The sequence below is a fragment of the Shewanella sp. MM_2022_3 genome (genome assembly GCF_022557375.1).
Taxonomy (GTDB): Bacteria; Pseudomonadota; Gammaproteobacteria; order Enterobacterales; family Shewanellaceae; genus Shewanella; species Shewanella xiamenensis.
Map to the genome: position 1 here is coordinate 1 of NZ_JAKZGV010000008.1, position 57,671 is coordinate 57,671.

Below are 57,671 nucleotides of genomic sequence, written 5' to 3' on the forward strand. Positions count from 1 at the left end.
ATTTTTATTAGATACATTTTTTATTTATTTGTTGTCAATTCGGTGTGCATAATGGTAATAATTGCTGAAAGTAACCTAAGTTTATGATTTTACTGTTTTACGTTCGGTTAACTTACTGTTTGTTGTGCGGTTAATTTGGCCTTTTTTAAACAATTTAAATCCTAGTTTTGTAAATGCAGGTGCTTTTATTATTCCTTAATAACAGATGCGCATACTGTATGAGTCAGTTTTTATTTAAATGTCAGAAAAGCTCGTTGATGATCTTTTCGCTTAATTACGTTTTATTGAAACATATTTGTCAATCTCGCCTTCAAAACGTCCGCCATACGTTAACATCAATAGTCGCTTTTATTATTTCGAGCCTCGTTGTCGGCGCGGCGAGTTTATTTACCGCGTCAAGCGTTGCTGATGATACAGAGCTTTATGTGTTCGAAGCGTCCGCCCGTAATGGCTCGCGCCCGCAGGTGCTGATCATTTTCGATAACTCCGGCAGTATGAGTAATCTTGCCTATGGGGTCGATGCTCCTTACGAGAATAAACGTAATGCTAACTATGCCCAGTCGGGAAAGCTATTTTATAGCCGAGGTTCGGCTGATAATGCTGAGTTACCTAATCCTGCCTCTCAGCGTGAAATGCGTCAGTTTAATGCCGCACTCAATGGCTGTGAAAGCTCGTGGGATTACCTCAATAGGTATGGCACCTTCACTGGTTTCTTTCGTGAGTATGGTTTTTCGGGGGGGACTGGTGCGTGGAAAGAATTTTCTGAACTAAATGGTAGCTCGATAGCTGCTGTCGATTGCTTTGAAGATATCCAAGAGGAAAGACTCGGTAATGCAGCAGGAGAGGCTAACGGTTTACCCGTTGACAGTTTAGGCTCTGCGGCTAAACCCGTTCGGTACACGGCAGTCAATATTCACTCATCCGAGAGTGCTAAGGCAAGCGCGAAGGCAAAGGCGCAGAAAACAGGTTTTGGCTCCGGCAAAGTGGTCACAGTTTATACCGAAGATTATTTAAAATGGCACCATGGTACTAAAAAGAAGGTCAATAAAACCCGTCTAGAGCTGGCACAAGATGCGATTGAAAGTGTGGTTTTAACTACGCCGGGTGTGGATTTTGGTTTAGCTATTTTTAATATGAATGGGCCACGTGATGGTGCGCGTGACGGTGGGCGGATTATCTCTGGGATTAAGACTATGTCCGCCCAAGCCAAAATTGATTTATTGAAAAGGGTCAATCTTATTAGTTATGCCCAAAATACGCCGCTATGCGAAACGCTCTACGAAGCCTATCGTTATTTTGGTGGGCAGGAACAGTATTTTGGCGATGATGATAGCGATTATAATTACTACGATAATTGGGGGCGTTACCAAGGTACCTACAACGCCAGTTCTAATCCCTTTACTGACCCAGCTGCGCTTATTATTGGAAGTAACACGTACAATTCGCCGTTTAAGCCTTGCCAAAATGAAGCGTATATCGTCTATATCACCGACGGTGAGCCGACGCTTGATAACGCGGCCGATGGCATTATTGAGCGTTTAACCAATGGTGTAGGTAAGCATACCTCCAACCCGAAAAGTTATCTCAGTGCGCTTTCTGGCTGGATGCGAACTGAGGATGTGAATCCTAATTTAGCCGGAAAACAAACCGTTAGAACCTTTACCATTGGGTTTAGTGAAGGTGCAGCCAGTGCCGAGCATCTACTGAAGCAAACCGCCGATAATGGCGGTGGTAAGTATTTTGATGCCACCGATGCCAGTCAATTACGTTCTTCATTGCAAACGGCTTTAAATAATATCCTCGAAAAAAATGCCAGTTTTACTTCCCCCTCGGTAGCGAGCAATAACTTCAATCGTACTCAAACCTTTGATTCAGCTTATTACTCTATGTTCTTGCCTAATAAGGGACCAAGATGGCTAGGGAATATTAAAAAATTCAAGGTGACCAGTGACGGTGATATCGTTGATAGCAAAGGAAAAAATGTAATAGGCGAAGATGGCAATATCAAAGCCGATGCTTGCTCCTATTGGACATCTGCTGAAGAATGCGGAAGCAGCGGTGATGGTAACGATGTTAAGCGTGGCGGGGTGCTAGCCGCGATGCAGCAGGCGACTAGTCGCACTTTATACAGTAATTTTGGCAGTGGATTGAGCGCTTTTACTCTGTCAAATGCAGCTCGAAAAGCTGGGGATAATGTGCGTTTAGCCACCTATATGGGGGTCGATGAAACAGAACTCACCGGGCTATTTGACTGGGCGAAGGGAATCGATGTTGATAACGATAAAAATCAGGACTTAAGTACTGCCAGTGGCGCAACCCCAAATTGGCGCGCCGATATAATGGGAGATGCTCTACATTCCAAGCCCTTAGCACTCAATTTTGGTTCTGAAGCTAAACCTGATATCCGAATTCTTGTCGGGACGAACCATGGGTTCCTGCATATGTTTAAGGATGAAGGTGATAGCGTGTCTGAGACTTGGGGATTTATCCCCTATGAGCTACTGCCGAATTTGCGCGATCTCAAGGCTAACGTGCCGACGGGCGTACACTCGGTATACGGTATTGATGGCTCGCCAGTTGCCTACACCAAAATGCAGGGCAAACGGATTGAAAAGGCATGGGTATTTGTGGGAATGCGCCGAGGCGGCAATGCGTATTACGCCCTCGATGTGACCACACCTGATAACCCCAGTTTTATGTGGAAGATAGATGCCAGTTCACCCGGTATGGGCGAGTTAGGGCAATCTTGGTCGACGCCTGTGGTGACGACAATCCCCAGTGCTACTGGCGATAAGCCTGTATTGATTTTTGGTGGCGGATATTCCCCTTCAACTAAAGATGGCGCTGAGATTGGTACTGATGACAGCCGTGGCCGTGGCGTGTTTATTGTCGATGCGCAAACCGGCAGTTTGATCCATCAATTTGGCGGCAGCGGGGCGAACACGCCATTGCCAGGTATTGCCAACAGTATTCCGAGCAGTGTTGCCGTATTAGACGGCAATGGTGATGGTCATACCGATAGAATCTATGCCACAGATATCCAAGGTAATGTATGGCGGATGGATATGCCCTCCGCGAATGTGTCGACCTGGTCGGGATTTAAATTTGCCGCATTAGGGGATAAGAGTTCAGTGGCAGGAGATAGGCGATTCTTTTCTGGGCCTATAGTGGCCCAGACCTTGATCTCCAATACCTTTGAGCTAACTAAAGTCGTTAATGGAACATCGACCAAAGTTGTCACATCACAGAATATTCCTTACGACGCAATTGTTGTCGGCAGTGGCCACAGGGCCAAGCCAAGTGATGTGTCTCGCTCGGATATGTTTTTTGCATTGCAAGATAGAAACATAGTCACTCAATCATTCCAAGGTAAATCAAATCAAAAGCCTGTGCCTAAAACACTACAGTTAAGTGATTTATATGATGTCAGTTCGGCTGCGCCCAATGATCAGGCCAGTGAAATCGTCTTTAGTCAAAAACGAGGTTGGTACTATAACTTCTCTCGTAAAGGCGAAAAGAGCCTGTCGTCTGCGACCATAGTCGGGGGGGAGGTGTACTTCAGCAGTTTTGTGCCTGGTAGTGATGGCTCAGTCAACCAATGTTTGAGTTCGGGTAAGGGCTATCTTTATAAAAAGAATTTGCACAGGGGCACTCGTGGTTACAAAACAGATTATTTGTATGCAGGAGAGTTGGTACTGGATACGCCGCAGTTGGTGATCCCGCCTGCCGAGCAGCCTAAGGACCCGAATGCCAAAGTACCAACGCCAGATATGTTTTTGATTGGTATCGGTAATGCGGTGCCAGATGAGGCGACATGTGAAAGTGGTAACCCTAAGTGTATTGGGGGCGGGCCAACAACGAACAAAATTTATTATTACATCAGTCAATGATGTAAAGAGTTAACGAGTCGAGATGAGTAATAGCCTTATGATGAAATACGGTGCCCTTGGTTTGTTGCTGCTAGCGGGATCCCAATGGTCAGCGCTGGCGACAGAAACTGAGAAGCGACAGGATTACAAATGCTATTTAGAAACGAATCAAGGATTTAAATTGATACGTTTCTCGTGGTTTGAATCTAAGGTGAATGATTATTTACTCAGGTTGCCAGGTACAGAATTACCGCGTTTACCTCGGGATAAGCCGATTCCGCTCTACGCGAAAGCGGTACTTGAATGTGTAAAAAGGAGTGAGCCTTTTATGCTAGAACAGGCAAAGCAAGCCGAGCTTGCGCCCGAGAATCAGGGTTAACTTGGCCTGTGGTATCAACATTGAACATGCCGATGGGATAAATCCTATAGTGACTTATCCCATCGTTTAAGGGGGAAACCCCAGACTCAAAAAGCCAAGGTTTGAGTCTTCATACGTAAAACGTAAGACTGGCACACTTTCAAGAAAGTGGCGTGTTAAGACACTTGTTCATTCAGATACTCAAGCCACTTGCTCTGATGACCGTAAAAACGGCTGTGATTGAGTAAATGCAGATTTCCCTCACTTGTTGTGAGTGCTACTGAAGGGAAACCTTGGGCACCCAGCTGATTCATCAGCGCCCGTGATGCCAAAATGTGCTGGTAAAACGCGTCTTCATTTTGGGCAAATTCCTTCGTAAAGGCAGCGCCATCTATTCCCATTTTTTCCGCTAAAAGATGTAGATTCTGTTCATCGCTGGCGCTTTTGCCATCGCGATAATGGGCGAGTTGCACTGCATGTAGGTAAGCTAGCTCATTGCCCCCTAAGGCTGCAACGGCAAGCATAGCTCTAATGGGGGGCGCAGAATCCAGTACAATGCTGGTATCACGTAATAAGCCTTCATAATAGTTTTCACCAAAGGCTTGTCCGGTTATCGCGGCAATCCGTTGATCATGGGGCATCACATAATCGCGCCATTGGTTATCAATCTGTTTGCGCCTTGGTCCTGTGAGCATGCCACCTGCGTGGAGTTTGATGGTAAATCCGGCAGCGGCTGCTGCATCAAACAGCGGTGCGGCTGCGTAACACCAACCGCACAAGGGATCGATAATGGCATGTAACACGGCCTTAGCTTTGGTGGTGGTATTGATAGTTGGGTTCATCGCAATTATTCCTACAAAAAACAGTCTTTTGTTCTGGCTTTTTGGCTTAAGGGCTAGCCTAAGCGCGAATGTCAGATTGAATGGGGCATGGAGATATCCATGCCCCTATTCCCTTACATTGGCCAGCGCATTTCACCCATGATGACTTTGGCACTGATCTCAAGCCCTGCATCTAAAGGAATTTGTGGGTAGAGCTTGAGCATCTTGGCGATTAAGTCCGCAGAATCTTTTGCTGTTTTGGCTGCCTTTTCAAAGGCATTAATATAATCGCGAGTAAAAGCGATGGCGCGCTTATCAAATCTGGCATCACCGAGATAATGTCCAGGGATAACCTCTTTGGGAGATAAGGCTTCCATCTTTTCTAAATGGGTTAACCAGGCTTTACGCGACTCAACACTTTGGGTATCTGCCATCCAAACATGGGTGTTATCAAACACTTCAACGCCACCAGTGATGGTTTTAGCCGACGGTACCCACAGGAAGGTATGCTTAGGGTGAGCATCCTCTAGCCCTTCTATCAGCACTTGTTCACCGTCGATACTAAAGCGATTGGTGGTGACCACTTTTGGCAGCACTAATTGGCTCGGAGCATTGTCCTTTAAAATCGGTCCCCAGTAGGCGAGCTTGCCGTCCATCGAGGCTTTAATGTCATCGACCGTAGTTTGAGTGGCGACGATTTCGACCTCGGGGAAGTTTTGTTTAATCACATCCAACCCAAAGTAAAAATCCGGATCGCTATGGCTGATATACACCAAGGTAAGCTTTTTACCGCTGGCTTTAATGGTATCCACTAAGGTTTGGGCATCATTTTTTTGAAATTGTGCATCGACCAGCATCATTTCATGTTCACCGCTGATAAAGCTTGAAGACACCGCAAAAATACTGTTTTCGCCCGGATTAAAATGGCTCACTTGCAAAGGTGCTGCCTGAGCAGTAGCCATTCCCGCCACCAGCATGGTTGCGGCTAACTGGGGTTTCAAAGAGGTTAATTTTAGAGCATTCAATAGTGTCATTTCTGTTCTCACTTATTCATTCAAATAGGATTCGGTGATTTGCACTGCTGCAAAAGTGAGCTTAGTTTAGGTTGCAAAAAACGTTAGATAAACACGGATAATTGCGCTTATTTGTTGCATAATTCGGATGAATCAACGTTTGAAACTGATTATTTAGTGCAAGGCAATCAACACAAGGGGCGGATAAACCATGGATAGACTCGAAGCGGCAAAGGTATTTGTGACTATCGTTGAGCGGGGCAGCATGATTGGCGCCGCCGAAGCGTTGGATATGTCTCGCTCTATGGTAACCCGCTATTTAAGTGAGATGGAAGAATGGTCAGGTGCACGCTTACTGCACCGTTCGACAAGACGTTTGAGCCTGACCAGTGCGGGCGAGCAAGTGCTCGATTATTGCCAGCGCTTGCTTGAATTAGCGCAGGAAGTCCCCGCGGTCAGTCATGCCCAAAGTGCCCAACCGCGAGGGTTGCTGCGGATCAGTTGCTCACAATTTATAGCGCATTTACTCCTTCCCACGGTCGTGCGTCCTTACTTAGCCCAACACCCGCAGGCGAGTGTGAACTTTCATGTTAGCAGTCAAACCGTTGATTTAGTTGCCGAACGTATTGATCTTGCCATACGTATCACTAATGAGCTCGATCCTAGTCTAATCGCCAGACGTTTAGGGGAATGTGAGTCCGTGGTCTGCGCCGCACCGCGTTATCTTGCAACCCATTCACTTATTAGCCATCCCGAGGATTTGACTCGGCATAACTGTTTAACCTATTCCTATTTTGGCGATGTGATGTGGCGCTTTACTCAAATTATTCATCCTGATGGTATCGAGGCGGGGCAGCTTTTTAATATTCCCGTAAGAGGTAACTTAAGTGCCAATGATTCTATGGTGGTACTAAACGCTACTTTGGCGGGGGAGGGGATTGCCATGCAGCCCTTGTGGGCGGTTAAACCGCATCTCGACTCGGGGGCATTAGTGCCACTGCTGCGGGAATTTAAACCTCAATCCTTGGGCGTATATGGGGTGTATCAATCCCGTAAACATATGCAGCCCGCCTTAAGAGTGATGATGGATATGCTGGTGGCCTACTTTGCTAGCATGAACCAGCATGAAAATAGTGCCAGCCTAGATTAACGGAAAATCCTCGCTCTAAATTCAATGCAATAAAAAGGAGCTTAACCCTTTCGAGTTAACCTCCTCAGATACACGCTTGCCTAGATTCTAGATTCTAGATTCTAGATTCTAGATTTATTTCGTCATGCGCTTGTATTTCAGGCGGTGTGGTTCAACCACATCGGCGCCATAGGTGTTCTTCAACCACGCTGAGTATTCGGTGTAGTTACCTTCGTAGAAGTTAACTTGGCCTTCGTCGCGATAATCCAGAATATGGGTCGCGATACGGTCTAAGAACCAACGGTCGTGCGAGATCACCATAGCGCAACCTGGGAATTCGAGAATCGCTTCTTCCAGTGCGCGCAGGGTTTCAACGTCTAAGTCGTTGGTCGGTTCGTCGAGGAGCAGTACGTTACCGCCAGCCTGTAACAGTTTAGCTAAGTGAACACGGTTGCGCTCACCGCCCGACAGGGTGCCGATAATTTTTTGCTGATCCGCACCACGGAAGTTAAAGCGGCCCACATAGGCGCGGCTTGGAATTTCCATGTTGTTGATGCGCATGATGTCTTGACCACCAGAGATTTCTTGCCAAATGGTGTTTTTGTCATTCATCGAATCGCGGAACTGTTCAACCGACGCCAATTGCACCGTTTCACCTATCTCAATGGTGCCGCTATCTGGTTGCTCGCTGCCTGACAGCATGCGGAACAGGGTCGATTTACCTGCACCGTTGGCACCGATAATACCGACGATCGCGCCCTTAGGAATCGAGAACGACAGGTTATCGATCAGCACGCGGTCACCGTAGGACTTGGTTAAGTTATTCACTTCGATGACTTTGTCACCTAAACGTGGTCCGGGCGGAATAAACAGCTCGTTGGTTTCGTTACGTTTTTGGTAATCAGTGGTGTTCAGCTCTTCGAAGCGCGCCATACGGGCCTTGCCCTTAGACTGACGGCCTTTCGCGCCTTGGCGAACCCATTCTAATTCTTTCGCAATGGTCTTTTGACGCGCGCTTTCTGCGGCAGACTCCTGCTTCAAACGGGCATCTTTTTGTTCTAGCCATGAAGAGTAGTTGCCTTCCCATGGGATACCCTCACCACGGTCAAGTTCTAAAATCCAGCCCGCAGCATTGTCGAGGAAGTAACGGTCGTGGGTAATCGCCACAACGGTGCCCGAGTATTCCTGCAGGAAGTGCTCGAGCCACGCGACGGATTCTGCGTCCAAGTGGTTGGTCGGTTCGTCGAGTAGCAGCATTTCTGGTTTTTCCAGCAGCAGACGACAAATTGCTACACGGCGGCGCTCACCACCCGATAAGACTTCAATCTTTTCATCCCAATCAGGCAGACGTAGCGCATTCGCCGCACGCTCGAGGATGTTGTCCAGATTGTGGGCGTCCTGCGCCTGAATGATGGCTTCGAGTTCACCTTGCTCTTTGGCAAGCGCGTCGAAGTCCGCATCGGGTTCTGCATAAGCGGCATAGACTTCGTCTAAGCGTTTGAGGGCATTTTTGGCTTCAGAAACCGCTTCTTCAATCGCTTCACGCACGGTTTGCGTTGGGTCGAGTTTGGGTTCCTGTGGCAGGTAACCAATCTTCAGCCCTGGCATTGGGCGTGCTTCACCCTCAATCTCGGTATCGATACCGGCCATGATGCGCAGTAGGGTGGATTTACCTGAACCGTTAAGACCTAACACACCGATCTTAGCGCCGGGGAAAAAGCTTAAGGAAATGTCTTTAAGGATCTGCTTCTTAGGCGGAACAACCTTGCCCACCCGCAACATGCTGTAAACAAACTGAGCCATTTTTCTGCATCTATAAGTGACTAATGATGCGGCTAATTCTACTCGATTGCGCGCCGAACTCAACTCGGCATTGAGGCGCATTCAAGCTAAAACTGTAGGATTTTCATGTTTCAGAGACTGGGATTGTCGGCTCGTTACGAGTAGAATACCGCGCAACCCTACCTACAAGAATTGGCAGCTGGAGTAAGCAATGCTGAAAAAAGATATGAATATCGCAGATTATGATCCGGAACTGTTTAACGCGATTCAGAACGAAACTCTGCGTCAAGAAGAGCATATTGAGCTGATTGCTTCTGAAAACTACACCAGTCCACGCGTGATGGAAGCGCAAGGTTCACAACTAACCAATAAGTACGCCGAAGGCTATCCAGGCAAGCGTTACTACGGCGGTTGTGAGTATGTGGACGTAGTTGAAACCTTAGCGATTGAGCGTGCAAAACAACTGTTTGGTGCGACTTACGCAAACGTACAACCTCACTCAGGTTCTCAAGCAAACAGCGCCGTTTACATGGCATTGTTAAAACCAGGCGATACCGTTTTAGGTATGAACCTCGCTCACGGTGGTCACTTGACCCACGGTTCACCTGTAAACTTCTCCGGTAGACTGTACAACATCATTCCTTACGGCATCGATGAATCAGGCAAAATTGACTACGACGAAATGGAACGTCTGGCGGTTGAACATAAGCCTAAGATGATGATCGGTGGTTTCTCTGCTTACTCAGGTATTGTTGACTGGGCAAGAATGCGCGAAATCGCAGACAAAATCGGTGCTTATCTGTTTGTTGACATGGCGCACGTTGCGGGTCTTATTGCTGCTGGCGTGTATCCAAACCCAGTGCCACACGCTCACGTTGTGACGTCAACCACTCACAAAACCTTAGCAGGTCCTCGTGGTGGTATCATTCTGTCTGCTGCCGATGATGAAGAATTATACAAAAAGCTGAACTCTGCAGTATTCCCAGGCGGTCAAGGCGGTCCTTTAATGCACGTTATCGCGGGTAAAGCGGTAGCCTTCAAAGAAGCTTTAGAGCCAGAGTTCAAAGCTTACCAACAACAAGTGGTTAAGAACGCTAAAGCAATGGTTGAAGTGTTCTTAGAGCGCGGTTACAAAATCGTTTCAGGCGGTACTGACAACCACTTAATGCTGGTGGACTTAATCGGTCGCGACCTGACGGGTAAAGAAGCCGATGCCGCTTTAGGTAGCGCGAACATCACAGTAAACAAAAACTCTGTGCCTAACGATCCACGTTCTCCATTCGTGACCTCTGGTGTACGTATCGGTACGCCTGCGATCACTCGCCGTGGCTTTAAAGAAGCTGAAGCGAAAGAGTTAACTAGTTGGATCTGTGACATCCTCGACGATGCCCATAATCCAGCGGTCATCGAGCGCGTAAAAGGCCAAGTATTGGCACTGTGCGCCCGTTTCCCTGTTTACGGTTAATTCGTTAATTTATCCGAATATATCGGCTAAGTTCACAACAGCTTAGGTCGTTAAGCTTAGGTGGTTAACCTCAGCCGATAAATAGGATAAAATCCCATGGCCGCATTAAGCGGCCATTTTTATTGCTAAAATCGTAGACTTAAACCCGCTCGGTTTAAGCAAGATACAGCGAAAGCCATAGGCTTTATTCCATTCACGGCAGGAGGCTCAATGCATTGTCCATTTTGCAGCGCGACAGATACTAAGGTGATCGATTCCCGATTAGTGGCGGAAGGCCATCAAGTGCGTCGTCGCCGAGAATGCACCGAATGCCACGAACGATTTACCACTTTCGAAGGGGCCGAATTAGTGATGCCACGGGTGATTAAACGTGATGGCACGCGTCAACCCTTTGATGAAGAAAAGCTGCAAGCAGGTATGTTACGCGCGGTCGAAAAGCGCCCCGTGTCCATGGACGAAATCGAGCAGGCCTTAAGTAAAATCAAGTCAACGCTGCGGGCGACTGGCGAGCGTGAAGTGCCATCCGAGATGATAGGCAACTTGATGATGGAACAGTTAATGAGCCTAGACAAGGTTGCCTATATTCGTTTTGCCTCGGTTTATCGCGCCTTTGAAGATGTCTCCGAATTTGGAGAGGCGATTGCGAAACTGCAAAAGTAACGTGGGTTCTCTTAAGTTAGTGCTTAGGTTCGTGCTTAGGTTAGTGCCTCGTTTTGCGCCGTATTCGGGCACGCTTCCTCAAGATTTCATAGGGTTTATATGAATTGGTCAGAACTCGACAACCAGATGATGAGCCGAGCCATACAACTGGCTCGCAAAGGTTTTTATACCACTCGCCCCAATCCTAGTGTGGGCTGCGTTATCGTAAAAGATAATCAGATTGTTGGTGAAGGTTATCATCAAAAAGCTGGCGAGCCCCACGCCGAGGTGCATGCACTGCGCATGGCTGGCGAGCTTGCCCGTGGCGCGACCGCATATGTCACCTTAGAACCTTGTAGCCATTATGGCCGTACGCCGCCGTGTGCCTTAGCGCTGATCAATATCGGTATTAAACGTGTGGTCGTTGCGGTAGAAGATCCTAATCCGCAGGTCGGTGGCCGCGGTATTCAAATGCTGCGCGATGCGGGCATTCAAGTGGATGTTGGTTTGCATCGAGACGAAGCTTACGCTTTAAATCTTGGTTTTATGAAGCGGATGGAATTGGGGCTGCCTTGGGTGACGGTCAAACTGGCCGCGAGTCTCGATGGTAAAACCGCGTTATCAAACGGGGTGTCCAAATGGATTACAGGCCCCGAAGCGCGCCGCGATGTGCAGCGCTTAAGATTGCGCTCATGCGCGCTGATCACTGGGATTGAAACTGTACTAGCCGATGATCCATCCCTCAATGTGCGCTACTCAGAGCTTGGTAGTCTTACCTCGCAATTGAGTGAAGCGCAGGTTTTACAACCGCTGCGAGTGGTTTTAGACAGTCGCGCCCGTATGCCTATCTCGGCTGCATTGTTTGCGATTGAATCGCCGATTTTATTAGTCTCGATAGTGAGCTATTCGTCAGACTTTATGGCGCAATTACCCGCCCATGTGACTTGCCTCCAATTACCGGCGATTGATGGTCGAATCTCGCTACCCGAGCTCTTAAGCTATTTAGGCAAAAGCTGTAATCAGGTGCTTATCGAAGCGGGCGCGACCTTAGCTGGCGCCTTTATTCGCTCAGGATTAGCCGATGAATTAGTGCTATATCAAGCGATGAAAATCCTTGGCGCACAAGGACGTAATCTACTCGAATTACCCGATTATCAAATGATGGCCGATATTCCGATCCTCAAACTGGTCGATGAGCGTAAAGTGGGCGCGGATACGCGTTTTACCTTGAGGCTCGAGTCCAATCCATCTTTAGCGAATAAGTGAGTTAACCATGTTTACTGGGATTATTGAGGCCGTTGGCACGCTGCGAAAGCTTGAACGTAAGGGCGATGATATTCGTTTAACGGTCGCCAGTGGCAAACTGGATTTAAGCGATGTTCGTTTAGGCGACAGTATCGCCACCAACGGTGTGTGTTTGACTGTGGTGCAACAATTAGCCGATGGCTATGTGGCGGATGTCTCAGCAGAAACCGTCAGCCTTACAGGCTTTGCCAACTATAAAGTGGGCACTAAGGTCAATCTTGAAAAGGCCGTCACCCCAACCACACGTTTAGGCGGCCATATGGTCAGCGGCCATGTGGATGGCATTGCCACCGTTGAGCAGCGTTTGGCGCGGGGCCAGGCGATTGAGTTTTGGTTAGCGGCGCCTACGGAGCTGGCTCGCTATATTGCCCATAAAGGTTCTATCACCATCGATGGCGTGAGCCTAACGGTAAACGAAGTCGATGGTCATCGTTTCCGATTAACCATAGTGCCCCATACCGCGGGTGAAACCACATTGGTGGATTTGAAAGCCGGCGATAAGGTGAATATTGAAGTGGATTTAATCGCCCGCTATTTAGAGCGTTTAATGCGCTTTGATACTAAAGAAACCCAAGGCGGTGGGGTGACCATGGAAATGTTAGCCCGTGCTGGCTTTGTGCGTTAGGGCACTGGCACTTAGCTCACTTAGGTATAGAATTTCATAACAACAGTAAAATCATAAAGGTCCTACAATGGCGCTGCACAGTATAGAAGAGATCATCGAGGATATTCGTCAAGGCAAAATGGTTATTTTGATGGATGACGAAGACAGAGAGAACGAAGGTGACCTGATTATGGCGGCCGAAATGGTGACGCCAGAAGCGATTAACTTTATGGCGAAATACGGTCGTGGACTCATCTGCCAAACCATGACTAAAGCTCGTTGCCAGCAGCTAAATCTGCCCTTGATGGTAACCAATAACAATGCACAGTTCTCGACTAACTTTACGGTATCGATTGAAGCTGCCGAAGGCGTAACCACTGGGATTTCGGCCCACGATCGCGCCGTGACTGTTAAAGCCGCCGTGGCTAAAGATGCCAAAGCGTCGGATTTAGTCCAGCCTGGGCATATCTTCCCATTAATGGCGCAGGACGGCGGCGTGTTAACCCGCGCTGGCCACACAGAAGCGGGTTGTGATTTAGCCCGTTTAGCGGGGCTTGAGCCGTCGGGCGTGATTGTTGAGATCCTTAATGAAGACGGTACCATGGCTCGCCGCCCAGATTTAGAGATTTTCTCTGAATTACATGGGATTAAAATCGGTACGATTGCGGCGCTGATTGAATACCGCAACACCAAAGAAACGACCGTTGTGCGTGAAGCAAAATGCAAACTGCCAACCCGTTTTGGTGAGTTCGATATGGTGACCTTTAGGGATACTATCGACAATCAATTACACTTTGCCTTAGTGAAGGGCGAGGTGAAACCTGACTGTTTAGTGCGGGTGCATTTACAGAATACGTTTAACGATCTACTCCATTCTGAGCGCGATCAGCAACGCAGCTGGCCGCTCGAAAAAGCGATGGCGCGGATTTCTGCCGAAGGTGGTGTGTTAGTATTGCTTGGCAATCAAGAACATCCCAGTGAAATCCTCGCCAAGGTCAAAGCCTTTGAGGCGGAAGATCAAGGTCAGACGCCCGTGTCAGCCAAATGGCAAGGTACTTCACGCCGAGTCGGTGTAGGTTCACAAATTCTGGCCAGTTTAGGCGTGACCAAAATGCGACTCTTAAGCTCGCCTAAGCGTTACCATTCACTCTCAGGCTTTGGCCTAGAAGTGACAGAGTACGTGGCTGAGTAACAGGCTAAGCTTTTAATAGGTTCCACTAAGGTAAAATTCACCATTTCTATCATTTGCATAAGGCCGTGGGCAATTGACTGTGGTATCATGTCGCCACTTTTCGCCCCGAGCCGGGTGCTTTAGCTAAATTAGGTAAGAAAATGAACGTAGTTCAAGGTAATATCGAAGCGAAGAATGCCAAAGTTGCGATTGTAATTTCGCGTTTTAACAGCTTTTTAGTAGAAAGCCTGCTTGAAGGTGCACTTGACACGCTGAAACGTTTTGGCCAAGTCAGTGATGAAAACATCACTGTCGTCCGTGTACCTGGTGCGGTTGAGTTACCGCTGGCGGCACGTCGTGTTGCTGCAAGTGGTAAGTTTGACGGCATTATTGCACTTGGTGCGGTAATCCGTGGTGGTACCCCTCACTTTGATTTTGTTGCAGGCGAATGTAACAAAGGTCTAGCTCAAATTGCATTAGAGTTCGATCTGCCGGTTGCTTTCGGTGTATTGACTACAGATACCATTGAACAAGCTATTGAGCGTTCAGGTACTAAAGCGGGTAACAAGGGCGGCGAAGCTGCGCTAAGCTTGCTTGAAATGGTCAACGTTCTGCAACAGCTTGAACAACAGTTGTAATAGTAGGAAAAATAATGAAGCCTTCTGAGCGCCGCAAGGCCCGCCGTTTAGCCGTTCAAGCCATTTATTCATGGCAACTAAGCGGGAATAATATTGCCGATGTCGAGCATGAGTTTTTAACTGAACAGAGTCTCGATGGTGTAGACGTAGCTTATTTTCGTGAGCTATTTGCAGGCGTAGCAACTAAGAAAACCCAATTGGATGAGTTAATCATTCCACACTTAGATCGCCCTATTGATGAGGTGTCTCCAGTGGAGAAAGCCATAGTACGCCTAGCGGCCTATGAGCTGACTTTCCGTAAAGATGTGCCATTTAAAGTTGCCATTAACGAGGCGATTGAATTGGCTAAAGCTTTCGGTGCGGATGAAAGCCATAAGTTTGTTAATGGATTACTCGACAAACTGGTTGCACGTAAGTAATAAGGACAAACGGTATCTTAGGATACCGTTTTTCATTGCTAACAAAGGTGGCCGATGTGAGTCGCGCCAAACTGTACAGTGAAAGAATTCCAGCTTATTGAATGTTATTTCAATCACCGCGGCCCAGCACGCCGTGATGTCAAATTGAGTATTGGCGACGATTGCGCCCTTGTGCAGCCCGCCGAAAACAAGTCGATCGCCATTTCCTGCGATACCTTAGTCGAAAATGTTCACTTCTTCCCCGATATTCCACCTCAAGCCTTAGGTTACAAAGCCTTAGCTGTAAATCTTTCTGATTTAGCGGCAATGGGGGCCGAGCCTGCGTGGATGACGCTTGCACTCACTTTGCCAGAGGTTAATGAGACCTGGCTGAGTGGTTTTAGTGAAGGCCTGTTTGAAGCGGCAGAATATTATGGCATCGCCTTAATAGGTGGTGACACAACTCGCGGGCCTAGGGCAATTAATATCACAGTGCACGGGCAAGTCCCCCATGGTAAAGCCTTGACCCGTCATGGCGCTAAGGCCGGTGACTGGATTTATGTAACGGGTACACTTGGTGATTCTGCGTTAGGGCTGGACTTGATCCGCGGCGTGCAACATGCGCGAGCGGAGCATAAAGAGTTTTTGATTAATCGCCATTATCGACCCACTCCTCGAGTATTGGCTGGGCAATCATTGCGCTCTTTGGCATCCAGTGCCATCGATTTATCCGATGGTTTTATCTCGGATATTGGGCATATCCTCAAGGCATCAAAGGTTGGCGCTGTAGTCGATGTGGGGGCGATTCCTTTGTCGCGCGCGATGCAAGATACCGTGAGCGAAGAACATGCATTAGGCTATGCGCTGACGGGGGGGGAGGATTATGAACTGCTCTTTACCGTGCCTGAGGCACAAAAAGGTGCGTTAGAAACCGCCCTCAGCCATGCTGGTACTAAGTTTGTCCGTGTTGGGCAAATCTGTGCGGGCAGTAAGCTTAAGTTGCAACTTAATGGTGAGCTATTTACGCCACCGTACCACGGTTTTGAGCATTTTTAATGAAGTTGTTATCCCAAGATCAGGCGCTGTCGCGCCTGTCCCTTAAAAATCCTATTCATTTTTTAGCCCTCGGTTTTGGCAGTGGTTTAGCGGCTAAGGCTCCAGGTACTTTTGGTACCTTGGCGGCAGTCCCGCTCTATTTATTATTGGCCCAGTTGCCCTTGAGTTGGTATTTAGCCCTGACCTTAGTGTGCGTACTCGCGGGGATTTATATCTGCGATAAGGCCGCTAAGGACATGGGCGTACATGACCATGGCGCGATTGTATGGGATGAAGTTGCAGGTTTATTGATCACTATGATTGCCGCCCCCGCTGGTATTCTGTGGCTCGCTGTCGGTTTTGTGCTGTTTCGGCTATTCGACATCCTAAAACCTTGGCCGATTCGATGGCTTGATGCCAAAGTTGAAGGTGGTTTCGGCATTATGATAGACGATGTATTAGCAGGATTTTTTGCACTTATTTGTCTGCAAGTAATTGTCTTTATTAGCCAATAATATCTTTAGTTAACCCAAACTAAAGTTCGTTACCCTATAAATGCCAATGCCTTATCTGCTGTAGATAAGGCATTGGTTATAAAGCTTTATTTTCGTTGCGGTGGCTTACTGTATTTTTACTGTAATAGTTCTCGTGCATTGGCGAGAGTGTTAGAAGTAATTGTATCGCCACCAAGAAGTCTGGCTAATTCTTGGATACGTTGCTCCCTATCCAAAGGCATCATAGTGGTTTCTGTACTGCCCGCCTTGTTGAATTTATTCACAAACATATGTTGATGGCCATTACCAGCAACTTGAGGTAAATGGGTTACACAAAGTACTTGAGTCGATTCTCCTAGACTACGCAGCATTCTGCCAACCACAGCAGCGGTCGGGCCTGAAATTCCCACATCCACCTCGTCGAAAATCAGGGTAGGAGTGGCAACCTTTTTTGCAGTAATCACTTGGATGCCTAAACCGATACGCGACAATTCACCGCCAGAGGCTACCCGTGAAATCGGTTGTAAAGGCTGGCCAGGGTTGGTTGTGACCATAAACTCTATATTATCACTCCCATTTACCGACATAATCTCGGGATTAAAATTCACTTCAATGGTGAATTTCCCCTTGGGCATGTTGAGTTCGTGGATAGATTGAGTCACTAACTTATCCAGTTCTTTCGCATAACGGGCGCGGCTCTGGCTCAGTTTTTGTGCGTTCGCTAAGTAAGCGGTTTTACTCGCTTCAACTTGGAGTTGGATTTCCTCTAACTTTGTTTCATCGTCATCGAGGGTTGTGAGTTCCGCTTTTAGTGCCAAATGATGTTCGGCTAATTTGTCAGGGCTAACATGATGCTTACGGGCCAGTTGCATAGCCTTTGAGAGTCGTTCCTCTAAATAGGCAAAATGCGCGGGATCGAGTTCGAGTTTACTCAGGTAATGCTGTAATTCTCCCGCGCTCTCTTGTACTTGAATGAGGGCCTCATTCAACATAGTACTGACATTGGTTAATGCGGGATCATAGCTTTGCAAATTTTCAGCAAGGCTTACAGCCTTGTTAAGCAGTGACTCAATATTGCTCTCTTCGCCATCTGTGAGTAAATATAGGCTGGCTTGGCAGCTATCCACCAGTTCAGTGCCATTGGCGAGGCGTTTATGCTCTTGCTCAATGTCTTCAAATTCACCGACCTTGAGGTCGAATTCATCTAGCTCTTCAACTTGATATTGCACCAGCTGTTTTCGGGCAATACGTTCATGCTGTGAGGCTTCTAATTGCTTGAGTTCGGCTTCGATTTGTTTGCAGCGTTGATAGCTTGCTGCCACTGTGTCTATCAGTAGTCTGTGATTTGCGTAGCTGTCGAGCAAGGTGAGTTGATGCTCACTCTTTAGCATAGCGTGGTGGGCGTGCTGACCATGGATACCGACCAGCAATTGCCCGAGTAATTTCAGTTGAGTTAACGGCACAGGATTGCCATTAATGTAGGCGCGTGAGCGGCCATCACTGCCAATAGTTCGACGCAGAATACACTCATCATCGAGTTCGAGATCGTTATCTTCGAGCCAACGTTTGGCAAGGGGGACATCGTGTAGTGAAAATCGAGCACTGACTTCGGTTTTACTTGCACCAGGGCGAACACTGCTGGCATCGGCACGATTACCTAGGCACAAACCTAAGGCGTCGATGGCGATGGATTTACCTGCACCAGTTTCACCAGTAATGCTGGTCATACCGGGACGAAAATCCAGTTCGAGAAAACGGACGATAGCGAAATTATTGATGCTGAGTTGGCAAAGCATAATGAGTTCCTGTCGAAAAACTTACCAAATCACTGTATTGATAAACAGTATATACTGATTTTATATACAGTAAAGTGGCTTTGGGTAAATATTCGACACATTGCAATAAGCTAGAGTTTAATCGCTTGTTTATGAATAGGTTTTAACAAGTTGCTCTAAAATAGGTAAGCTAAAAAAAGTCACTATAGTGCCAAATAATATCCCCTGCGCACTGGTTGAGGCTTGGGTGTTATAGCGCTGAGCAAGTAAATAGACGCTGGCCGCCGTAGGTAAGGCACTGAGGATTACACCCATCACTAAGTAATCTCCACTAACGCCCACGCTTTTAAGCATGAAGAAAACCAATGCGGGTTGTAGGATTAATTTAAAGAGGTTGATAAGGCTAAGTTCGATAAGATTCGTCAGGCTAAATACCTTGCTATCTTTTTGGTAGCGCATGGCTTTGGCTAATACCATGCCAACGGCAAATAAAGCGCAGGGGCTTGAGGTATTGCCAATTTGTTGGATCATCATGGCTACGCCAGAGGGCAGTGTTATCCCCAATGCCGAAATTGCAATGCCGATAAAGCAGCCGATAACGATGGGGTTTTTAGCGACGGCTAAACACATAATCACTAGGGCATGATGTTTTCTTTGCGTATTGGTAGTGAGCTCAAGCGAAACTAATGCAACGGCAAACATAAGCACGGACAATAAACTGGCTATGGCGGCGGCAACTAGGGCGCTTTGTTGTTCAGGAAATATAATCACCAGCAGCGGAATACCAATAAATGCGGTATTGCCAAAGGTGGCATTGAGGGCGCGAACTGCCGCAATAGCGTGTTGCTTAGGGTTGGCGACAAAGGATATACCAATACAAATGATATAAATCACCAGCATGGCGGCACTGTAGCCTGCGATAAACCGCCATTGCAGAATTTCCTCAATCGGTTGCTGTGCCAGAGCAATCAAGAGAACGGCAGGAAACGCAATATAGTAAACATATTGATTAAGCACTTGGTCGGTTTCTACTGGGAGAAAACGCAGTTTTTGCACAAGTGTGCCGAGCAGCATGATCCCGAAGACGGCAAACAGAGGGGTTAAAATGGTCATATCCCTCACTCATCCTTTTGTGTTTCTTATCCTGTAATACAAGCTTACTGACGCTTAATCTTATTCATGCTGAGCAAGAGCGTCCCAGCGACTATCTCAGCGAATTGACAATAATCGGTGCTAGCACAGTAAATTTATGGGCAAAATAGCATAGGATTAGCCTTCGAGGCTATTGCGCTATGGTCGTAGAAATGAATAATTCTACGTTTAAAACACAATGAGTTAGTGCCTTATACCTATGAGCGGCACTCACGCTAAACGATGGGATTGAACATGGCTGATGATGTTGGCGCTGAGCTGCAGTTAATTTATCTGTTTGTGCATTTGGTGAATGCGGGCAGTTTTTCTCAAGCCGCGAAAGTGCTCGATATGCCTATCGCCACCGTGAGCCGTAAGCTGGCCAAGCTTGAAGAAAAACTCGATAAGCAATTGTTTATGCGAAGTACCCGCAAGCTGCGATTAACCGAGGAAGGTTTAGCGTTATTTCAGCGATATCAGAGTGCGATTGCACAGTTCGATGAGCTCAGTGGCATTGGCAGCGATAAACCTGAAGGCACATTGCGGATAGCTGCGCCAATCTCAATTATTTCAATTATCTTTATTCACGCATTAAACGAGTTTGGCCGTTTATATCCCGATATTCGTTTACACATTTCCCAAAGCAATGAGTTAGTGGATTTAATTGATAAAGGGATTGATGTCGCGATTGTCGGTGGTGCACAGCCTGATTCTTCTTGGGTGTCGAGTACTTTAGGTGAGCTTGATTATCGTTTGTTTGCGACGCCGGAATATTTAGCCCATGCCCCTGAATTGATCCATCCCGATGATCTTGAAAACCATCAGTTGATCAAAGTTTGGCCGCTGTTTAATTGGCATTTAAAGCATCCTAATGGCGAGTCTTTCTATTTTAATGGCCCAACAAAACTCACGCTCACGGATCTCCATGGCGCGATTCAGGCGACCTTAGACCATGGTGGTATTCTGTATGGGCCAGAATTATTTGTAAAACAACAGATTAAAGAAAGGCGTTTAAAAGTGCTCTTACCGGAATGGATTGGCGAACAACGTAGGATTTCGATTCTATATCACCAACGTAGTCAGCAACCGCTGAAAGTGAAGGTGTTTATCGAGTTTATGCAATCCAAAGCGCCCGAACTTTTTTCAATGGCTTAAGATTAACGTTTACGGGGTTTTAAAGTATTTTGGCTCATGGAGTTTTGCGTTTGCTTAGCATCTTGCAGGCTCGCGCGGGTGGCGGGCACAATCCCAAGCTCACGGTAATAATTCACTAAACGGCGTAATTCAAATAGAGAACCAATACGGTTTTGCCCGCCTATGGTGAGTTTCCAGGTATCGGTACGGCCTTCGCTATTGGTTAAAATAAAACCTTGATAAACAATTTTTTTCATTTTGAATGGGTTATAGAGTTAACTCTATCCTCCGGTGATTCAAACCCGTCGTTGATGCTACCTAAGCAGTAAAAATGTTAGGTAACATCACCGGATTTTCAAGGCAACTGAAGATATAAACCCTAGACCTTAAACGGGTTTATTATGCGACGCTGATCCCGATATTCGATACACCCGCTTCGATAATCTCTTTGCGTAAACCCTTCACTAATTCGGCAGTGATCTTAGGGTTTTCTTCGATAATTTCCAGCAGGATATTTTGTAGCGCGCGCTCTTCTTCCATCACTTCATGGGCGAAGACGTAGTCATCTAAGGCATCATCGGTTAACTCTACATCGCTGATAGTCTCGATATAGTTCGCCACAGTGCTTGAGGATAACTTGCTGATATTGGTTATATCTTCCTCAAGGTTGGTTTGAATCGCCCCAAGCAAAGTGGAAAGTGCAACCACGGCATCCATTGCTGGGTATACGCCATAGCTATCAAAATCGACAGGATCTGGGGTGTTATCTTCTAAGCGTTGCAGATGCACATCGATGTTGAATTTCAGCTTATTGTCGTACTGGGATTGCCAAAGAAGCTCGAGCACAGTGCTTAATACCGCAGGATCACCAAACTCACAAACCTCTGAAAACAGTTGATAGTTAGGCAACATTCGTTGGCAAAGGGCAATGGCAAAGAGTTTTTTCTGTGGTAGTTCTAGCGCTTTTAAACGCTTAAAGAAGCCCGTTTTTTTGGTCATCTGTTATTTCCGCTGATAGCTGTGATAGCACTTGTTTTGCCGCCGATTCTACCTTAGTTAGCTCATCAAGTAACTCTAGTATTTCCGGTTCGAGATCCTCGACACGGGCATCACGTTTCAATGCCGATTCAATCTCTTGGCATAATCGCTGTGTGGTCGGCACCCCGCAATAGCAACTGGCACCATGAAGTTTATGAATAGTGCTGAGCATCGTGGTTTGATCGTTTTGACTCAGTGCCGTCTCTATCGCCGAGACCGTTTGAGGTAACGATTCCAATAACATGCGTAGCATATCTAAGGCTAGGTCAGACTTATGGTTAGCTTGGGTTAAGCAAAGATCCCAGTTGAGGGTATGTAAATCAAAGTGAGTGAATTTGGGCCGAGTAATCCAGCGGTTAATCTCTGCTTTAAGTGCGGCTTCATCTATGGGTTTGGGCAAATAACCATCCATGCCACTACCTAAAATTAGCTCACGTTCCTCGGCAATGGCATGGGCGGTCACGGCAATAATCGGCGTATTGCGGTTCATCGACCCTTGGCGAATTTGCTTGGTCGCACTGATGCCATCGGTGCCCGGCATCTGGATATCCATAAAGATAAGATCAAAAGTGCGAGTCTTCGCCTGTTTTACCGCTTCTTCACCGCTATTGACGGCGATAACGGTAGTGACTAGTTCGTTAAGCAGCGTATCAATCAGTTTTAAATTGGCGAAGTTATCGTCCACCGCTAATACGGTAAGCGATTGGCGTGCCGCTGGAACTGTAATACTTGCGGGTGGTAATAGGTCATATTCCATTGGTGGATAGAGCATATTACGCGCCAGTTGGTGCTCGCTTACTGGCAGAGACAATACCACGTCAGCATTGGGGCGAATAAACTGACTTAACATGTCTTGCTCTTGGCAGTCGAATAGCACGACTAAACAATCTGTTTTTGTCTTGGCTAGATTTAACGTACTCACCAGTTGATTGGGATTGCTAAATCCATGGCAACTTAATAACACATAATCAAACGGATGCTCAGTCGTTGATAGGGTTGTCTGCAAACTAGGAATATGTTGATGATGAGTGACCTTAGTATCCCACTGTGTTAGTTGGCGACTAATCACTGAATGGGTGAGCACTCTGGGCTCATAAAAGAGCACGGTTTTATCTTTCAGTTTTTCAAGCGGTAGCGAATCACCAATTTGGAATTGACCAAGGCCTAATGGTAGGGTGAACCAGAAGTTAGAGCCCTTATCCACCGAAGAGGTAAAGCCAATTTGGCCGCCCATTTGATTGACGAGGCGTTTGGTGATGACTAATCCAAGCCCTGTTCCGCCAAAGCGGCGGGAAATCGAGGAGTCCGCTTGACCAAAGGCTTGGAACAGGAAGTCTTGCTGACTTTCATCAATCCCAATCCCGGTATCGATAACATCACAGCGCAGTACCACTTGTTCATCGGTCTGCGCTTGTAATTCTAATTTAACCAGTACGCTGCCTGAGTCGGTAAACTTGATAGCATTGCCCACTAAGTTATTGATAATTTGACACACACGCATGGCATCGCCATTAACGTTGTCGGGGACATTCGGCGCAATATCAACCACTAACTCAAGCCCTTTGGCCTGCGCGCTACCGGAGATTAAGGTGATAGTTTCACCCAAGGTTTCCCTTAAACCAAATGGCATGCTTTCTAGCACCATTTTACCGGCTTCGAGTTTAGAGAAGTCGAGGATATCGTTGATAATCGCCAGTAGGTTAGTCGCGCTGCGCTCAATGGTATTAATGTAATCGACTTGGCTCGAGTGCAGCGGGGTTTTAACGAGCTGACGGGCAAAACCAATCACACCATTAAGCGGTGTTCGCAGTTCATGGGACATATTCGCCAAAAACTCTGACTTAATGCGGCTGGCTTCTAACGCGCGTTTTTTGGCTAAATCGAGCTCGACGTTTTGGATCTCAATCTGCTCTAAGGTTTCTCGCAGATCCGAGGTCGCCTGATCGATATTTTGCTGCATCTCATCGTGGTATTCCGATAATGATCCTGCCATGGCATTAATGCCGCGTTTTAGCAGATCCAGCTCGCCGATAAGATTGCCTTCGAGCCGCGCATCCAGTTTACCCTCACGGATTTTGGCGACCACCCGCACCATTTCGGTAATCGGCTGGGTGACGTTTTTAACCAGACGAAAGGTAAACAACAGGTTCAATTGCACCCCTATCAACACGATAATAAAGGCGGCCACGGCGGCTCTGTGTTGCTCTAGCAAGGCGCGTTCTTTATTGATAATTACCGAAATATAGCCGAGCAACTCGCCATTATCGGTTTGGATATCAAAATTTGCAGGCTCGCCACCCGTAGGCTGAGCGGTTGCAAAGATCGGTGTGCGTAGAATAAGGCTGTCGCCTACATGTTCAATTTCGGTTTTATGCAGATTGGTTAGCGCCTCTTTGTAGCGCATGATCTCGAAATCTTTATGGTAGTGCGATGTGACAAAGAGTTGATTATGGATATCAAAAATCGCAATCGATTTAACCAGCGTGGATTTATTGAGTTGGGCTGCGGCAAGGAGTCTTTTTGTTGCTTCCCTATCATTACCGACCAGTCCCACTTCGCTGGCAATCGCTAAAGGCTCGATAATATTACTGCCCTGTTCAATCAGCGTATCTTCGAGTTCATAGAAGCGATTTATGGTAAAGTAGCTGCCCAGCAGAATACCGACTAAGATCGTCGGCGCAAGCGCAAGCACCAGAACCCAGGAACGTAAGCTGTATTTGGTCATGTTGTTGACAGGGTTCATAGCCGCAGCGCAGTTTCCTAAGTTCTAGGGACGATATAATTTTATAAGACTGCCAGAAAAAGGGCGGTCTTGACCAGTTTTTTATTGATTTAGAGGCCGAAATGGCACAATTTTTTAAAGCAAAACCAAATAGTTCCAAGCAATTGTCCACGAAGCAATCCTTTAGCGTGCAACAGCTCGATCACCTTGGGGCAGGTATAGCACAACATCAGGGAAAAGTCGTATTTATCCCCGGCGCCTTGCCCAGTGAAACTGTGCAGGCGCAGCTGACCGAACAAAAGAAAAACTATGCCCGAGCCAAGCTGATTAAAATCGAGACGCCAAGCGCTGAGCGAGTCACGCCGTTATGTCCACACTACCAAAGCTGTGGTGGCTGTGATTTGCAGCATATGTCATTAGCTGGCCAGCGTGAGCATAAGTCGGCGGCCTTGATTGATATTATGGCCAAATTTGCTGGCGCCGAAGGCAACTCAGTGCCCGCATTGACCGGCGAAGGCTGGCACTATCGCCGCCGCGCACGCCTTGCGACCCTATTTGATAAAAATACCAAGCAGTTAAGCCTTGGGTTTCGTGCCTCGAGCAGCAACCAAGTCGTACCTATTGATAGCTGTTTAGTCTTGGCTAAGCCCTTAGCGGATTTAATCGCCCCGTTTGCTAAGTTACTTAATCAACTTGCGGCCAAATCGAGTCTTGGGCACTTAGAATTGATTGATGCCGACAATGGTCATTTTGCGGTAATTCGGATCACTAAATCCTTAAATGATAAGGATATGGCAAAGCTTGCGCAGTTTGCCGAGCAGCATCAAATCCATATTTGTTTGCAGGATAACAACGGCGAGTTCCATGGGGTGAATGGCTCGCTGTTATTGCCCGTCTATCAGCTGCTCGATGATAAAGCCGATGCAACGCCTGTGAGCTTAACCTTTACCCCTGGCAACTTTGTGCAAGTCAATGCGCAAATTAACAAGGCCATGGTGGCGCAGGCGTTAGACTGGTTAGCACCGCAGCCGGGTGAGCGCATTCTCGATCTCTTCTGTGGTATGGGGAACTTCAGTTTGCCTTTAGCTAAACTGGGCGCCGAAGTGATTGGGGTTGAAGGGGTGCCAGAAATGGTTAGCCAAGCCCGTGAAAACGCGGCGGCAAATGGCTTAAGCAATTTAACCTTTTACCATGGCGACTTAAGTGCCGATTTATCCTGCGAGCCTTGGATGGGTAAGATTGATAAATTGCTACTCGATCCAGCACGCGCGGGTGCATTTGAGAGTTTGCAATGGCTTAAGAAGATGAAACCCCGCCAAGTGGTGTATGTGTCTTGTAATCCGGCGAGCTTAGCCCGCGACAGTGCGGTGTTGCTCGAACGTGGCTACAAGTTACAAAAGTTAGGCTTAATTGATATGTTCCCACAGACACATCATATCGAAGCCATGGCGTTGTTTGAGCTTGCAAAATAAGGCTTATCGGTCGGGCAAGGTTGCTTCACTTGCCCGTGTTATTTGAGTGTAAAGTAAGCAAAGCGTTTGAATAACGTAAAAAATGTGAAGTTTCGTCTCGTTGGGTTTGACAAGTCCGTGCCAATGCTGAAGATAGGAGTGCCGAGGTGGTGCCACTTTTCTCTGAGCACGAATAAGGAAATAAATTAGATGGTCTCTGTTCGCGAAGCGCACTTTAATGATCCCGATTTTCATCTTGAAGAGTGGGTGGCTCGCTATGTTAGTCATGTCGAGGAGGCGCAAACCTTACTCGCCCTGATTGAGCAGGTCGATGCTTTACCCGCTAAGAGTCCTGCCGCGAAAAGAGAACTGCTCGAACGTGCCCGCGAGATGATTGAAATCCTCGCGCCTCTGAATATGGACATTGAGACGCTGCAAGCGGCCATCCTGTTTGTGGTGTTTGATGCGGGCTTATTAGACGAAGAAGCGATCAAAGAAAAGTTTGGTGAGCCGCTGGCGCGTTTAGTCGCCAGCGTGGTGACCATGGATGCTATTGGCGCGTTAAAAATCAATCCCAATAGCCGCTCAACCGAGCCGCAAATCGACAATATCCGCCGCATGTTGCTGGCGATGGTCGAAGACGTGCGCGCCGTGGTGATAAAACTGGCCGAGCGTGTTTGTTTGCTGCGCGCCGTGAAAAATGCCGACGAAGAAACCCGCGTCTTGCTGGCCCGCGAAATTGCCGATATCTATGCGCCGCTCGCTAACCGTTTGGGGATTGGTCAGTTAAAGTGGGAATTAGAAGATATTTCCTTCCGTTATCTGCATCCAGATACCTACAAGGACATTGCCAAACAGCTTGATGGTAAACGGTTAGACCGCGAAGTCTATATCGAAAAATTTGTTGAACAGTTGCAGCAGCGCCTCGATGAGGATCATATCCGCGCTAAGGTGTATGGTCGTCCAAAACATATCTACAGCATCTGGCGCAAGATGAAGGGCAAACACCTCAAGTTTGATGAGTTGTTTGACGTGCGCGCCGTGCGGATTGTCACAGAGCGTTTGCAGGACTGTTATGGCGCCTTAGGCGTAGTGCACACTCTTTGGCATCATATTCCACGCGAGTTCGACGACTACGTGGCCAACCCTAAACCTAACGGTTATCAATCCATCCATACGGTTGTGGTGGGGCCTGAGGGTAAAACCGTTGAAATTCAAATTCGTACCCAAGATATGCATGAAGATGCAGAGCTTGGGGTTGCCGCGCACTGGAAATACAAAGAGGGTAATCACTCCGGTAAGCAAAGCGGTTACGAAGAAAAAATCAATTGGCTGCGTAAAATTCTGCAATGGCAGGAAGACGTGGTCGAAAGCGGCAACTTGGTCGAAGAAGTCCGCAGCCAAGTGTTTGAAGACCGAGTCTATGTGTTTACCCCAAGCGGTGAAGTGGTCGATTTACCACTCGGCTCAACCGTGCTCGACTTTGCCTACTATATTCACTCGCAGGTCGGCCATAAGTGCATCGGCGCTAAGGTTGATGGCCGCATTGTGCCGTTTACTTATCAGGTTGAAACGGGTGAGCGTATCGAGATCATTACCTCGAAGCACCCTAATCCTAAGCGCGATTGGCTCAATCCAAACTTAGGCTATATCCGCACCTCGCGGGCGCGCTCGAAAATTCAGCATTGGTTTAAGCAGCAGGACCGCGATAAAAACATTATCGCCGGTAAAGAAATGCTCGAAGCCGAGTTGGCGCGAGTGAGCCTTAAAATCAAAGATGCTGCCATCGCCGTTGAGCGTTTTAATATGGCGAGTATGGACGACTTGCTTGCGGCCATCGGCGGCGGGGATGTGCGTTTACATCAGGTTGTTAACCATATCCAAAGTAAGTTACGCCTCGATGAGGCGAGCGAAGAAGATGCAGTTGAAGAATTAGTTAAGAAGAGCCAACCCAAATCTGGTACCAACAGCCGTGGGCAGGTGGAAGTGAATGGCGTGGGTAACTTACTCAGCCATATCGCCCGTTGCTGCCAGCCCGTGCCTGGGGATGAGATTTTAGGCTTTATCACTAAAGGGCGCGGTATTTCGGTGCATCGCTCCGACTGTGAGCAGGTGAAAGAGTTGATGCGCGTTCACCCAGAGCGTGGCGTCGATGTAGTTTGGGGCGAAAATTACTCCGGCGGTTATCGCATGCGCCTGCGCGTCTTGGCACATGATCGCAGCGGCTTATTGCGGGATCTCACCTCAGTACTCGCCGCCGAAAAGTCCAATGTACTCGCCATGAGCTCGTCATCGGATATTAAGAATCAGACGGCAGCCATTGAGCTGGAATTAGAACTTTATAATCTCGATGGCTTATCGCGGGTGTTATCTAAGCTCTCCCAAGTCGATAGCGTGATAGAAGCGCGCAGATTGTAATTCTCGACGCTGTGATGATGCGTTGTAAAAAGCGGTAGGGCATAAAGCGCTACCGCTTTTTTGTATTTGGGAGTTTGTAGGGTAAAAAGTGTTAAAATAGGAGTGCTAATACCTAATACGGCTAAATCACTTATTTGGCCAATTGAAAGCTGCGGAAGATTGATGGATGAGCCATGGCACTTGCTCCCCGACGCGCAGCAAGTCCGTCCTTGGATGCTCGACCGCCCCATCCGTGGGGCGGAGGGGCGTCTCGCTAATCTCCATGGCTCACCTTTTTGGTATCGGCGTAATCTGTCGGTTTGAAAGAAGGTACGTGTCCCGTTTTGGGACAAAAGCTTGCTAGATTTTGTACTCTAACTCATCGGTTTCGAATTAATATTTCTATGGATTAACGCCTCAAACACCAGCCTGGTGAAGACGGCGGCTTTTTGGAATAAAAAGGTGACAGCTTTACTAAGTCCGCGAGCTTTGACTTGTTACGTGTTGACCTTACCAACACCGATTGTTGAAAAATATAAACTTTCTTCATCATTTGGTTCATTTGATTGCCGCCAAAGCCACAGACCAAGACTTGGAACCTCATAGGTATAACCCTCATCTTCTGTTGCAGGCTTGTGACCAGTTGCACTCTCTATTTTTAAAAGTGCCTCAGAAACCTGAAGTTCAAGCATGTTCTCACCAGATAGCGTAGCTTCGAAGCCGCAACAGCGAGATAGCTCGATACTCTCTACTTTTGGAGCTTCACCTTCGTAGAATATTTGAAAGCCCGCCTCATAAAATGAATCAGTTGGATGCTGACTCATTGGTGTTTTCTTAAAGCTATCCGGCTCTAAGCCCATACTGGCAATTGCAGAAATACGATCCATCCCTAGCTTAACAGGGCCGATTCCTACTTTTGGCTGTACTTCAAACTTAAGCTTCATCTAAATTTATCGCTCGGACTCGATGACACGTGACTTCTTAGTATTTATGCGCTGTGCTGTTTGCGGGGCATAAATCGCTTGTTGGACTTGGCCGCAGCCATATCCATGTGAATTGGTATAAATGATGCTATAGGAATTTGCTTTTTTGTGGTAGCGGACTTTATACAGTTTTATGGGTAATCACTTGATATTGTATTAGCTTTCTCATTATTAAATTCTCACGTCAGACAGATTGTTGACCTTGCTTGATAGTATTTCGGCCTCGAACTCAGGCTGATACTCGCGCCACATTTTCTCATTGGTGAAGTTGATAACTGATAAGGGCAGAACTCTTTAGCATTACTAAAATTGGGTTAATTTTTTTGATGTAAGAGTTAACTAAATGCCACTTTACTAACGCACAATTGGGAGAGAAATTTAGTTAACTCTTTCGCCAGTTATCTATTTTATCTATCAATCCAGAGTATCGAACTAAAACAATGTAAATTGACGGTAACACGAAAATAATTACAACACCGAGTTCAATCATTGCCTTTTCCAGCTCTGTGAGTAAAAGTGCTGAAGTTATACTCCTGAGTTCTGTCATAAACAATACCGGTAACACTGCAAGAGGTGTCATTAGCAAACAGTGCATCAATGAAAGAATTTTAGTTTTACTTCTAGCAATGATTTTTATCTGAATACGGCAATGAATCTCTGAGAGTAATGCACTAAACGATGCAAAAATGAATAATATTATTAGAAGATTTATCATGGTTTCCAATGAGAGTCCTACGTTCATTTAAATCGCTACTGATACAATAAGCTACGTTCTAACATTACAATAATTTGGTCAACCAGTTTTAGCTCATTCCGAACTTCAAAAGGCATTTAGCTCGCAATGGGGCATATCCTCTTCATTAAAACCTAATACCAGACTCAAAATAGCACTTTGAGCTTGGCTACTTTATTATTAGCGTTTTATTGCCCTTATTACAGCCTTCGTTGCGACTTAGCTTGAGTGTATTCCTGTTTACGCATCCTGCACCTGTGTCGACTCTCTTGAAAGGATATCAGCATGACCTCCCATACCACGCCTTCTATTTCTGAGCTTTCAGCAACAGCATTTTCTGCAACCGATGTTGCGCCGCTACTGAAGATTATGGAGAAGCTGCGCGATCCGCAAACGGGTTGTCCTTGGGATAAGGCGCAGACCTTTCAAACCATAGTGCCTTTTACCCTCGAAGAGGCCTATGAAGTGGCCGACACGATTGAACGTTTAGCCCTAGACGAATTACCCGATGAACTCGGCGATTTATTATTCCAAGTGGTATTTTATTGCCAGCTAGGTAAAGAGCAGGGCAGGTTCGATTTCAGCACTGTCGTCAATAAAATCACCGACAAACTCACCCGCCGTCATCCCCATGTATTTGGTGAAGCCGCGTTTGAGGCCGATGCCAGTAGTCAGCAGATGAAGGCCAATTGGGAAGCAATCAAAGCCAGCGAGCGTGAACAAAAGGCATTAGCGGCTGGGGTGACTTCACCAAGCGAGGTTTCTGTGCTGGATGATATTCCGCGCGCACAGCCAGCGTTATCCCGTTCTATCAAAATTCAACAGCGGGTCGCGCGCGTTGGGTTCGATTGGCCTGAGCTTGAGCCCGTTGTCGCAAAAATCCATGAGGAAATTGAGGAAGTGCTGGCGGAGGTGAACCAGCCAACGCTCGACCAAGCCAAAGTTCAGGCCGAAATGGGTGACTTATTATTTGCAGTGGTGAATTTGGCGCGTCATTTAAAGGTGGACCCAGAACAAGCGCTGCGCCAAGCCAATGTTAAATTTGAACGCCGTTTTAAAGGTGTAGAGGCATTTGCGAGACAAAATAATAAAGCATTAGAAGAACATAGCTTAGAAGAGTTAGATGCCTACTGGGATAAGGTTAAACAGGGCGAGCCAAGATAAAGGGCAAATTATCCGGATTGGTGTTTGTCGAATGGCAACACCTTTGGTATACTACTGCCCCGTCCTAGTGCTTTCTTACAAGCACGTATTTTCAAACTCATTTTCTCAGGTTCAGCATGACTACAAGGTATATCTTCGTTACTGGTGGTGTGGTTTCATCACTAGGTAAAGGCATTGCAGCCGCTTCATTAGCCGCAATTTTAGAGGCCCGTGGTCTCAATGTAACCATCATGAAACTGGACCCATACATTAACGTTGATCCAGGTACCATGAGCCCAACGCAACATGGTGAAGTGTTTGTGACTGAGGACGGCGCAGAAACAGACCTCGACCTAGGCCACTATGAGCGTTTCATCCGCACTAAGATGAATCGTCGCAACAACTTCACCACAGGCCGTATTTACGAAGAAGTATTACGTAAAGAACGTCGCGGTGACTATTTAGGCGCGACAATTCAGGTGATCCCGCACATCACTAACGCGATCAAAGAAAAAGTATTAGCTGGTGGCGAAGGTCACGATGTGGCTATCGTTGAAATCGGCGGTACTGTGGGTGATATCGAATCACTGCCATTCCTTGAGTCTATTCGCCAATTAGGCGTTGAACTGGGCCGCGATCGTACCCTGTTTATGCATTTAACCTTAGTGCCATTCCTTGGTGCTGCGGGCGAAGTGAAAACGAAACCGACTCAACATTCAGTGAAAGAGTTGCGTTCTATCGGTATTGCACCAGACGTATTGATCTGCCGTGGCGACCGTGCGATTCCTGCCAACGAGCGTGCGAAGATTTCGTTATTCTGTAACGTTGAAGAACGTGCAGTTATTTCATTAAAAGACGTCGACAGCATCTACAAGATCCCTGCGCTGCTGCGCTCACAGGGTTTAGATGACTTAGTGGTTAAGCGTTTTGGCTTAGAATGCCGCGAAGCTGATTTGTCTGAGTGGGAAAACGTCATTTACCAAGAAGCTAATCCAAACGGCGAAGTCGTGATTGGTATGGTGGGTAAATACATCGAACTGCCAGACGCCTATAAATCAGTCAACGAAGCGTTAAAGCACGCAGGTCTGAAAAATCGCGTATCTGTGACTATCAAGTATATCGACTCACAAACCGTAGAAGCCAAAGGCGATGAAGTCTTACAAGGTTTAGACGGTATCTTAGTCCCAGGTGGCTTCGGTGAGCGCGGTGTGGAAGGTAAGATTCAGGCGGCTAAATTTGCCCGTGAAAACAACCTGCCATACTTTGGTATCTGTTTAGGTATGCAAGTGGCACTGATTGAATTTGCCCGTAACGTTGCTGGCATGGCCGATGCTCACTCAACCGAATTCAACAAAGCAACGCCATTCCCAGTGGTTGGCTTAATCACTGAATGGGTTGACGAAGAAGGTAATGTTGAACAGCGCCATGAAGCCTCTGACTTAGGTGGCACTATGCGTTTAGGTGCACAGTTATGTCATCTGCTGGAAGGCTCAAAAGCGGCGCAAGCGTACAAAGGTAACACTTGTGTTGAGCGTCACCGTCACCGTTACGAAGTGAACAATAAGTACAGAGAACGTTTAGAACAAGCGGGTCTGGTATTTAGTGGTTTATCTTCTGACCGTAAACTGGTTGAGATGATTGAGCTCAAAGATCATCCTTGGTTTGTAGCGGGTCAATTCCACCCAGAATTTACTTCGACCCCACGCGATGGTCATCCATTGTTCGAAGGTTTCGTTGCTGCCGCGAGTGCACATCAAAAACGTGATCTGAAGAAATAAATTTTAAGGCCGGACCCGCGACAGTGGGCCCGGCCTTTTGTTACACTCAGGCCGCGTAAACATGAGTCAAAACTCATACCCATGTGTATAAACGACATGCGTCTAGACGGAAATAGTAAACGGAATTTAAAGATTTTGGTCGTACTCTACATCTGTTAATTCCCATTGGTATTGGTTTTTTCTTTTCTCTTTTAAACTTAAATCGAGGGTAATATGGCTAAGATTATTAACGTGATTGGTCGCGAGATTATGGATTCTCGTGGTAACCCAACAGTTGAAGCCGAAGTGCATTTAGAAGGTGGTTTTATCGGTATGGCGGCTGCGCCATCTGGTGCTTCTACCGGTAGCCGCGAAGCACTAGAACTGCGTGATGGCGACAAGAGCCGTTACTTAGGTAAAGGTGTATTAACTGCTGTGGCTAACGTAAACGGTCCTATCCGTGCTGCGTTAATCGGTAAAGATGCGACTGCCCAAGCCGAACTTGATCAAATCATGATCGACTTAGACGGCACTGAAAACAAAGACAAGTTAGGTGCTAACGCGATTCTCGCTGTGTCCTTAGCGGCGGCTAAAGCGGCTGCGGCATTTAAAGGCATGCCTTTATACGCTCACATTGCGGAATTAAACGGCACACCTGGCCAATACGCTATGCCAGTGCCTATGATGAACATCCTCAACGGTGGCGAGCACGCGGATAACAACGTTGATATCCAAGAGTTCATGGTGCAACCTGTTGGCGCGAAAAACTTCCGCGAAGCTTTACGTATGGGCGCTGAGATTTTCCACACCCTGAAAAAAGTACTGCACGGTAAAGGTTTAAGCACTTCTGTGGGTGACGAAGGTGGTTTCGCTCCTAACCTGTCTTCTAACGCCGATGCATTAGCGGTAATCAAAGAAGCCGTTGAATTAGCGGGTTACAAGCTGGGTACTGACGTGACTCTGGCATTAGACTGTGCGGCTTCTGAGTTCTACAAAGACGGTAAATATAACCTGTCTGGCGAAGGCAAAGTATTCGATTCAAACGGTTTCTCTGACTTCCTGAAGTCACTGACTGAACAATATCCAATTGTCTCTATCGAAGACGGTCTGGACGAGTCAGATTGGGATGGTTGGGCATACCAAACTAAGATCATGGGCGACAAGATCCAATTAGTGGGCGACGATTTATTCGTAACCAACACTAAGATTTTAACCCGTGGTATCGAGAACGGCATTGCAAACTCAATCCTGATCAAGTTCAACCAAATCGGTTCATTAACTGAAACCTTAGCGGCTATCCGTATGGCAAAAGCGGCGGGTTACACTGCGGTGATTTCACACCGTAGCGGTGAAACTGAAGACGCTACTATCGCTGATTTAGCGGTAGGTACTGCGGCTGGCCAAATCAAGACCGGTTCACTGTGCCGTTCTGACCGTGTGGCTAAATACAACCAATTGCTACGTATCGAAGAGCAATTAGGTGAAAAAGCACCGTATCGCGGTTTGAAGGAAATCAAAGGTCAGGCGTAATTTAGCCGACCGATGTAAAAAGGCCACCACTTGGTGGCCTTTTTTGTTGTACTATCTGCAGTATCTTTTTTTAATCCAAGACATTGACGCTAATTCCTCCATGAAATTTTTTGTCATTGCACTCATAGTGCTACTCGGTTTACTGCAATATCGGCTGTGGTCGGGCGATAACAGTCTGCCCGAATACTTTGTTCTGCAAAAACAGATTGCGGCTCAGCAAGATGGTAATGCAAAACTCAATGAGCGTAACCAAGTGCTTAAAGAAGAAATTATCGATCTTAAGAGTGGTACCGAAGCGATTGAAGAGCGGGCGCGTAACGAGCTTGGCATGGTGAAAGAGGGCGAAACCTTCTATCGCGTGGTGGGCGGTGACCGTGCAGTATCGAGTCCCTCGCAGTAACGGAGCACAAATGGATATCGTCTTAGAAGCCGCGCCACAGACTGAAACAGAAGTCGCTATTCAGCTGGATCCTTTCTCACCTAATGTGGTTGCGATTGTGCCAGCCGCAGGGATTGGCAGCCGCATGGGCGCGGGTAAACCCAAGCAATATTTAACTTTGTTGGGACAAAGCATTCTGGCTCATACCTTAGACAAGTTATTGTCCCATCCGCAAATTAACCAAGTGATTGTCGCGCTGCATCCTGAGGATACCGAGTTTGCCGCGTTGCCCCAGGCCAAGCATCCCAAGCTGGTGACTGTTATTGGCGGCTCTGAGCGCGCCGACTCAGTGCTGGCGGCACTCGATAAGGCGCCCGACAATGGTTGGGCTTTAGTACACGATGCGGCTAGACCCTGCTTAACGGCGCAAGACATAGATAAATTGCTGGCTTCGCGGGTGCACTTTCCCCAAGGTGCCATTTTGGCGATGCCAGTCCGCGATACCATGAAGCGCGCCAATAGCTTAGGTGAAATCAGCTCGACCGTTTGCCGCGATAATCTCTGGCATGCCTTGACGCCGCAGTTATTCCCAACCTCCTTGTTGCGATTGCATTTAAAAGCAGCGCTTGCCGCAGGGGCCGTTGTGACCGATGAAGCCTCGGCGATGGAATGGGCGGGAATTTCCCCTGGATTAGTCGCTGGGCGGGCGGATAACATTAAAGTTACCCATCCCGATGATTTGGAGTTAGCAGAGCTTTTTTTACTGCGCGCAAATGCTTGAAGGCAAGCTGAGTGAATTGCGCAATTGATTAAATACGTTAGGAAATAAGTCATGAAAATCCGTATCGGCCATGGTTTTGATGTTCATAAATTTGGTGAACCGCGCCCGTTAATTTTATGCGGGGTCGAAGTACCCTACGAAACTGGACTGGTAGCTCATTCCGATGGTGATGTAGTGCTGCATGCCATCTCCGATGCCATTTTAGGGGCGATGGCCCTTGGGGATATAGGTAAACATTTCCCTGATACCGATGCCGCCTATAAGGGCGCCGATAGTCGTGTTTTGCTGCGTCATTGTTATGCCTTAGCGCGGGCGAAGGGATTTGAGCTGGGTAATCTGGATGTCACTATTATTGCCCAGGCGCCTAAGATGGCGCCGCATATCGAGGATATGCGCCACGTGCTGGCAGCCGATCTTAATGCTGATATTGCTGATATCAACGTCAAGGCCACTACCACAGAAAAACTCGGATTTACCGGCCGTAAAGAAGGCATCGCGGTCGAAGCCGTCGTATTACTCAGCCGCCAATAGCCTGCAACTTTAAGAGATAAGAAAGACCCATGAGCGAACTACATTACCTGTACGGCAAACCGACGGGCACCGCAGATTTAAGAACCGTTAACAGCGACTTTATCGTGAAAGAGATTTTGCCTTTTAGCCCTTCGGGCGAGGGCGAACATCATTTAGTCCACATTCGTAAGGATGGATTGAACACGGTACAAGTGGCTGAAATGCTGGCGAAGTTCGCTAAGGTTCATCCCAAAGAAGTGACCTATGCAGGACAAAAAGATAAAAATGCCATCACAGAACAGTGGTTTGGCATTCGTATCCCAGGTAAAGAAACCCCTGCGTGGAGCGAGCTAAACAGCGAGCGTTTAACCATATTATCCAGTAGTCGCCACAGCAAAAAATTACGTATTGGCGCGCTCTTGGGCAACCGTTTTATCCTTACCCTGCGCAATGTCACAAACGTGGAAGACATTATCAGCCGCATCGAGAAAGTCAGCCAAATAGGTGTGCCCAATTATTTTGGTGAGCAGCGTTTTGGGCATGATGGTAAAAACCTGGTGCTTGGTCGGCAAATGCTAGCGGGCAAAAAGGTGAAAGACCGTAATAAACGCAGCATGTATCTGTCTGCGGTGCGCTCCAATCTATTCAATACCGTTGTCTCCTATCGTTTAGCGAATTATGGCACTAAACCCTTAGCGGGGGATTGTGTGATGCTGGCGGGCAGCAAAAGCTTTTTCGTTACGCCTGAATGGGATTTAGTGGTATTAAAACGTTTGATTGAGAAGGATATTCAACTTTCTGCGCCACTCTGGGGCCGCGGAAAAATGCTGCCGCAGGGCGAAGCCGCTGAGGTTGAAACCCAAGCCATGGCTGAGCTGGGCGACGATTGCTACGGCCTTGAGCACGCAGGTCTTGAGCAGGAACGCCGCCCATTGCTACTGGAACCTCAAGGACTTAAATACGAGCAAACCGCAGATGGATTGGTACTTGAGTTTATTTTACCTGCGGGTAGCTTTTCGACATCGCTGTTAAGAGAGCTGGTTGATTATCAAGATGTGAAAGAGCTGCAATGGCAAGCGACAGTTACGCCGGATACGAATGCTCCTGAGGCAAATACTGCAGCTGAAAGCGATGTTGCAGAGGTCAATCTAATCGACAATGGCGAGTCCACTTTATGATCCGCATCCTTGTCAGCAATGATGATGGGGTGAATGCGCCGGGAATAAAAGCCTTAACGGAGGCGCTTGCCGAAATCGCCACTGTGATGACGGTCGCACCTGATCGTAATTGTTCCGGTGCAAGTAACTCTTTAACCTTGACTAATCCATTAAGAATTAATAGGTTAGATAATGGTTATATTTCGGTGTACGGTACACCAACAGATTGCGTCCACTTAGCCATACGGGAGCTCTGTGATGGTGAGCCGGATATGGTGGTATCGGGCATCAATGCTGGCGCGAATATGGGGGATGATACTTTATATTCGGGCACGGTCGCGGCGGCAATGGAAGGGCGTTTTTTAGGCTTTCCCGCAGTAGCGATTTCGCTTAATGGCAAAGCCTTTAAGCATTATCACACTGCCGCCGTTTACGCGCGGCGAATCGTGCAGGGGCTATTAGCGCACCCGATTGCCAGTGATCAGATCCTCAATATCAATGTGCCGGATTTACCGTTGGATGAGATTAAAGGCATAAGAGTGACGCGCCTTGGAGCGCGGCATAAAGCTGAAGGCATTGTGTGTACGCAAGATCCCGCAGGACGAGAAATTTTTTGGCTCGGCCCACCGGGTGTTGAACAAGATGCGAGTGAGGGTACCGATTTCCATGCCATTGCTCATGGTTATGTGTCGATCACTCCGTTAACCGTAGACTTGACCGCGTATAAACAGTTATCGATATTGCAAAATTGGGTAGATAAAATATGACTCGAGTTGCCTTAACATCGGCGGTGAATTTAGCGAAAAAGCTTCAGGATGCAGGGATCCGCAATCCAGCCGTGCTTAAGGCAATATCCTATACCCCACGCGAATTGTTTCTTGATAATGCATTAGCCCATAAAGCCTATGAGAATACAGCCTTACCTATTGGCCAAGGGCAAACCATTTCTCAGCCTTATATCGTCGCGCGAATGACTGAGTTACTGCTTCAACATAAACCACATAAGGTGCTTGAAGTAGGAACGGGCTCAGGTTATCAAGCGGCGATTCTCGCCCAATTAGTACCAGAGCTTTGCACTGTGGAACGTATAAAGACGTTACAGATCCAAGCAAGGCAAAGATTAAAGCGGCTCGATCTGCATAATGTTTCCTTTAAGTATGGCGATGGCTGGCAGGGCTGGCAGAATCGTAGTCCCTATAATGGCATTATGGTCACCGCAGCTGCCGCAAAGGTTCCTGAAGCGTTATTATCCCAGTTAGCCGAAGGCGGTGTATTAATTATCCCCGTGGGTGAAGAAACGCAGCAATTGATGCGGATTACGCGTCACTTGGATAGTTTTAGTTCTGAAGTGATAGAGACAGTCAAATTTGTTCCTTTAGTAAATGGTGAGCTTGCATAGCGCGTTTATCGATTTATAAATTACTAAAACAGTAAGATAGCCCCAAAAAGGAGTTTTTATTGTTGAATGCGGGTTTACTTTTAAACCTCAGTTTACTGTTGTTGCTTGCGGGCTGTAGCTTTCAGGCGAGTCGCCCCGCACCTGTCGAAAGTCTTTCCCACAATTATTCAAAGCACAACAAAGGCAATATTAAATCTAATTCATATAAAGTTAAGAAAGGCGACACTCTTTACTCTATTTCTTGGGCTGTAGGCAAAGATTACGCCGAAATTGCTAAAATTAATCAATTAGATAAATCGTATACCATCTATCCTGGTCAGGTTTTGTATTTAACATATGACCATAATCAAAATAGCAAACCTTCTACGACTTTAGGTGGAATTAATTCGGCAAGTAAAGGTGGGCATCAGCATAATCAAAATAAAAAACAATCAGTTAGTGATGATTTTTCTCAGAATTCTGTATCTAGTGAAACACCGAAAAAAACACTTGATCAGAAAGCAAAGCCTGCGTATTCTGCAACAAGTTCCCAACAAAATATTAACCCTTCAATTATTGCTCCGACATCGACACTACCCGATAGTGTAAGCCAGTGGCAATGGCCTGTAAGAGGTAAATTGATAGGAACATACTCTGCCAATGAGCAGGGAAATAAAGGTATTAAGATCGCAGGAAAACGTGGAGATATCATCAAAGCTGCAGCAGATGGGCGGGTGGTATACGCAGGTAGTGCGCTTAGGGGTTATGGTAATTTAGTCATTATTAAGCATAGTGATGATTACCTTAGTGCTTATGCTCATGCGGATCAGATCTTAGTCGACGAAAAGCAACATGTCCTCGCTGGACAGACGATTGCTAAAATGGGTAGTACAGGTACTAATCAAGTAATGTTACGTTTTGAAATTCGTTACCATGGTCAGTCTGTTAACCCACTCAACTACTTACCTAAGCAATGATTGTTTAGGGCCTTGTTTTGGCATGGAGGATAATAAATTGCAGTAATACAAGCAGTTAAATTAGGTTTGGGAGATTCGATCATGAGCCGCATAAATAGCACTGCCGTAGAAGAACTAGTAGATTTTTCCGTTGATGCCGCAGAGTTTGATCTCGATAAAGAGGATATCGCCGCTGATTTAGTTCAAGAACTAGGACTCGAACAACAGGTTCAAGATGACCTGCAAAAAAATCTTGATGCCACACAACTCTATTTAGGTGAAATAGGGTTTTCCCCACTGCTTAGTGCAGAAGAAGAAGTTTACTTTTCCCGTAAAGCCTTAAAAGGCTGCGAAAAATCCCGTAACCGCATGATCGAAAGCAACCTGCGACTCGTGGTTAAAATTGCCCGTCGTTACAATAATCGTGGTCTTGCGCTGCTGGATTTAATCGAAGAGGGTAATCTTGGTTTGATACGTGCTGTCGAGAAATTCGACCCAGAAAGAGGTTTCCGTTTCTCAACCTATGCGACTTGGTGGATCAGACAAACCATCGAACGTGCAATCATGAACCAAACTCGCACAATTCGCTTGCCTATCCATGTAGTAAAAGAGCTTAACGTATATTTACGTACGGCTCGGGAATTAGCGCAAAAACTTGACCATGAACCTACGGCAGAGGAAATTGCCGAGAAACTGCAAGTATCCAGTGTTGACGTCAGCCGTATGCTGAAGCTCAACGAGAAGATCACTTCTGTCGATATTCCCTTAGGTGGCGATAACGACAAGGCGTTACTCGATGTGCTTGCTGATGACGATAACGTAGGTCCAGACTTTAAAGTACAAGACGAAGACATCTCTAACTCAGTTGTGAAGTGGTTAAATGAACTTAATACCAAGCAAAGAGAAGTGTTAGCGCGACGCTTTGGGTTATTGGGTTACGAGCCATCAACTCTTGAAGATGTTGGCGCTGAAATTGGTCTCACCCGTGAACGTGTGCGCCAAATCCAAGTGGAAGCCTTAAAACGCATGCGCGATTTGCTGGGGGCGCAAGGGCTATCTGTAGAGGCTTTATTTAGAAACTAATGCTTAAGGTTGTTTAATCAACCCATAAAAAACGCCCATTTTGTGGGCGTTTTTATTATTAAGTTACGATGAACAAAGCTATTTAACTCAAGCGTTTAAGCTCATAGAGTAAATCCAGTGCCTGTTTTGGGGTCAGGTTATCTGGATTGATGGCTTTTAACTTGCTTATGGCCGGATTCTCCACTGGCTCCGGCAGGGCTAACAAGGTTTGAATCGGTGCCTTTGTGCCCTCTACTTGATGGTCGCGACTCTCAAGCTGATGTAGTTTATGTTTTGCCGCCTTAATCACCCGAGCTGGCACTCCAGCAAGGGCCGCAACTTGTAAACCGTAACTCTTACTGGCCGCACCTTCTTGCAGCGCATGCATAAAGGCGATGGTATCTTCGTGCTCAATCGCATCGAGGTGCACGTTATAGACCCCAGCCATGAGTTCCGGTAATTGTGTTAACTCGAAATAATGCGTCGCAAACAGCGTCATCGCGCCGACTTGCTGTGCTAAATACTCAGCCGCAGACCAGGCTAATGACAGGCCATCATAGGTCGATGTGCCGCGACCAATTTCATCCATCAAGACTAAACTCTGCGCAGTGGCATTATGGAGAATATTGGCCGTTTCAGTCATTTCCACCATAAAGGTTGAACGGCCTGAGGCGAGATCGTCTGAGGCACCAATACGGGTAAAAATCCGATCGATAGGACCAATGATGGCGCGCTCTGCGGGTACAAAGCTGCCAATGTGTGCCATTAGTGTGATCAGTGCAACTTGACGCATATAGGTCGATTTACCGCCCATATTAGGGCCTGTGACAATCAGCATTCGGCGTTGGTTATGCAGTGTGACAGGGTTGGCGATAAAAGGCGTTTGACTCACACGCTCAACCACAGGGTGACGACCCGCTTCAATTTTTACCCCGATTTCGCTGCTCAGTTCTGGGCAGGTATAGCCTAAGGTTTCGGCACGTTCGGCAAAGTTACTGAGCACATCGAGTTCGGCGGCTGCTCTGGCAAAGGCTTGTAGCTCATGCAATTTGGGGAGGATTAAATCAAACAATTCGTCCCACAGTTGTTTTTCAAGAGCGAGCGCCTTACCTTGGCTCGACAGCACTTTTTCTTCATATTCCTTAAGCTCGGGCGTGATATAACGCTCCATATTCTTAAGGGTTTGACGGCGTTGGTAATTTAATGGCACTTGCTGTGATTGCAGACGGCTGACTTCAATGTAGTAACCATGGACTCGGTTGTAGCCTACCTTCAGCGTAGCAATGCCAGTGCGTTCTTTTTCCCGCGCTTCGAGTTGTACTAGATAATCGCTGGCACCTTCACTTAAGCCACGCCATTCGTCTAATTCGGCATTGTAGCCTTCACGGATTACGCCGCCATCACGGATAAGCATGGGCGGGTTATCGACAATGGCGCGCTCAAGCAGTTGTTGCTCTTCGGGAAACTCGCCTAAGAGTTGGCCTAGTTTCACTGTATGGGGGGCACTTAGCTGCGTGAGTGACTGCTGCAACTGTGGCAATAGATTTAATGCTTGGCGTAGGCGAGCAAAATCCCTTGGACGAGCGGTACGCAGTGCCAGCCTTGCCATGATACGTTCGATATCGCCTAGGGCTTTAAGCTGCTCATGCAATGACTCATGGGCCGTAGTCTTGAGTAATTCATTCACGGCCGTTTGGCGAGCAAAAATCTGGGCATGGTCCCTCAGCGGCTGATGGATCCAGCGTTGCAGCATTCGGCTGCCCATTGCTGTTGCAGTATTGTCGAGCACAGCTGCTAGGGTGTTATCCCGACCACCACTCAAATTTTGTGTCAGCTCGAGGTTGCGGCGCGTTGCCGCATCCAAGACAATCGTATCGGTTTGATTAAAACGGGTAATAGCATTGATATGGGGCAGGGCGGTGCGCTGGGTGTCTTTTACGTACTGCATCAAGCAGCCTGCCGCTTGCAGCGATAGGCGAGCATCGGTTATGCCGAAACCGTGTAAATCCTTAGTGCCAAACTGGGCCAACAGCAGTTTGATACTGGTATCGTAATCAAATTCCCACTCAGGGCGGCGACGTTTGCCTTTAAAATGATGCAATAACTCCAGTGCACCAAAATCTTCGCTATAAAGAATTTCGACCGGATTCGTACGTTGCAACTCGGCTTCGAGGGACTCCTTCGTTTCTAATTCGGCAATCACGAAACGGCCAGAAGACACATCAAGAGTCGCATAGCCAAAGCCCACTTTGCCTTGATAAACCGCGGCCAACAGATTGTCTTGCCGCTCCTGCAATAGCGCTTCATCGGTTAAGGTTCCTGGGGTGACAATGCGTACGACTTTACGCTCAACCGGACCTTTTGAGGTGGCAGGATCGCCAATTTGTTCACAAATCGCAACCGATTGGCCAATTTGAACCAATTTTGCGAGATAGCCTTCAACTGCATGGTAAGGGATACCCGCCATCGGGATCGGGTCGCCACCACTTTTGCCTCGGGCCGTAAGGGAAATGCCCAATAATTCAGAGGCTCGTTTGGCGTCATCATAGAAGAGTTCATAGAAGTCACCCATACGATAAAACAGCAGCATGTCGTGATGCTCTGCTTTCATGGTCAAATATTGACGCATCATCGGGGTATGTTTTTCTAAATCATCGGTATCTATAGGATTCATTAAATCGTTATCGTCCGCTATGCCGGCCCTGAAATAGGGAATAAAGTCATACAGTAATGGGAGATAAAATCAGTTGATTTACACTATTACTGTCTAAAATCAATTGGCGCCAATCTTAGCAACAATTTACAGAAAATTGATCCTCAAAGCGTGGATATTCACTGATATCTTGATAAATCTGCAGTATGGGTGGGTAAAAGCTTGTCTAAACGGGAAAATTTTCAGGTATAAAAATAATTCATTCACAGGTATTGATACTGTATGATTGTACAGTATACTAGTCAGCAGATTACGACAAAGAGCCTCGCTTTTTGATCACCCGCTTTATTAAATTGAATATCACTTTTGACAGTACTGATGCTGTCTAGATGAGGGAACAGGAATGAAGGTCGATCCAAACAAAGAGAAAGCACTTGCTGCGGTATTGAGCCAAATTGAGAAGCAATTTGGTAAAGGCTCCATCATGAAGCTGGGCGAAGACCGCTCTATGGATGTTGAGACCATTTCTACTGGTTCTCTTTCCCTTGACGTTGCCCTCGGTGCGGGCGGCCTACCAATGGGCCGTATTGTTGAGATTTATGGCCCTGAATCATCAGGTAAGACAACTCTGACATTAGAAGTGATTGCAGCTGCTCAGCGCGAAGGTAAAACCTGTGCCTTTATCGATGCGGAGCACGCTCTCGATCCTATCTACGCGAAAAAGTTAGGTGTAGATATTGATAACTTATTGTGTTCACAACCCGATACCGGTGAACAAGCCCTTGAGATCTGTGATGCGTTAACCCGTTCTGGCGCGGTAGATGTGATCATCGTTGACTCGGTCGCGGCATTAACCCCCAAGGCAGAGATTGAGGGCGAAATCGGTGACTCACACATGGGCTTAGCGGCGCGTATGATGAGCCAAGCGATGCGTAAGTTAGCGGGTAACCTCAAGCAATCGAATACACTGTTAATCTTCATCAACCAAATTCGTATGAAGATTGGTGTGATGTTTGGTAACCCAGAAACCACAACGGGTGGTAATGCTCTGAAATTCTATGCTTCTGTTCGTTTAGATATTCGCCGTACTGGTGCTATCAAAGAAGGCGATGAAGTGGTTGGTAACGAGACTCGTGTCAAAGTGGTTAAAAACAAAGTGGCTGCACCATTTAAGCAGGCTGAGTTTCAAATCCTTTACGGTCAAGGTATCAACCGTACTGGCGAGTTAGTCGATTTAGGGGTAGCCCATAAACTGATTGAGAAAGCTGGTGCTTGGTATAGCTACAAGGGCGATAAAATTGGTCAAGGCCGTGCCAATGCGGGTAAATATTTGACTGAAAACCCAGCCATTGCCGCTGAAATCGATAAGACATTGCGTGAGTTATTATTGAGTAACCCAAGTGCACTGGCATCATCAGCATCCGATGATGATAATATCGAGGGGAATATTGATTTAGAAACAGGCGAAGTATTCTGAGCCAGTCTGCCCGTCAAATTGCGGTCGCGCTGTTAGCGCGCCGCGATTATTCCCGCCAAGAAATCCGCACAAAACTGCTCGAAAAAGGCTTTGAGGTCGCTGATATCGATCCTGTGCTTGATGATTGTGAAGCGTCAGGATTTATCAATGATAAGCGCTATGCCGAGCTTCTCGTTCGAAGCCACATTGCCCGTGGTCATGGACCAATACGCATTCGTCAAGCTATTGCTCAAAAGGGGCTGACTAAAGATTGTATCGAAGCTGCCTTATCTGCAAATGAGCATGATTGGTTTGAGTTGGCAAAAGCGAAAGCCATCAAAAAGTATACGGTCCCTAAAGTGTTTGAAGTAAAAGGCTCACTATCCCGCGAGCAAATTGCGAAAGAAAAAGCCAAACGAGTACGGTTTTTACTGAGCCAAGGCTTTAATTACGAACAAGTCACCTATGCCTTAGATTATGATCCTTTGGAAGATAATGATGACTAGGGCGTGTAGACGTTTCGAGATTAAATTTTATTCGTTCTGGCAAGTTCGTGCTCGCGAAACGAGGAATGATGTGTAGTTTACTCAAATGACGAGCGGCTCTTATGACAGAAAGTAAGAGCAAGGGCTTGCCAGACGAACCCTTCGGGCAGCATTTGGTTGGCTTTTCTGCCGCGTTATCGTCCGTTTATGTAGAATAACTACACAGCACGGACTTTGCCTTGCATAAAAGCCAGCCACATTGCTGCAAAAATAACCATGAAACGTCAACACGCCCTAATGTAATCATATAAACTTGCCCTGGTAAGTTTGTGCTTGTCATTCTTAACTCAGTTCATCTCCCTCGCAGAATTAGTCCTTTTTCACCACTTTCACCTTGGGTTGTTGTGATAAGCCCTGTATTAGATGAAAACTCATCGAAAATATTAGACTCCGAAGCGTGATATCGCTATTCAAGGCTGGTCGTCTTTCTTCAGTCTGCTTATAATGCTGGGCAAATAGAAATACGGCTACCTTATGGTGTAGCTGGTCATGCTTACCCAATTCAGGACGATTTCATGTATCAAACCACAGCAGCGCTTAGAAGTGCTTTCCTCGAATTTTTCCGCAGCAATGGTCACCAAGTTGTGGACAGTAGTTCTCTTGTACCAGGCAATGATCCCACGCTTTTATTCACCAATGCCGGTATGAACCAGTTCAAGGACGTGTTTCTTGGCATGGACAAACGTAGCTATACACGTGCGACCACAGCCCAACGCTGCGTCCGTGCGGGTGGTAAACACAACGATTTAGATAACGTTGGTTACACCGCGCGTCACCATACTTTCTTCGAAATGCTGGGTAATTTCAGCTTTGGTGATTACTTCAAAGAAGATGCGATTCGTTTTGGTTGGACCTTCCTGACTGAAGTATTGAAGCTACCAAAGGAGCGTCTGTGTGTAACTGTTTATCAAACAGATGATGAAGCCTTTGAAATTTGGAATAAAAAGATTGGTGTTGCTGCTGAAAACATCATTCGCATCGGCGATAACAAGGGCGCGCCATACGCTTCAGATAACTTCTGGCAAATGGGCGATACTGGTCCTTGTGGCCCTTGTACCGAAATTTTCTATGATCACGGCGACCACATTTGGGGTGGACGTCCTGGTAGCCCAGAGGAAGATGGCGACCGTTTCATCGAAATTTGGAACATCGTATTCATGCAATACAATCGCCAAGCCACTGGTGAAATGTTGCCGCTGCCAAAACCTTCAGTCGATACTGGTATGGGTATTGAGCGTATCGCTGCGATTATGCAGGGGGTTCATTCAAACTACGAAATCGATATTTTCCGCGCCTTGATCGCCAAAGCAGCCGAAATCATCGGCGTGACTGACTTATCTAACAAGTCACTGCGCGTTATTGCCGACCATATCCGTTCATGCGCCTTTTTAGTTGCCGATGGTGTAATGCCATCGAACGAAGGTCGTGGCTATGTGTTGCGCCGTATTATTCGCCGCGCCGTGCGTCATGGTAACAAGTTAGGGGCAACTGAAGCCTTCTTCTACAAGTTAGTTCCGACGCTAATCGAAGTGATGGGCGATGCCGCTAAAGGTCTTGCCGATACTCAAGTGATTGTTGAAAAAGCCCTTAAAGCTGAAGAAGAACAGTTTGCTCGTACGCTTGAGCGTGGTTTAGGCATTCTGGATAGTGCGTTAAACGAATTGCAGGGCGACACCTTAGACGGTGACACTGTCTTTAAACTGTACGATACCTATGGCTTCCCAGTGGATTTAACCGCCGACGTATGCCGTGAGCGCAACATTATCGTCGATGAAGCAGGTTTCGAAGTGGCAATGGCAGAACAACGTAGCCGCGCGCAAGCCGCGGGTAACTTCGGCGCCGATTACAATGCTGCATTGAAAATTGATGCTGAAACCGCATTCTGTGGTTACACAGAACTCACAGGCAATGCCAAAGTCACAGCACTTTACCTAAACGGTGAGTCAGTTTCTGCAATCAATGCGGGTGATGATGCCGTAGTCGTGCTCGATGTAACGCCTTTTTATGCTGAATCGGGAGGCCAAGTCGGTGACAAGGGTGTATTAGTAGCTCAAGGTATTGAGTTTGCTGTTAGCGATACGCAAAAGTTTGGCCAAGCTTCAGGCCACAAAGGGACCTTAATGGCTGGTAGCTTAAGCGTTGGTCAAGTGCTTGAAGCTAAAGTGGATAAAAAGCTACGTCACCGCACTCAGTTAAACCACTCTGTGACTCACTTATTACATGCTGCGCTGCGTCAAGTGTTGGGTACTCACGTTACTCAAAAAGGTTCGTTAGTTGACCCTGAGCGTTTACGTTTCGACTTTTCTCATTTCGAAGCAGTCAAACCTGCTGAGCTGAAACAGGTTGAAGAGTTAGTTAACACCCAAATTCGCCGCAACCATGAGCTGAAAGTCGCTGAAATGGCGATTGATGAAGCCAAAGAAAAAGGCGCTATGGCACTCTTTGGTGAGAAGTACGATGCTCAGGTGCGTGTTGTCACCATGGGCGATTTCTCTATCGAATTGTGTGGCGGTACCCATGTTGGCCGTACCGGTGACATTGGTCTGTTCAAAATTACCTCTGAAGGGGGTATCGCTGCGGGCGTTCGCCGTATCGAAGCGGTAACCGGCGCGGCAGCGATGGCCTATGTGGCACAGCAACAGGCACAACTTGAGGAAGCGGCAGCACTACTTAAAGGCGATACTCAATCCGTTGTGACCAAGCTTAAAGCCCAGCTGGATAAAATGAAGCAGCTTGAAAAAGACATGCAGCAACTGAAAGATAAGTTAGCTGCGGCAGCGAGTGCGGATTTAGCGGGTGATGCGGTTGTGGTTAATGGCGTTAACGTGCTGATTAAGAAGCTGGAAGGCGTTGAGGCGGGTGCACTGCGCGGCCTGCAAGATGAGTTAAAGCAAAAGCTGAAATCTGCCGTTATCCTGCTCGGTGTTGCTCAGGAAGGCAAAGTAAACCTTATCGCGGGTGTGAGCAATGACTTAGTTAGTAAAGTCAAAGCTGGTGAACTGGTTGCTATGGTTGCTGCACAAGTGGGCGGTAAAGGTGGTGGTCGCCCAGATATGGCTCAAGCGGGTGGTAGCCAACCAGAAAATCTGGATGCGGCTCTATCTCAAGTATTACCTTGGATTACTGAGCGTTTAGCTTAAGAGGTTGCTGTGCTCGAAAAACGAAAGCTTAGTGGTAGCAAGCTTTTTGTGAAGAAGTTTGGCGGCACCTCGGTGGGTTCGATTGAACGCATCGAAGTGGTTGCTGAGCAGATTGCAAAGTCCGCTCACAGTGGTGAGCTGCAAGTATTGGTCCTTTCTGCTATGGCAGGAGAGACAAATAGGCTATTTGCGCTTGCGGCGCAAATCGATCCCCGCGCAAGTGCGCGGGAACTCGATATGCTTGTCTCTACGGGTGAGCAAATCAGTATTGCGTTAATGGCGATGGCGTTGCAACGCCGCGGTATTAAGGCAAGATCCCTGACAGGCGATCAAGTGCAAATCCATACAAATAGCCAATTTGGTCGGGCGAGTATTGAAAGTGTTGATACGGAGTACTTAACCTCCTTGCTGGAACAAGGCATCGTGCCTATTGTGGCAGGATTTCAAGGGATCGATCCTAATGGCGATGTCACCACTTTAGGTCGTGGTGGTTCGGATACGACGGCTGTGGCGCTAGCGGCGGCGTTAAGAGCCGATGAGTGTCAAATATTTACCGATGTACCAGGCGTTTTTACGACAGACCCTAATATCGACAGCAGTGCTAGACGTCTCGATGTGATTGGTTTTGATGTCATGCTCGAAATGGCTAAGCTCGGTGCTAAGGTGCTTCATCCTGACTCGGTCGAATATGCACAACGGTTTAAAGTACCGCTGCGGGTGTTGTCGAGTTTTGAAGCTGGTCAGGGCACATTAATTCAATTTGGTGATGAGTCTGAGCTTGCGATGCCCGCATCCGTACAAGGAATAGCGATCAATAAGGCCTTAGCAACCTTGAGCATTGAAGGGTTATTTACCAGCAGTGAGCGTTATCAAGCCTTATTAGCCTGTTTGGCTCGGCTTGAGATAGACGTTGAGTTTATTACTCCTTTGAAATTGAATGAAACGTCACCAGCGGAGTCTGTCAGCTTTATGTTGGCCGAGACGAAAGTGGATGTTTTATTGCATGAGCTTGAAGTTTTAAGCGAAAGTCTTGATCTAGGCCAATTGAATGTTGAGCGTCAACGTGCAAAAGTGTCCTTAGTTGGCAAAGGTTTACAGGCAAAAGTTGGATTATTGACTAAGATGTTAGATGTATTGGGTAACGAAACAATCCATGCTAAGTTACTTTCGACATCGGAGAGTAAATTGTCAACTGTGATCGATGAAAGGGACTTACACAAGGCAGTTCGAGCGTTGCATCACGCATTCGAGCTAAATAAGGTGTAATTAAATAACTGTTTGAGTATTGAATACTATTAATTTGTACTCAGCTGACCCTATAATAAGCCCATCTACCGGATGAGTGCCGTGTGTAAGCTGAATTAAGACATAAAGGAGCTATCGAATGCTGATTTTGACTCGTCGTGTTGGCGAAACACTGATGATTGGTGATGAAGTCACAGTTACAGTGCTAGGGGTAAAAGGCAATCAAGTGCGTATCGGTGTGAATGCACCGAAAGAGGTTTCTGTTCACCGTGAAGAAATCTATCAACGCATTCAATCTGAAAAATCAGGTACGCCTTCAGAAGGCGGTAACTTTTAATACGAAGCTTATGCGAGTATTAGTCAGATAAAAAAGTCAGTTTTTAAACTGACTTTTTTATTTTTGAAACCGAAAGATTGGCGTAAATCAACACATTGGCTTGATATAACCGCAATGTGATTAAAAACAGTTCAAATGGAATCGGTTTCAGAAAAAGGGTTTGACTTATTTTCGTCAAACAGTAATATGTGCGCCAAGAAAACGGAGAGGTGGCCGAGTGGCCGAAGGCGCTCCCCTGCTAAGGGAGTATGGGCTTTATCTCCCATCGAGGGTTCGAATCCCTCCTTCTCCGCCATTTCTTACAAATAAAAAACTGCGCGTGTAGCTCAGCTGGATAGAGTACCTGGCTACGAACCAGGCGGTCGGAGGTTCGAATCCTTCCACGCGCACCATTTTTTATTGAAGCAAGATAGATACAAGTCGCGCATGTAGCTCAGCTGGATAGAGTACCTGGCTACGAACCAGGCGGTCGGAGGTTCGACTCCTTCCATGCGCACCAATTAGCTGACAGAGCAATTGCTTTGTTAGCAAAACGCAAAAATGCGCGTGTAGCTCAGCTGGATAGAGTACCTGGCTACGAACCAGGCGGTCGGAGGTTCGAATCCTTCCACGCGCACCATTTTAGTAAGCAATAGCTTACAAATGCAGATTTTGCGGAGAGGTGGCCGAGTGGCCGAAGGCGCTCCCCTGCTAAGGGAGTATGGGCTTTATCTCCCATCGAGGGTTCGAATCCCTCCTTCTCCGCCATTCTATTCCTAGTGAATAGATTTAATTTGCGAGACTTAAGTGCTTCTTCTAGACTAAAGTCTGTCGGTAAGGTAGCAACTTACCCAGTATTTAAGCGCGTGTAGCTCAGCTGGATAGAGTACCTGGCTACGAACCAGGCGGTCGGAGGTTCGAATCCTTCCACGCGCACCATTTACTTAGTTAGATTAGATGAGCCCTGCAAGTAATTGCAGGGCTTTTTTAATGGGATTTTTCTGGATTATATTGCTTCAATCCTTATCTCTTCTCGAGCTTTACGCCTTGATAACCCGTCTTTTACGCCACGTTATGCTTGTTGAAATGCCAACGCCTTAAGCGATGATGTTTATCGCTCTGGCTTGCTATTTTACGCGCGATAAAGAGATAGCAATAAGTGCTATCTGGGCTAGCAAGATCTGCCGTAAAAGAGAGAAGGGGAGATAAGCATGGAACAAGGGATCGATGAGCTTCTTTGGGTCTTAGGGGCGAGTTCTGAGAGAGGTTTGAAGAGTGTTAACGCGATTTAGGATGGAACAGGGGAAATAAAAAGGGCTGCAAAATACAGCCCTTTTTAGCGTAGATGTCGTGATTAGGCTTCTAGCTTAGCAAACTCGGCTTTTTGCTCTTTTAGTTTGTCCATATCACGGCTGAGATCGGCCATCTTAGCGCGCTCTTTATCAATTACGGCTGGCGGTGCTTTTGCCACGAAGCCTTCATTGGATAATTTGCCTTCGATACGGGCAATCTCTTGAGTCAGCTTTTCAAGCTGCTTGTCGATACGAGCCATTTCGGCCGCCACATCCACCAGGCCTGCCATCGGAATTAATAATTCCATTTCGCCAATCAGACCTGTGGTCGACATAGGCGCCGTTTCACCTTCGCCAAGAATCGTCATACTTTCTAAGCGCGCAAGCGTTGTGAAGAAGGCTTGGTTAGCTTCAACACGGGCTTTGTCTTGGGCACTCACGCCACGCAGTAGGGCATTTAATGGCTTAGAAGGCGCTATATTGAGCTCTGCACGGATATTACGAACCGCAACAATGACTTGCTTAACCCATTCGAGATCGGCCATCGCGGTCGCATCTACTTTGGCAGCATCATAGCTTGGGAATGGTGCCAGCATGATGGTGTCGCCTTGGGCGCCTGTCAGTGGTTTAACGCGTTGCCAGATGGTTTCAGTGATGTATGGCATCATTGGGTGCATCAGACGTTGCATCGCTTCTAACACATTGACCAGTGTATGGCGGGTGCCACGCATTTGCGCTTCATTGCCGTTTTGCAGCACTGGCTTAGTTAACTCTAAGTACCAATCGCAGAACTGGTTCCAAGTGAACTCGTACAGTGTGTTAGCAGCGAGGTCGAAGCGATAGTTTGCCATGTGGTCGTCATAGGTTTTTACGGTTTGGTTGAATAAACCGATGATCCAGCGATCCGCCAGCGACAATTCCATCTCACCACCTTGGTAGTCAGGAGAGTTCGGGCCGCAATCTTGGCCTTCGGTATTCATCAATACGTAACGTGATGCGTTCCAAAGCTTGTTACAGAAGCTGCGGTAACCGTCTAAACGCTTCATGTCCCAGTTGATATCACGGCCAGTTGAGGCCATTGCAGCTAGGGTAAAGCGCAGGGCATCAGTACCGTGGGCTTCGATACCATTTTCGAATTCTTTGCGGGTGCTCTTTTCGATCTTGGCGGCTAGTTGAGGTTGCATCATGTTGCCGGTGCGTTTTTCAACTAGGGCTTCTAGATCGATACCGTCAATCATATCCAATGGGTCAAGTACGTTGCCCTTAGATTTTGACATCTTGTTACCCGCTTCATCGCGGATAAGGCCTGTCACATAAACGGTTTTAAAGGGTACCTGTGGCTTACCGTCTTCATCTTTGATGAAGTGCATGGTCATCATGATCATACGGGCAACCCAGAAGAAGATGATGTCAAAACCCGTTACCAACACATCGGTTGGATGGAAGGTTTTTAAATCTTCAACATTGTCAGGCCAGCCTAAGGTTGAGAATGTCCACAGGGCTGAGCTGAACCAAGTATCCAGTACGTCTTCATCTTGGCGCAGGGCGATAGCATCATCGATATTGTGTTTAGTACGTACTTCAGCTTCGGTGCGGCCCACATAAACCTTACCATTCGCATCGTACCAAGCAGGGATGCGGTGACCCCACCATAATTGGCGAGAGATACACCAATCCTGAATGTCGCGCATCCAAGAGAAGTACATGTTTTCGTACTGCTGCGGCACAAACTTAATATCGCCATTTTCAACGGCTTCGATAGCGGTTTTGGCCATAGGCGCCACAGCTACGTACCATTGGTCGGTCAGCATCGGCTCAATAACTACGCCTGAGCGGTCACCGTAGGGCACTTTTAGGCCGTGTGGCGCGATTTTTTCGAGCAGACCTAAGGTTTCAAACTCTGCCACGATTGCATCACGGGCTTTGAAACGATCTAAACCTGCGAAACGCTCAGGTAGGCTGCCATCTAAGGTGGTGTTGATGGTGCCATCGGTATTGACGACTTCGGCTGATGCGCGAATGGCCGCATCTAAGGTCAACACGTTGAACATGGGCAGCTTATGGCGCTTACCAACTTCATAGTCATTAAAGTCGTGGGCAGGGGTGATTTTCACGCAACCTGTACCAAAAGCCATGTCCACATAGTCATCGGCAACGATTGGGATGCGACGATTAACGATAGGCAGCAGAATAAATTTGCCGATCAGTGCTTGATAACGCTCATCGTCTGGATGAACTGCAACCGCGCTATCGCCTAACATAGTTTCTGGACGCGTGGTGGCGACTTCGAGGTAATCTTTACCGTCAGCAGTCAGTTCGCCATCGGCTAATGGATAACGCAGATGCCACATGTGGCCTTGCTTTTCTTTGTTTTCCACTTCGAGATCAGAAATCGCGGTATGCAGCTTGGGATCCCAGTTTACTAAGCGTTTACCACGGTAAATCAAATCATCTTCATAGAGACGGACAAACACTTCTTGAACGGCTTTAGACAAGCCTTCGTCCATGGTAAAACGCTCACGGTCCCAATCCACAGAGGCGCCCATACGACGTAGCTGCTTAGTGATGGTGCCGCCCGATTGCGCTTTCCATTCCCAGACTTTTTCCATAAAAGCATCGCGGCCAAGATCATGGCGGCTCTTGCCTTCTTCGGCTTCAAGCTTACGCTCAACCAGCATTTGAGTCGCAATACCCGCATGGTCAGTACCGACTTGCCACAGGGTGTTTTTACCCTTCATACGTTGGTAGCGGATCAGGGTATCCATGATGGTATCTTGGAAAGCGTGACCCATGTGCAGACTGCCCGTCACATTGGGCGGTGGGATCATGATGCAATAGTTGCCCTGTGAGGCATCGCCGTGGGGCTTAAAGTAACCTTGCTCTTCCCAGTTTTGGTAAAGAGTCTGCTCAATGGACTGAGGATCGTATGTTTTTTCCATGGGAACGTATCTGTCTCAAGCTAAATTAAGTGGATGTGTTGCTAAATTTTGGGTTGTTAATTCAATCCCTAAGCCACGATATTGGCGGTAGCGTTCACGTGCTATCGCCTTATGTTGGTCGTCATTAGCTACAAAATCGAAGATTTGACCAAAGTTTACCGCAAATGGCGGTACTTGGTCTGCAAGATTAATCAGAAGTTGACGACTTTTGTTAGGTCCAAGTCGATCAAAACCGATTTCAACGGGGGAACCCGTGGTTGGGCCTTCACCTTTGAGGTTATGGGGGACAAATGCACTGGGTTCAAACTGCCATAGTAACTCGTCGATTTCGAAGGCGATGTTCTTGTCCTGACAGTGAATATAGACCTGCTGCTGGTTTATAAATCCCTGTTGGGCCAAGCGGCAAGCCAATTGATACATGTCACTAAAGGCCGTGTTCACGCCCATCGGCGGCAGTAGATAAAACAGCGCTTGAGTCATGATTTCAATGCCTTGCTTTGAGTTATGGATGAACGGGTAAGTCTACACTAAAACTCGAGCTGGGTTAACGCTTAGCTCTGGGGTTTTTAGCGGTAGATTAAGCTACGGGGGACTGGTGTTTCACTTAAACAGTTACTGTGCGAAATGTGCATTAGCTTAAGAACAAGCTTGATACTAAGTGCTTAAGTAAATGGTTGAACGACTATGGAGTATAAAAGCAAAGCGCACCCGAAGGTGCGCTGGTTGAAAGACTGGTCAAACAAACTATTCCTCCTAGGTTATTGAGCATTGTTATTAAAGGATTCATTGACGCTTTGTGAATAAACAAACAGATATTGCATTAGATTTGTTTATTCAGCATGTTAACTCACTTTTCAACTTACAACTTTAGCTTACATTTTCACTTACGATTACACTTTAGAACATAGATAAAGAAATCTGGCCGATATTAGTACTCAAAAAGGTACTGGGTATTTTGCTGTTAAGCAGCTCGCCTTGTTCCGTGTTATCTAAATTCTTTTTACTCACTATTTGTAATATGCCCACTTGCTCATATTACCGATAACGCTATTAACCTCCTCATATTGTTTGACTGTTAAGAAGCTAATTCACCTAAAGTGGCTTTTCATGGTACCTATGTGGCTCTATTGCTAACGTCCTCCTCTTGGTTGTTACATTTGGGCTTGAAGAGTGTGTAAGACTTAAACTGGCAATATGATGTAGTAGGTTACTCCTTAATGATCGACTCGTGTGTTAACACCCATTAGTGCGTTTGTCGTTAGTTGTTGGTCATCGGTTTGTACTTTTAGTAACCTCGCATCTCATTTGATAATCAGATGGGAAACGCATAAACATTACAGCTTGGCGTTACCGAATTTATGTGGCTGTTTTAATGCTTTATGTGACTACCTGTGTCACTGTTTTTGAGTGTGAGTTTTGTATGGCGGCGTACTCCTTCTTGTGGTGGTATTAAATGCTATTAAGCTGAAATTCACATCACTTCGATTCTGCTGTCACTTAGTAAAGTGTAGTAGTTATTTAAAGGTTCACACTCTTTTTACTGGCCATTAGGATGGCCTATCAAACTTTTGCTAAAAAATGTGACCTATTAAACCTTATCTACTTTTATGCTCTCGAAGTGATGTGGTCTCGCACTACATCGAGTAACTTAAGCTGCATCTTCCTCCTCGTAATCATCCTCGACATTAATAGCCTCTTCGGGATGAGCAATGGATGTAAAACGTTGTGCTTCAGGTTTGTGGGTTAATCGATTGAGTTGCTTCTCTAATTTTTGGCCCATAGCAGTGATAGCTGCATAAAGATTATCGTGTTTAGCTTGAGCAAAAAGTTCTCCATTTGGGATGCCAACCGACGCTTCAATTTTGAAACCAGGTTTCTCCTCGGTAATAATGACATGGGGATTAATCAACTGCACATCATGTCTAGAAAGTTTCTCCAAACGGCTTTCAATGCGTTCACGGATTGGGGCAGTTACTTCTAATTGCTTGCTCGTAATCTTTAGCATATGTCGAACCTTCTATTTATTTTCTTCAGTTTCAGATTACCAATCTACACCTTTAAAAACGAGATCTAAATCACATTTTTTGTCCGGTTAGATACTGTTCGTTGGATATTTGATCGCTTAGACAAATCTCGGTGATTCTTAGCCAAAAAGGCTTGTATTGGCTATCAGAACAGGCCATATTTGATGGGATAACTCTGCAGTCTTTCCTATCATTTACCTATCTTTACTTTAAGTTTTTCATTAGATTCCGATAAAATACCTTCACTTATTTCATTGTTTCGTCGAGTGGCAGGTATTATGGAAACCGAACATATCAAAGTTAAGGTCTGGGATTTACCCATACGCTTTTTTCACTGGGGCATGGTGGCCCTAATGGCCTTATTGTGGTGGAGCGCCGAAGTGGGCGAAATGCAATGGCACCAGATCTTTGCTTATAGTCTGTTGATTTTGATTGGCTTTCGTCTTTTGTGGGGCTTAATTGGCAGTGATACAGCCAGATTTAGCCACTTCGTGCACCACCCTAGGGTTGTGTTTGAGTATTTAAACGAAGTTCGATCAAAGGGCGTGTCTGTGGTATTAGGACATAATCCGATGGGCGGTTATATGGTGATTGTGTTGATTGCCATTATTAGCTTACAGCTAATTACTGGACTGTTTGCTACGGATGATGTTTTTACCGAAGGTCCGCTATACAGCTATGTGAGTGCTGATACGGGTTCGTTTCTCACTTGGTTACATAAGATGAATTTTAACCTGATCTTAGCCTTAACTGCCGTGCATGTGTTGGCAGTTATTGTGCACGCGCTTAAAGGTGACAAGTTAATAGGTGCAATGGTTAGCGGTTACAAGCGTGTATCTAAGCTTGAATACGCAAAGTTAGAGTCTCCGTTGGTTTTTAAATCACTGTGGCTGGCATTAATTCTGCTGTTAATTATCGCAGGGGTTGTATTTACTTATTTGATGTGGCCTGTAGTGCAAGTGCTTTAGCGGATGCTTAGGAGTAAAAAGCCTGCATATTGCAGGCTTTTTACAAGAGATTACGAGAACATTAATCTTTTTTGTAAACGTCATGGCAGCCTTTACAGCTCTTGCCAGTATCCATAAAGGCTTGCTTGATTTCAGCTTGGTCACCTTTTTGAGCAACAGTCGCTAAAATTGCAGCATTTTCTTGGAAGGTTTTCATCTTAGCGTCAAAGTCAGCCTTGTCTTGCCATACTTTGGCTAGGGCTTCGGTATCGCCTTTATCTGAACCTTCAATAAAGCCTTCGAAAGGGATGTGTGAAAGCGCAGCGACATTTTTTGCGCGCATCGCAAAGGTTTCAGCATCGAAAGGCTTTTTACC

At 46.8% G+C, this 57,671-nt stretch carries 47 protein-coding genes and 6 tRNA genes (1 of these 53 running past the window's edge); 39 read left to right on the forward strand and 14 right to left on the reverse strand.

Going from position 1 to position 57,671, the window contains the following annotated elements:
• Nucleotides 1–257: 257 nt before the first annotated feature.
• Together MMG82_RS06830 and MMG82_RS06835 are read left to right on the forward strand one after the other, a co-directional pair.
• Entirely contained in the window at nt 258–3,890 is a 3,633-nt protein-coding gene (locus tag MMG82_RS06830; RefSeq protein ID WP_241406663.1) for a PilC/PilY family type IV pilus protein, read from the forward strand.
• Between the two features lie 22 nt (nt 3,891–3,912).
• The gene (locus MMG82_RS06835; protein WP_172588004.1) at nt 3,913–4,248 is read left to right on the forward strand and encodes a TapY2 family type IVa secretion system protein; all 336 of its coding nucleotides are present in this window, start codon (nt 3,913–3,915) and stop codon (nt 4,246–4,248) included.
• Between the two features lie 155 nt (nt 4,249–4,403).
• Here the strand turns inward: MMG82_RS06835 and MMG82_RS06840 are convergent, their stop codons facing one another.
• The gene (locus tag MMG82_RS06840; protein ID WP_172588005.1) at nt 4,404–5,069 is read right to left on the reverse strand and encodes a DsbA family protein; all 666 of its coding nucleotides are present in this window, start codon (nt 5,067–5,069) and stop codon (nt 4,404–4,406) included.
• Between the two features lie 113 nt (nt 5,070–5,182).
• Nucleotides 5,183–6,082, reverse strand: coding sequence for an MBL fold metallo-hydrolase (locus MMG82_RS06845; protein ID WP_172588006.1), 900 nt, complete (start codon nt 6,080–6,082; stop codon nt 5,183–5,185).
• Nucleotides 6,083–6,272: 190 nt separating this feature from the next.
• On the opposite strand from MMG82_RS06845, the gene MMG82_RS06850 reads away from it, so the two are divergent.
• Nucleotides 6,273–7,211, forward strand: coding sequence for a LysR family transcriptional regulator (locus MMG82_RS06850; protein WP_172588007.1), 939 nt, complete (start codon nt 6,273–6,275; stop codon nt 7,209–7,211).
• A 114-nt stretch (nt 7,212–7,325) separates the two neighbouring features.
• On the opposite strand, the gene ettA is transcribed toward MMG82_RS06850, so the two are convergent.
• Nucleotides 7,326–8,993: an energy-dependent translational throttle protein EttA gene (ettA, locus tag MMG82_RS06855; RefSeq protein ID WP_172588008.1), complete on the reverse strand. Its 1,668-nt coding sequence runs from the start codon at nt 8,991–8,993 to the stop codon at nt 7,326–7,328.
• A 190-nt stretch (nt 8,994–9,183) separates the two neighbouring features.
• Here ettA and glyA point away from each other — a divergent pair, with 190 nt between their 5' ends.
• The 9 genes from glyA to MMG82_RS06900 all read left to right on the forward strand — a co-directional run bounded on the left by glyA (nt 9,184) and on the right by MMG82_RS06900 (nt 16,742).
• Complete coding sequence (gene glyA, locus MMG82_RS06860; protein WP_055648585.1) at nt 9,184–10,437, forward strand: serine hydroxymethyltransferase; 1,254 nt, start codon at nt 9,184–9,186, stop codon at nt 10,435–10,437.
• 210 nt (nt 10,438–10,647) lie between these two features.
• Complete coding sequence (gene nrdR, locus MMG82_RS06865; protein ID WP_011073317.1) at nt 10,648–11,097, forward strand: transcriptional regulator NrdR; 450 nt, start codon at nt 10,648–10,650, stop codon at nt 11,095–11,097.
• A gap of 99 nt (nt 11,098–11,196) precedes the next feature.
• The gene (ribD, locus tag MMG82_RS06870; RefSeq protein WP_241406664.1) at nt 11,197–12,342 is read left to right on the forward strand and encodes a bifunctional diaminohydroxyphosphoribosylaminopyrimidine deaminase/5-amino-6-(5-phosphoribosylamino)uracil reductase RibD; all 1,146 of its coding nucleotides are present in this window, start codon (nt 11,197–11,199) and stop codon (nt 12,340–12,342) included.
• A gap of 7 nt (nt 12,343–12,349) precedes the next feature.
• Nucleotides 12,350–13,006, forward strand: a complete 657-nt coding sequence (locus MMG82_RS06875; RefSeq protein WP_011716201.1) for a riboflavin synthase — start codon at nt 12,350–12,352, stop codon at nt 13,004–13,006.
• A gap of 67 nt (nt 13,007–13,073) precedes the next feature.
• Nucleotides 13,074–14,177, forward strand: coding sequence for a bifunctional 3,4-dihydroxy-2-butanone-4-phosphate synthase/GTP cyclohydrolase II (ribBA, locus tag MMG82_RS06880; protein WP_099457670.1), 1,104 nt, complete (start codon nt 13,074–13,076; stop codon nt 14,175–14,177).
• Between the two features lie 140 nt (nt 14,178–14,317).
• Nucleotides 14,318–14,794, forward strand: a complete 477-nt coding sequence (gene ribE, locus MMG82_RS06885) for a 6,7-dimethyl-8-ribityllumazine synthase (RefSeq protein ID WP_011073313.1) — start codon at nt 14,318–14,320, stop codon at nt 14,792–14,794.
• Nucleotides 14,795–14,808: 14 nt separating this feature from the next.
• Nucleotides 14,809–15,213: a transcription antitermination factor NusB gene (gene nusB / locus MMG82_RS06890; protein WP_011073312.1), complete on the forward strand. Its 405-nt coding sequence runs from the start codon at nt 14,809–14,811 to the stop codon at nt 15,211–15,213.
• Nucleotides 15,214–15,291: 78 nt separating this feature from the next.
• Nucleotides 15,292–16,248 carry a thiamine-phosphate kinase gene (gene thiL, locus MMG82_RS06895; RefSeq protein ID WP_047534785.1) on the forward strand — a complete coding sequence of 319 codons (957 nt, stop codon included), beginning with the start codon at nt 15,292–15,294 and terminating at the stop codon, nt 16,246–16,248.
• On the forward strand, nt 16,248–16,742 hold the full coding sequence (locus MMG82_RS06900) for a phosphatidylglycerophosphatase A (protein WP_037421119.1): 495 nt from the start codon (nt 16,248–16,250) through the stop codon (nt 16,740–16,742). Before thiL ends, MMG82_RS06900 begins: the two co-directional genes overlap by 1 nt.
• A 116-nt stretch (nt 16,743–16,858) precedes the next feature.
• Here MMG82_RS06900 and recN read toward each other — a convergent pair whose 3' ends face one another.
• Both recN and MMG82_RS06910 read right to left on the reverse strand, forming a co-directional pair.
• Nucleotides 16,859–18,517: a DNA repair protein RecN gene (gene recN / locus MMG82_RS06905; protein WP_037421122.1), complete on the reverse strand. Its 1,659-nt coding sequence runs from the start codon at nt 18,515–18,517 to the stop codon at nt 16,859–16,861.
• Nucleotides 18,518–18,646: 129 nt separating this feature from the next.
• Nucleotides 18,647–19,609, reverse strand: coding sequence for an AEC family transporter (locus MMG82_RS06910; protein WP_241406665.1), 963 nt, complete (start codon nt 19,607–19,609; stop codon nt 18,647–18,649).
• Nucleotides 19,610–19,882: 273 nt separating this feature from the next.
• On the opposite strand from MMG82_RS06910, the gene lldR reads away from it, so the two are divergent.
• Nucleotides 19,883–20,782, forward strand: a complete 900-nt coding sequence (lldR, locus tag MMG82_RS06915; protein WP_240293114.1) for a LysR family transcriptional regulator LldR — start codon at nt 19,883–19,885, stop codon at nt 20,780–20,782.
• 2 nt (nt 20,783–20,784) lie between these two features.
• On the opposite strand, the gene MMG82_RS06920 is transcribed toward lldR, so the two are convergent.
• The 3 genes from MMG82_RS06920 to barA all read right to left on the reverse strand — a co-directional run bounded on the left by MMG82_RS06920 (nt 20,785) and on the right by barA (nt 24,542).
• The gene (locus tag MMG82_RS06920; RefSeq protein ID WP_047534791.1) at nt 20,785–21,018 is read right to left on the reverse strand and encodes a DUF3319 domain-containing protein; all 234 of its coding nucleotides are present in this window, start codon (nt 21,016–21,018) and stop codon (nt 20,785–20,787) included.
• A 142-nt stretch (nt 21,019–21,160) separates the two neighbouring features.
• The gene (locus tag MMG82_RS06925; RefSeq protein WP_241406666.1) at nt 21,161–21,760 is read right to left on the reverse strand and encodes a YjaG family protein; all 600 of its coding nucleotides are present in this window, start codon (nt 21,758–21,760) and stop codon (nt 21,161–21,163) included.
• Nucleotides 21,735–24,542 (reverse strand): two-component sensor histidine kinase BarA, encoded by a 2,808-nt coding sequence (barA, locus tag MMG82_RS06930; RefSeq protein WP_172589566.1) that lies wholly within the window; start codon nt 24,540–24,542, stop codon nt 21,735–21,737. Before barA ends, MMG82_RS06925 begins: the two co-directional genes overlap by 26 nt.
• Nucleotides 24,543–24,643: 101 nt before the next feature.
• Between barA and rlmD the strand changes: the two genes are divergently transcribed.
• The 3 genes from rlmD to MMG82_RS06945 all read left to right on the forward strand — a co-directional run bounded on the left by rlmD (nt 24,644) and on the right by MMG82_RS06945 (nt 28,693).
• A complete protein-coding gene (gene rlmD / locus MMG82_RS06935; protein WP_241406667.1) occupies nt 24,644–25,993 on the forward strand; it encodes a 23S rRNA (uracil(1939)-C(5))-methyltransferase RlmD in 1,350 nt (449 codons plus the stop codon).
• Between the two features lie 189 nt (nt 25,994–26,182).
• Nucleotides 26,183–28,390 carry a GTP diphosphokinase gene (relA, locus tag MMG82_RS06940; RefSeq protein ID WP_144344788.1) on the forward strand — a complete coding sequence of 736 codons (2,208 nt, stop codon included), beginning with the start codon at nt 26,183–26,185 and terminating at the stop codon, nt 28,388–28,390.
• A 162-nt stretch (nt 28,391–28,552) separates the two neighbouring features.
• Entirely contained in the window at nt 28,553–28,693 is a 141-nt protein-coding gene (locus MMG82_RS06945; protein WP_156143152.1) for a hypothetical protein, read from the forward strand.
• Between the two features lie 173 nt (nt 28,694–28,866).
• Here the strand turns inward: MMG82_RS06945 and MMG82_RS06950 are convergent, their stop codons facing one another.
• Nucleotides 28,867–29,313: a hypothetical protein gene (locus MMG82_RS06950; RefSeq protein WP_047534794.1), complete on the reverse strand. Its 447-nt coding sequence runs from the start codon at nt 29,311–29,313 to the stop codon at nt 28,867–28,869.
• Nucleotides 29,314–30,370: 1,057 nt separating this feature from the next.
• On the opposite strand from MMG82_RS06950, the gene mazG reads away from it, so the two are divergent.
• The 11 genes from mazG (at nt 30,371) to rpoS (ending at nt 40,759) form a co-directional block, all read left to right on the forward strand.
• Entirely contained in the window at nt 30,371–31,249 is an 879-nt protein-coding gene (gene mazG / locus MMG82_RS06955) for a nucleoside triphosphate pyrophosphohydrolase (RefSeq protein ID WP_047534796.1), read from the forward strand.
• A gap of 116 nt (nt 31,250–31,365) precedes the next feature.
• Complete coding sequence (locus tag MMG82_RS06960) at nt 31,366–33,006, forward strand: CTP synthase (RefSeq protein ID WP_037421150.1); 1,641 nt, start codon at nt 31,366–31,368, stop codon at nt 33,004–33,006.
• Between the two features lie 213 nt (nt 33,007–33,219).
• Nucleotides 33,220–34,515, forward strand: a complete 1,296-nt coding sequence (eno, locus tag MMG82_RS06965) for a phosphopyruvate hydratase (protein ID WP_037421154.1) — start codon at nt 33,220–33,222, stop codon at nt 34,513–34,515.
• 100 nt (nt 34,516–34,615) lie between these two features.
• Entirely contained in the window at nt 34,616–34,915 is a 300-nt protein-coding gene (gene ftsB / locus MMG82_RS06970; protein ID WP_086023979.1) for a cell division protein FtsB, read from the forward strand.
• 10 nt (nt 34,916–34,925) lie between these two features.
• Nucleotides 34,926–35,675: a 2-C-methyl-D-erythritol 4-phosphate cytidylyltransferase gene (gene ispD / locus MMG82_RS06975; RefSeq protein WP_172591540.1), complete on the forward strand. Its 750-nt coding sequence runs from the start codon at nt 34,926–34,928 to the stop codon at nt 35,673–35,675.
• A 51-nt stretch (nt 35,676–35,726) separates the two neighbouring features.
• Complete coding sequence (gene ispF / locus MMG82_RS06980; protein WP_037421163.1) at nt 35,727–36,206, forward strand: 2-C-methyl-D-erythritol 2,4-cyclodiphosphate synthase; 480 nt, start codon at nt 35,727–35,729, stop codon at nt 36,204–36,206.
• Nucleotides 36,207–36,235: 29 nt separating this feature from the next.
• The gene (locus MMG82_RS06985) at nt 36,236–37,363 is read left to right on the forward strand and encodes a tRNA pseudouridine(13) synthase TruD (protein WP_241406668.1); all 1,128 of its coding nucleotides are present in this window, start codon (nt 36,236–36,238) and stop codon (nt 37,361–37,363) included.
• Nucleotides 37,360–38,109, forward strand: coding sequence for a 5'/3'-nucleotidase SurE (gene surE, locus MMG82_RS06990; protein WP_172591538.1), 750 nt, complete (start codon nt 37,360–37,362; stop codon nt 38,107–38,109). The genes MMG82_RS06985 and surE overlap by 4 nt, the downstream gene beginning before the upstream one ends.
• A complete protein-coding gene (locus tag MMG82_RS06995) occupies nt 38,106–38,741 on the forward strand; it encodes a protein-L-isoaspartate(D-aspartate) O-methyltransferase (RefSeq protein ID WP_055648575.1) in 636 nt (211 codons plus the stop codon). Before surE ends, MMG82_RS06995 begins: the two co-directional genes overlap by 4 nt.
• Nucleotides 38,742–38,800: 59 nt before the next feature.
• Complete coding sequence (locus MMG82_RS07000; protein ID WP_144376148.1) at nt 38,801–39,697, forward strand: peptidoglycan DD-metalloendopeptidase family protein; 897 nt, start codon at nt 38,801–38,803, stop codon at nt 39,695–39,697.
• 81 nt (nt 39,698–39,778) lie between these two features.
• Nucleotides 39,779–40,759: an RNA polymerase sigma factor RpoS gene (gene rpoS, locus MMG82_RS07005; RefSeq protein ID WP_037421178.1), complete on the forward strand. Its 981-nt coding sequence runs from the start codon at nt 39,779–39,781 to the stop codon at nt 40,757–40,759.
• Between the two features lie 82 nt (nt 40,760–40,841).
• On the opposite strand, the gene mutS is transcribed toward rpoS, so the two are convergent.
• The gene (gene mutS, locus MMG82_RS07010) at nt 40,842–43,412 is read right to left on the reverse strand and encodes a DNA mismatch repair protein MutS (RefSeq protein WP_241406669.1); all 2,571 of its coding nucleotides are present in this window, start codon (nt 43,410–43,412) and stop codon (nt 40,842–40,844) included.
• A 382-nt stretch (nt 43,413–43,794) separates the two neighbouring features.
• On the opposite strand from mutS, the gene recA reads away from it, so the two are divergent.
• From recA to MMG82_RS07065, 11 genes are all read left to right on the forward strand, one after another.
• A complete protein-coding gene (gene recA / locus MMG82_RS07015) occupies nt 43,795–44,868 on the forward strand; it encodes a recombinase RecA (protein ID WP_037420979.1) in 1,074 nt (357 codons plus the stop codon).
• A gap of 74 nt (nt 44,869–44,942) precedes the next feature.
• Nucleotides 44,943–45,353: a regulatory protein RecX gene (locus MMG82_RS07020; protein WP_055648572.1), complete on the forward strand. Its 411-nt coding sequence runs from the start codon at nt 44,943–44,945 to the stop codon at nt 45,351–45,353.
• 554 nt (nt 45,354–45,907) lie between these two features.
• A complete protein-coding gene (gene alaS / locus MMG82_RS07025) occupies nt 45,908–48,532 on the forward strand; it encodes an alanine--tRNA ligase (RefSeq protein ID WP_241406670.1) in 2,625 nt (874 codons plus the stop codon).
• Between the two features lie 9 nt (nt 48,533–48,541).
• Nucleotides 48,542–49,798: an aspartate kinase gene (locus tag MMG82_RS07030; RefSeq protein ID WP_037426201.1), complete on the forward strand. Its 1,257-nt coding sequence runs from the start codon at nt 48,542–48,544 to the stop codon at nt 49,796–49,798.
• Between the two features lie 118 nt (nt 49,799–49,916).
• Nucleotides 49,917–50,114, forward strand: a complete 198-nt coding sequence (gene csrA / locus MMG82_RS07035) for a carbon storage regulator CsrA (protein WP_006082602.1) — start codon at nt 49,917–49,919, stop codon at nt 50,112–50,114.
• A 203-nt stretch (nt 50,115–50,317) separates the two neighbouring features.
• Nucleotides 50,318–50,409 (forward strand) — tRNA-Ser (locus MMG82_RS07040).
• 20 nt (nt 50,410–50,429) lie between these two features.
• A tRNA-Arg gene (locus tag MMG82_RS07045) sits at nt 50,430–50,506 on the forward strand.
• A 30-nt stretch (nt 50,507–50,536) separates the two neighbouring features.
• Nucleotides 50,537–50,613: transfer RNA gene (locus tag MMG82_RS07050), tRNA-Arg, on the forward strand.
• A gap of 43 nt (nt 50,614–50,656) precedes the next feature.
• Nucleotides 50,657–50,733: transfer RNA gene (locus MMG82_RS07055), tRNA-Arg, on the forward strand.
• Nucleotides 50,734–50,769: 36 nt separating this feature from the next.
• Nucleotides 50,770–50,861, forward strand: a tRNA-Ser gene (locus MMG82_RS07060).
• A 94-nt stretch (nt 50,862–50,955) separates the two neighbouring features.
• Nucleotides 50,956–51,032, forward strand: a tRNA-Arg gene (locus tag MMG82_RS07065).
• Nucleotides 51,033–51,447: 415 nt separating this feature from the next.
• Here the strand turns inward: MMG82_RS07065 and MMG82_RS07070 are convergent.
• The 3 genes from MMG82_RS07070 to raiA form a co-directional block, all read right to left on the reverse strand.
• Nucleotides 51,448–54,324 (reverse strand): valine--tRNA ligase, encoded by a 2,877-nt coding sequence (locus MMG82_RS07070; RefSeq protein ID WP_172591417.1) that lies wholly within the window; start codon nt 54,322–54,324, stop codon nt 51,448–51,450.
• Nucleotides 54,325–54,339: 15 nt separating this feature from the next.
• A complete protein-coding gene (locus MMG82_RS07075; protein WP_037420941.1) occupies nt 54,340–54,804 on the reverse strand; it encodes a DNA polymerase III subunit chi in 465 nt (154 codons plus the stop codon).
• Between the two features lie 1,168 nt (nt 54,805–55,972).
• Nucleotides 55,973–56,329 (reverse strand): ribosome-associated translation inhibitor RaiA, encoded by a 357-nt coding sequence (raiA, locus tag MMG82_RS07080; protein WP_037420938.1) that lies wholly within the window; start codon nt 56,327–56,329, stop codon nt 55,973–55,975.
• Nucleotides 56,330–56,626: 297 nt separating this feature from the next.
• Between raiA and MMG82_RS07085 the strand changes: the two genes are divergently transcribed.
• The gene (locus tag MMG82_RS07085; protein WP_047534806.1) at nt 56,627–57,316 is read left to right on the forward strand and encodes a cytochrome b/b6 domain-containing protein; all 690 of its coding nucleotides are present in this window, start codon (nt 56,627–56,629) and stop codon (nt 57,314–57,316) included.
• A 61-nt stretch (nt 57,317–57,377) separates the two neighbouring features.
• On the opposite strand, the gene MMG82_RS07090 is transcribed toward MMG82_RS07085, so the two are convergent.
• Nucleotides 57,378–57,671, reverse strand: the 3' portion of a protein-coding gene (locus MMG82_RS07090) for a cytochrome c (RefSeq protein ID WP_037420929.1). It continues 156 nt past the right edge of the window; only the last 294 of its 450 coding nucleotides appear in the window; the start codon falls outside the window, past its right edge — the gene reads right to left on this strand; the stop codon is at nt 57,378–57,380.

Bases quoted from the DNA above. Each gene is read 5' to 3' on its own strand.
- ribE (WP_011073313.1), top strand. From the start codon at position 14,318: ATGAACGTAGTTCAAGGTAATATCGAAGCGAAGAATGCCAAAGTTGCG.
- MMG82_RS07085 (WP_047534806.1), top strand. From the start codon at position 56,627: ATGGAAACCGAACATATCAAAGTTAAGGTCTGGGATTTACCCATACGC.
- MMG82_RS06835 (WP_172588004.1), top strand. From the start codon at position 3,913: ATGAGTAATAGCCTTATGATGAAATACGGTGCCCTTGGTTTGTTGCTG.
- mutS (WP_241406669.1), bottom strand. From the start codon at position 43,412: ATGAATCCTATAGATACCGATGATTTAGAAAAACATACCCCGATGATG.
- MMG82_RS06985 (WP_241406668.1), top strand. From the start codon at position 36,236: ATGAGCGAACTACATTACCTGTACGGCAAACCGACGGGCACCGCAGAT.
- nrdR (WP_011073317.1), top strand. From the start codon at position 10,648: ATGCATTGTCCATTTTGCAGCGCGACAGATACTAAGGTGATCGATTCC.
- relA (WP_144344788.1), top strand. From the start codon at position 26,183: ATGGTCTCTGTTCGCGAAGCGCACTTTAATGATCCCGATTTTCATCTT.
- ispF (WP_037421163.1), top strand. From the start codon at position 35,727: ATGAAAATCCGTATCGGCCATGGTTTTGATGTTCATAAATTTGGTGAA.
- glyA (WP_055648585.1), top strand. From the start codon at position 9,184: ATGCTGAAAAAAGATATGAATATCGCAGATTATGATCCGGAACTGTTT.
- MMG82_RS07075 (WP_037420941.1), bottom strand. From the start codon at position 54,804: ATGACTCAAGCGCTGTTTTATCTACTGCCGCCGATGGGCGTGAACACG.
- raiA (WP_037420938.1), bottom strand. From the start codon at position 56,329: ATGCTAAAGATTACGAGCAAGCAATTAGAAGTAACTGCCCCAATCCGT.
- MMG82_RS07070 (WP_172591417.1), bottom strand. From the start codon at position 54,324: ATGGAAAAAACATACGATCCTCAGTCCATTGAGCAGACTCTTTACCAA.
- MMG82_RS06840 (WP_172588005.1), bottom strand. From the start codon at position 5,069: ATGAACCCAACTATCAATACCACCACCAAAGCTAAGGCCGTGTTACAT.
- MMG82_RS06945 (WP_156143152.1), top strand. From the start codon at position 28,553: ATGGATGAGCCATGGCACTTGCTCCCCGACGCGCAGCAAGTCCGTCCT.
- MMG82_RS06950 (WP_047534794.1), bottom strand. From the start codon at position 29,313: ATGAAGCTTAAGTTTGAAGTACAGCCAAAAGTAGGAATCGGCCCTGTT.
- MMG82_RS06920 (WP_047534791.1), bottom strand. From the start codon at position 21,018: ATGAAAAAAATTGTTTATCAAGGTTTTATTTTAACCAATAGCGAAGGC.
- mazG (WP_047534796.1), top strand. From the start codon at position 30,371: ATGACCTCCCATACCACGCCTTCTATTTCTGAGCTTTCAGCAACAGCA.
- surE (WP_172591538.1), top strand. From the start codon at position 37,360: ATGATCCGCATCCTTGTCAGCAATGATGATGGGGTGAATGCGCCGGGA.
- lldR (WP_240293114.1), top strand. From the start codon at position 19,883: ATGGCTGATGATGTTGGCGCTGAGCTGCAGTTAATTTATCTGTTTGTG.
- MMG82_RS06910 (WP_241406665.1), bottom strand. From the start codon at position 19,609: ATGACCATTTTAACCCCTCTGTTTGCCGTCTTCGGGATCATGCTGCTC.
- ribD (WP_241406664.1), top strand. From the start codon at position 11,197: ATGAATTGGTCAGAACTCGACAACCAGATGATGAGCCGAGCCATACAA.
- MMG82_RS06925 (WP_241406666.1), bottom strand. From the start codon at position 21,760: ATGACCAAAAAAACGGGCTTCTTTAAGCGTTTAAAAGCGCTAGAACTA.
- MMG82_RS06995 (WP_055648575.1), top strand. From the start codon at position 38,106: ATGACTCGAGTTGCCTTAACATCGGCGGTGAATTTAGCGAAAAAGCTT.
- MMG82_RS06845 (WP_172588006.1), bottom strand. From the start codon at position 6,082: ATGACACTATTGAATGCTCTAAAATTAACCTCTTTGAAACCCCAGTTA.
- MMG82_RS06900 (WP_037421119.1), top strand. From the start codon at position 16,248: ATGAAGTTGTTATCCCAAGATCAGGCGCTGTCGCGCCTGTCCCTTAAA.
- MMG82_RS06830 (WP_241406663.1), top strand. From the start codon at position 258: ATGATCTTTTCGCTTAATTACGTTTTATTGAAACATATTTGTCAATCT.
- rlmD (WP_241406667.1), top strand. From the start codon at position 24,644: ATGGCACAATTTTTTAAAGCAAAACCAAATAGTTCCAAGCAATTGTCC.
- ribBA (WP_099457670.1), top strand. From the start codon at position 13,074: ATGGCGCTGCACAGTATAGAAGAGATCATCGAGGATATTCGTCAAGGC.
- recN (WP_037421122.1), bottom strand. From the start codon at position 18,517: ATGCTTTGCCAACTCAGCATCAATAATTTCGCTATCGTCCGTTTTCTC.
- MMG82_RS06875 (WP_011716201.1), top strand. From the start codon at position 12,350: ATGTTTACTGGGATTATTGAGGCCGTTGGCACGCTGCGAAAGCTTGAA.
- MMG82_RS06960 (WP_037421150.1), top strand. From the start codon at position 31,366: ATGACTACAAGGTATATCTTCGTTACTGGTGGTGTGGTTTCATCACTA.
- barA (WP_172589566.1), bottom strand. From the start codon at position 24,542: ATGAACCCTGTCAACAACATGACCAAATACAGCTTACGTTCCTGGGTT.
- nusB (WP_011073312.1), top strand. From the start codon at position 14,809: ATGAAGCCTTCTGAGCGCCGCAAGGCCCGCCGTTTAGCCGTTCAAGCC.
- alaS (WP_241406670.1), top strand. From the start codon at position 45,908: ATGTATCAAACCACAGCAGCGCTTAGAAGTGCTTTCCTCGAATTTTTC.
- recA (WP_037420979.1), top strand. From the start codon at position 43,795: ATGAAGGTCGATCCAAACAAAGAGAAAGCACTTGCTGCGGTATTGAGC.
- ftsB (WP_086023979.1), top strand. From the start codon at position 34,616: ATGAAATTTTTTGTCATTGCACTCATAGTGCTACTCGGTTTACTGCAA.
- rpoS (WP_037421178.1), top strand. From the start codon at position 39,779: ATGAGCCGCATAAATAGCACTGCCGTAGAAGAACTAGTAGATTTTTCC.
- MMG82_RS06850 (WP_172588007.1), top strand. From the start codon at position 6,273: ATGGATAGACTCGAAGCGGCAAAGGTATTTGTGACTATCGTTGAGCGG.
- ettA (WP_172588008.1), bottom strand. From the start codon at position 8,993: ATGGCTCAGTTTGTTTACAGCATGTTGCGGGTGGGCAAGGTTGTTCCG.
- eno (WP_037421154.1), top strand. From the start codon at position 33,220: ATGGCTAAGATTATTAACGTGATTGGTCGCGAGATTATGGATTCTCGT.
- ispD (WP_172591540.1), top strand. From the start codon at position 34,926: ATGGATATCGTCTTAGAAGCCGCGCCACAGACTGAAACAGAAGTCGCT.
- csrA (WP_006082602.1), top strand. From the start codon at position 49,917: ATGCTGATTTTGACTCGTCGTGTTGGCGAAACACTGATGATTGGTGAT.